Here is a 57,671-nt window from a genome sequence, read left to right as displayed (position 1 = left end):
TTTTGTTGAATAATCGCAGCAGTATGTTTAGCACGTTGCAAAGGGCTTGTGATAATTACATCCCATGATGATTGTGAGAGAAACTCTGCACATGCTTCAGCTTGCTTAATACCAAACTGATTTAAAGGAACGTCTGTGCGTCCTTGTAATTTTCCAATTGTATTCCAATCTGTTTCACCATGTCTTACAAAACAAATTTCAGTCATTATAACCAACCTTCACCTAATTATTGTATCGTGCTATGTTTATCAGTATTTGAATGTTTTAAATCAATATCATTTGCTAAATATGCATTCATTTTAAAAGTAAATAACTCTATTATCTAGAGATAAGTTTCTCATGGATAGCTATATTTTTCAAAAGGTGAAGTAAATATGAGTGAGGTATTTAAAATAAAAAGTAAGTGCACCACTTTATAAGCGGGCACTTACTTTAAAGAGGGTTTTTATAATATGTTAATCCTCTAATACTATGTCTGACTTTGCCAAGTCAATTGTCGTATGGATTAAAAGATTAATCCCTTTTTCAACTTGTTCATAAGTCACGGATTCTTTTGGAGAATGACTGATACCATCTTTGCAAGGGATGAAAATCATACTTGTAGGACAAATCGGTGCAAAATTCATGGCATCATGACCGGCACCACTATACATATAGCGGTATGCATAATTTAAATGTTGACACTTTTCTTCAGAAATTTGTGCAATCTTTTGATTGAAACTGCGAGGCGTGTCTTGTCCTAAATCCTCAATATGATAATTGCTACGGCGACGTTTAGTAATTACATCAATAGCTTGATGCATTTCTGAAACTACTTGTTCACGAATCGTTTTATCTTTTCCACGAATATCTATGAGTAACGTCACTTCACCTGGAATGGCGTTCATGGTATTGGGATAAACCTGAGCGTAGCCAACAGTAGTGACGATGCCTTTATCATGATAAGATTGCCCCAATGCTTCGATTTTCAAAATAATGTCAGCAGCTGTTGTGAGGGCATCTGTTCTCATAGGCATAGGTGTAGAACCGGAATGACTCGTTACACCTTGCACTTTTAGTTTGAAACGATGTGGTGCAGCAATATCAGTTACAATACCTATATCTTTGTGATTATTTTCAAGTATGGGTCCTTGTTCGATGTGTAATTCTAAAAACGCTTTGATTTTATTGCGTTCAAATAAAGCAGTCTTACCGTGCATATCTTGGGCGAGCGGTGCCACTATATCATAAAGTATATTGCCCTCATTATCTTTAATGAATTTCATATCTTCCTTTGTCATCTTACCAGTAAGGTATTTACTACCTAATGTTGCTTCGTTAAAACGAGTCGATTCTTCACAAGCAAAAGCAATAATAATAATAGGATGGTCTGTTTCAATATTATGAGTATTTAAATGTTCGACTACTTCTAGTGCCCCTAATACACCAAGCAAACCGTCATACTGCCCTCCATCTTTTACTGTGTCAATATGAGAACCTAAAACGATGGGTTTTAATGATGGGTATTTACCTTCTCGACGTGCAATCACATTTCCAAAGAAATCGAAATATACATCTAAACCTGCTTTTTGGCATAGCATAGAAAATTTCAATGCGGCTAAACGTTCAGGATGTGTAAAGGCAATACGGTTAATACCGCCATTGGCTTCATTACGTGCAAAGTTATTAAAGGTCTGAAAATTTTCAATTACATTTTGTAAATACATTAGGCCTCTCCTCCATTACTTTTGACAATTTGATCTAAAAATTGTACCGCTTGTTTGTAGATTGATTGGGCTGTTTCATTTACCTCTCTATCAAAATCATGGATTTCTAATGAAAGTGAAGTGAAATGACTGTGTTTAATGCATCGATGAATATGCTCACTTTCACTATATGGAACATCAGGATCTCCAGTACAATGAACAATAAATGTTGGTGGAAATGCTTTGAGCTGTTGCGGTGAAATATTGTAATCACTTTGTGTCGAAGATTGAATACCTAAGTAAGCCATCCATTGGGCTTGTCCACGAACATATAAATAAATAGGATATCTTGTTTGGATTGGTCCAGATACCAAAGGTTGCGACTGAATGAGTTGATTTAATATATCTGGTGTAATTTGTGACGACAACGCTTGATATTGTTTGTTCGGACGTAGAAATGCTGGTACGTGTATACGACAATAACCATAGAAATCAATAACACCATCCGCGTTACGATGATGTGCTGTTAACATTGCTAAAAAAGCACCAGCTGAGCGACCAAATGTGAATATGGGAAGTGTTGGATATTGTTGTTGTATTGTATCGTATTGGGTCAAAGCATCGTTAATAATTACATCGATATTGCTCTCGGGTGCTAGACGATATGATACAAGTACAAGATGATAATTTTCTGTGAGTATATCAATATACTCTTGGGGGAGATCATTGGATTGGCCAAATATGAGGCCGCCTCCATGAAAATAAAGGATGACGCCTTTAGATGATGTGCTTTTAGCCTCAATGATTGTATATGGTAATGTAAAGCCATCTATGGTTGTGCAACTTGTGGTGGGTTCAATCATTATGACAATCCTCCTATAGATACATTTTGCTAAATATAGTATCTCAAAAAAAGGAAAAGAAGTATTTGTATAAATCGAATAAAAGTATTAAGTATTATTGTGAGAAATGTGAATGATAACTCAAATGTAAACGCTTATAATTAATTGTGAAATAGAAAAGGAGTTGAATTGTATGGACATCAGATCTTCTTTTGAAGCTTTAGATAACAAACTTACATCATGTGGTGGTTTGAACGGTGGCGGTATTACGCGCTTACTTTATTCAGAAGCATGGTCAAATGCAATACATACATTAAAAAATACATTAGAAAATGAAGGATTCGAAGCACGTTTTGATAGTGTAGGTAATTTAAAAGGACGTATTGAAGGCAGTAAATACCCTGAGGAGACAATTATGTCAGGGTCACATATTGATACGGTAGTAGAAGGTGGGCATTTAGATGGTCAGTTTGGTGTGTTAGCAGCTTTGGTTGCAATGCAATCATTGAAAGCTGAGTATGGTCAACCTTTACGGTCACTGGAACTACTAGCATTGGCTGAAGAAGAGGGGAGCCGTTTTCCTTATGCGTTTTGGGGGAGTAAAAACTTCTTCAATTTAGCGAATAAAGCTGACGTATCATCTATTGCTGATGGTGAAGGTGTAAACTTTGAAGACGCAATGCATGAAGCGGGATTTAATTATCGTACAGTAGACAATGATTTTAGTTATATCAAATCATTTGTTGAAGTGCATATTGAACAAGGTAAAGTACTAGAAAGTGAACAAAAAGCAATTGGTATTGTTAATGGCATTGTAGGGCAGAAGCGCTACACAGTTAACCTTAAAGGCGAAGCTAATCACGCCGGAACAACGCCTATGGGGTTAAGGAAAGATGCGGTCGTCGCTTTTAGTAAAATAGCAAACGAATTAACTGATCAAGCCCGCGCATTTGGAGATCCACTAGTGATTACGTTTGGTCGTGTAGATCCAGTACCTAACACTGTAAACGTGGTTCCCGGGGAAGTTACATTTTCTATAGATTGTCGTCATATTAATCAAACTGAGTTGAATCAATTTGCCGAAAAAATTGATGCCTGCATCAAGCGTGTGTCAGAAGAAGAAGCGGTAGAATATGATATTGACCTGTGGATGGATGAAGCACCAACGTTAATGGATGAACAACTGGTAAGTGAAGTCAAAAAGGCTGCAGAATACGTTGTGGGACCATTAGATTGTAAAGTAATGCCATCAGGTGCAGGACATGATTCTCAAATATTTGCTAAATATATACCGACAGCAATGATATTTGTACCTTCGATTAACGGTATAAGTCATAACGTTGAAGAAGAAACTGATATAGAAGATTTGGTTAAAGGCATAGAAGTCTTAAAACAAGTATTGTATCAACTCGCTTACAAAGAATAATTTCAAGTATTAGGTTAAACGCTTTCATCAAAAGTGCTATTGAGCATATCTAATATACAAAAATAGATAAGTAAAGGAGATTTTATATTTATGGGTTACTTAAATCATAATCAAGGTTACAGAGAAGGTTTATTAGAAACACGTTCAGTGATTAAAAAAGATAACTATGCAGTCATTACACCGGATGGTTTAGTAAATAATGTTGTCCCTGGATTCGAGGACTGTGATGTGACAATTTTAGGATCACCAAGAATTGGAGCACATTTTGTAGATTATTTAGTGACATTAAAAAATCAAGGTGGCAATACACAAGGATTTGGTGGCAACGGTGTTCAAACATTTATCTATGTAGAATATGGAAATATAAATGCATATGCAGATGATAAAAAATATGAACTAAATGCAGGTGGATATTTGTATGTACCACCACATTTAGTAATGACTTTTGAAAATAGTAATCAAAACAATGATAGCCGCGTTTTCTTATATAAAAAGCGTTACCAACCTATCAAAGGGTATACGCCAGACATCGTCACAGGAAATGTAAATGATATGACTCAAGAACCGTATGAAGGTATGGCGGAAGTAAAAATTCTCGATTTATTACCTAAAGAGTTAGCATATGACATGAATATTCATATTCTTTCGTTTAAACCTGGTGCCTCACATGGCTATGTTGAAACACATGTGCAAGAGCATGGCGCATATGTATTAAGTGGCCGTGGTATGTACAACCTTGATAATGACTGGTTACCTGTAGATAAAGGAGATTATATCTTTATGGGTGCCTATGCTCCTCAAGCGACCTACGCGGTTGGTTTAGATGAACCTTTTGCATACATCTATTCAAAAGATGCCAATAGAGATATAGAAATTTAAGGAAGGTTGTTAAGTATGGACGCAGAGGGATTAGTGTACGTCGAACAAGGTAAATTACGACATTTATTTAAAGAAAAACTCATAAATGTAGGTTTGCCTGAAATACAGGCTGATAAGACAGCTGATTTACTAATATTTGCAGATGCTCGTGGCATACATTCGCATGGTTCTGTACGCATGCAGTATTACGCAGAACGTATAGTGAAAAAGGGGTATAACCTCCAACCTAAACTAAAATTCACACAACAAGGGCCTTCATCAGGGACATATTTTGGAGATAATGCGATCGGCCATTATGTTGCTTTTGAGGCGATGGAAGAAGCAATAGCATTAGCACAATCTAGTGGTATTGGTATGGTAGGCGTTCAAGAAATGGGACATAGTGGTGCGATTGGTTATTTTGTAGAACATGCTGCACAACAAGGAATGGTTGCACTAACGGTATGTCAATCAGACCCAATGGTTGTTCCTTTTGGCGGCACCGAACCATACTTTGGTACAAACCCAATTGCTTTTGCTTCACCACGAGCATCTGGAAATCCAATCCTATTTGACATGGCTACAACTGTACAAGCATGGGGAAAAATTTTAGATGCCCGTTCAAAGCAAAAAACCATTCCGGATACATGGGCTGTTGATGCACAGGGTGAACCGACGACAGACCCATTTGAAGTAGCCGCTTTATTGCCTGTAGCGGGACCTAAAGGTTATGGACTCATGATGATGGTTGATATTTTAGCTGGTAGCTTATTAGGATTACCTTTCGGCAAACATGTTACCTCAATGTATGAAGACTTAAGTCAATATCGTAGGTTAGGGCAATTTCATATCGTCATTAATCCTGCTTATTTTGGGGATGAGGCACAGTTTTTAAGACAAGTTTCTGACATGGTGGATGAGTTACATGATATCGAACCTGCGAAAGCATTCGATCAGGTCTACTATCCAGGTGAAATTCAAGAAGAAGTTAAAAAGAATTATGCTGAAAGTGGTATTCCAGTAGCGCGTAGTATCTATGACTACTTAATCTCTGACACTAGTTATTAAATACATTGGAGAAGTGAACAGGGCAATTGTATGTATAAATAATAAATGACAAATTGTTCTCAGTAGCTTCTTTTTAATGCACATATCGTTTAAATGTTTAATTTGTGAAAAAATATTTTTAATATTGGATGAAGCATAAAGCTAACAATATCGATAAAAAAGTTAATTGTTAGAGAATGATAAAACAAGGAGGTATGAAGATGCGTATATCAAAAGAGAAATTATTTGACTTAATGAAAAATAAATTAGTTAAAGCTGGGTTGAATGAAGCTGCTGCAAATGATGTTGCTGATGTACTTACTTTCGCAGATCATAGAGGTATTCATTCGCATGGTGCGGTAAGAGTAGAATATTATGCAGAACGTATTGCTAAGGGCGGTATTACTACGAATCCTAATTATCAATTTGAACGTACTGGACCTTCTACAGGCGTATTTGAAGGAGATAATGGTCCGGGACATCAAGCTGCAAAAGAAGCTATGGATAAAGCAATTGATATGGCTAAAGAGAACGGAGTGGCTGTAGTAGGTGTGAAACATATTTCTCACAGTGGTGCTTTAGGTTATTTCGTAGAGATGGCAGCACAACAAGATATGGTTGGTTTAAGTATGTGCCAATCTGATCCAATGGTAGTGCCGTTTGGTGGAACTGAGCCATACTTTGGTACAAACCCAATTGCATTTAGTGCGCCTTCAAATGATGAACGTATAATTACATTTGATATGGCTACAACTGTACAAGCTTGGGGGAAAGTACTTGATGCACGTGCAAAAAACCAATCTATTCCAGACACTTGGGCTGTTGATGCACAAGGTGAACCAACGACAAATGCTAGAGATGTACATGCGCTTGTGCCTGTAGCGGGACCTAAAGGTTATGGCCTCATGATGATGGTTGATATTTTGGCAGGAAGTCTACTAGGTGTGCCACATGGTGTCCATGTTTCATCTATGTATAAAGATTTAACGAAAGGACGAGATTTAGGACAGCTTCATATTGTCATTAATCCAGCATTCTTTACTGATTTAGAGCAATTTAAAGTTAGAATTTCAACAATGTTAGACGAACTTAAAGCACAGCCGGCTGCAGAAGGATTTGGTGAAATATTCTATCCAGGTGAACGCGGACGCTTGCGCAGTGATAAATATGACAGTGATGGTATTGAAATTGTTGATGAAATATATAACTATTTAGTGTCAGATAATGTGCACTATGATCGTTATCACGGAAAAAATCGATTTGCTGAATAATAACGGAGGAATAGTATGCTATACACAATAATTAAAGAAAATACGTATCAAGATTCGATTGTATTAATGTTGTTATCGAATAAATTATCTGCTATTGAAGGTGTGAATCAAGTATCTATTATGATGGGTACGCCTGCAAATAAGGATATCTTCAAATCTTCGGGATTAGGTACTGCAGAATTAGAAAATGCTAAACCTAATGATATTTTAATTGTCATTGATACAGATGATGAAGCGAAAATAGCTGAAGTTGACCAAGAGATAGAAGCTGAATTAAAAGGCAAAGCAGAAAGTGATAGTCAAACACACAAACAAGATGAAGCTTCGAATTGGAAACGCGCATTAGAGCTAGCAGAAAAGCCAAACCTTGCACTTATTTCTATACCAGGGCAATATGCTGCAATGGAAGCAGAAAATGCACTCAACCATAATTTGAATGTATTTATGTTTAGCGATAACGTTGCAAAAGAAGATGAAGTACGTTTAAAGGCAATGGCACATGACAAAGGGCTTTTAGTTATGGGACCAGACTGTGGAACTGGAATTATACATGGTTTGCCACTTGCATTTACTAATACTGTCAATGCAGGCGACATAGGCGTGGTAGGCGCTTCTGGAACAGGTATTCAAGAGGTAACGACAATTATTGATCGTGAAGGTAAGGGCGTGACAAATGCGATTGGAACTGGTGGTAGAGATTTGTCTACGGAAGTCGGTGCAGTAACAATGCTCGATAGTATTAAAGCACTAAATCAAGATCCTAAAGTGAAAGTGATTACTGTGATTTCTAAACCACCAGCTAAAGCAGTTGAAGCGAAAGTACTTAATTTATTGCGAAATATTGATAAACCGGTAGTAGCATTGTTCTTAGGAACTAAACCTACTTATACAGAAGCAAATATTTATCATGCTTATACGTTAGAAGAAGCAGCGCGTGTGTCAGTACAACTATCTAATGGAGATACGCCAAACTTCAAACCCAAAGTATTGGATAATATTTCAGTCAATTTAACTGCTAAACAAGATGGTATTAAAGGATATTATTCAGGTGGTACATTAGCTTCCGAAGCGGCGATGTTAGTGAAAGATACATTGGGGGATGACTCAGATAGTGAGACGCCGGAAGGGTTTTCTTATAAAGGTGGTAACCATGAAATCGTTGATTTAGGTGATGATATATATACACAAGGTAGACCACACCCAATGATTGACCCAACTAAGCGTATTGAAATGTTAGAAAAGTCTGCAGAAGATCCATCAACAGCAGTGATTATGTTAGATAATGTCATTGGCTATGGTAGTCACGATGATATGGCAAGTGAGCTTGCTCCAACTATTCAAAATATACGCGCAAAAGTGAGGGAAGATGGTCGTTCTCTCGCAATACTTGTTACAGTGGTTGGGACAGAACATGATTATCAAGACTATCATGCACAAATCAATACTTTAAAAGCAGCAGGCGCTATCGTTTGTGATACCAACGATCAGATGGTTCGTACGGCAATTAATTTAATTGGTGGTACGGTTGCACAACCAGAACGAGAAGTACAGAACTTTGATGTGGAAGCAGTAGATTTAACTGTAGATGATAAAATAATGAATTTGATAAATCATAAACCAAGTGTCATTAATATTGGATTGCAAAGTTTTACTGAAGCTATTCAATCTAATGAAGCGCAAGTGGTTCAATTTAATTGGCGTCCAATTGCTGGTGGTGATGAAAAATTAATGAAAGTACTACAATTTTTAAATAACTACGAAGGAGAGACGGTATAACATGGGTTACAAAACAATAGATGAAGCGAACCAAGCGGTTATTGACAAAATGATTGCAGCAGCGCCATTTTTAGTAGATGTGGTACCTGCAAAATCTAAAATTCCTGAACTTACAGACCATGTCTTGCTACATGCTGGACCACCAATTGAATATGAAAATATGACTGATCCGATGCAAGGTTCTTGTGTAGGTGCCATTCTTTTTGAAGGTTGGGCAAGTAATGAACAAGGTGCACGTGAATTATTAGAACATGGAAAAATTACGTTAATCCCTTGTCATCATGTGAATGCCGTGGGGCCTATGGGAGGTATAACATCTGCAAATATGCCTGTCCTCGTAGTTGAAAATAGAGAAAGTGGTAATGAAGCTTATTGCCAAATGAATGAAGGTATCGGTGCGGTGCTACGTTTCGGTGCTTATAATGAAACGGTAGTCAACCGTCTGCATTGGATGAAAGATGTATTAGGTCCAGTGTTAAGTAAAGCCTTGCACCAGATGAAAGATGGTTTGAATGTAAATGTGTTGATTGCTAAAGCGATTGCGATGGGTGACGAATTCCATCAACGTAATATAGCAGCTTCATTAGCCTTTCTTAAAGAAGTGACACCAATTATTAGTGCCTTAGAAGATGTTGAACAAGCACAGCGTACAGAGGTTATTCAATTCTTAGCTGATACAGACCAATTTTTCTTGAATATTGCTATGGCAACTGGAAAAGCAATGATGGATGCTGCGCGTCAAATCGAACATGGCACGGTAGTGACTGCTATGTGTCGTAATGGTGAAAATTTTGGCGTACGTATTGCAGGTATGGGCGATCAATGGTTTACTGCACCTGTTAATACACCACAGGGCTTATATTTCACTGGTTATTCTGCGGATGATGCTAATACGGATATTGGAGATTCTGCAATTACAGAAACAATTGGTGTAGGTGGTATGGCAATGATTGCTGCGCCTGCTGTTACGAGATTTGTTGGCACAGGTGGTTTTGATGATGCTTTAAAAATCAGTAATGAAATGACAGAGATTTGTATTGGTGAAAATCCTAACTTTGCGATTCCGACATGGAACTTTAAAGGTGCTTGTCTAGGCATAGATGCCCGTAAAGTTGTAGAAACAGGTATTACACCTGTAATTAATACAGGTATTGCGCATAAAATAGCTGGTTATGGTCAAATTGGGGCTGGCACAGTCCATCCGCCAGTGGAATGTTTTGAAAAAGCAATTACAGCTTACGCTGAGAAATTAGGTTTTGAAACGTGATTTTTCACGCTACAGCGATAGGCAAGATTGCCCAGGAAATATTGGAAAAGAGAAAATCGTTCTACGTGCATAGTATTTTTAAAAAAGGGTTTAATATTGTAAGTGAAGAACAGGAACTTATATTTGTAGGAAGTGATGAAAATGGAACTTTCCCATTTGGTATTGTCATTGATCAACAAACAAAAGCACAATTATTTCAGGTGATTTGTAAGGGTCAAACTATCAAATTAGGTCCTAATGCAATTTATATTAATGCAGCATGTCAACTTGTATGGCAAGTTGAACATTTACCACTGAATGACTGGAATAGCACTACACATAATAAGCAATTTGCATGTAACATAAAGCACTACGATTTTTCAGAGTATCATCAAACAGACTTTGATTACGAAAAAATGAAAAAGTTTATGCGCTTATTAGAGTACGGAAGTGGAGAAACAGTTGAAACCTATTATCGCTACATTATAGGTAGAGGACAAGGGCTCACGCCTTCAGGTGATGATATATTAACAGGCATGCTGTTTGTTCATTTTATTCATCCATATATAACGAATCAAAATTTAGAAATATTAGCACATATACTTGAAAAGCCACTTACTACTCTTGTCGGTGAGACTTTTTTGAAATGTGCACAAAAAGGACAATTTAGTTCGAAAATTTCAGTGTTGCAACATGATCCATCATTATATCACATGAACCAATTGTTAGAAGTTGGATCAACTTCGGGAAAGGATACATTGTATGGTATGTATGTAGCACTAACTTTAAGGAGTGAAGCGTATGGGTAAGCGAGTTGTACTTGCTTTAGGCGGGAATGCAATCTTACAACCTAAACAAGAAGCATCATACGAAAATCAATATAACAATGTATATGCTGCTACACGTAAAATGGCAGAGCTAAAAGAGAAAGGCTACAACGTTGTAGTCACACACGGTAATGGTCCACAAGTGGGCAATATTATAGCGCAAAATGAAGCAGCGAAAGAAATTGTAGAACCTTTACCTATTAACGCATGTAATGCTGAATCACAAGGTTTTATTGGATATATGATGGAAGAAGCATTAAAAAATCACTTGGAAGCTTTAAATATTGATAGCAGCGTCGTAACTTTACTTACAATGGTAGAAGTAGATAAAGATGACCCAGCATTTAAAAATCCATCAAAACCTATTGGCGTCTTCTTTAATGAGTTAGAAGCCAAACGTTTAGAGGAAACACATGATTTTGTAATGGTCGAAGATGCAGGCAGGGGATATCGTCGTGTCGTTCCTTCTCCAGAACCTTTAGTGATTCATGGCGTAGACCAAATTAAATCATTGATTAATCAAGCGATTGTGATTTCTTCTGGTGGTGGGGGTATACCAGTTTATAGAGACGAAAATGGAACAATCCATGGTGTAGAAGCTGTTATCGATAAAGATCGCTCAGGGTTAAAACTGGCACAACAAGTTGAAGCAGATACGTTTATGATGCTGACAGATGTTCCTAATGTATATGTAAATTTTGGTAAAGATAATGAACAAAAGTTAGAAACTATTTCTGTTGAGCAAGCTAAAAAATATGTTGCGGAAGGACAATTTCCAGCGGGGAGTATGTTACCTAAGATAGAAGCTGCGATTCAATTTGCTGAATTAGGTAAAGAATCTATTATCTGTTCATTAGACGATGCAATTGATGCACTCGATGGTAAAGCCGGTACACGTATTGTCTTAGAAAAAGCGACAGAAATAGTTAATTAAAGATAGTTGTTTATATACGAATCGTTCAAAGAAGATGTGTTTGATCGATTCGTTCTATTATTATAACTAAAGATGAAAAAGAAAGGTGGTATAAGATGACAGAACCCGTTCGTATACATAGAATTAAAGAAAATTGGGGCGTGGTATTAGCTATTATATTCATTGCTTCTACGTTACGTGCACCACTGACTTCAGTGGGTCCTGTAGTAGATGAGGTTAAACACGTCATGGATATTAATAATAGTGTTGCTGGTATTCTAACCACTATACCGCTAATTATTTTTGCTATTGTCTCTCCGCTTGTATCAAAGGTCACATCTCGTTTAACAATGTCTCGAACGATATTATATTCTACTGTACTGTTAATTATAGCTTTATACTTAAGAGTAGCTGGAGATTTTAACGTGTTTTTGATTGGGACAATATTACTCGGTGTTGCTATTGCCTTTGGTAATGTTGTGCTACCGAGTTATGTTAAATGGTATTTTCCAATGCAAATTGGATTAGCTACAGGTATTTATAGTGGGACAATGAATTTTACTGCTGGATTAGGAGGTGGACTAAGTTTCCCTCTTTCAGAAATGATGCCAATAGGTTTTAGACTATCTTTAGCATTTTGGATTATTCTTGCACTAATTGCCATCATACTTTGGTTACCTAAAGCGCGTAGAGGTACTGAATTGGAGAAAGCTACTGCCACTCAATATCAGGCGCAGAAACCTAAAAAGGTAAGTATTATAAAATCAAAATTAGCATGGATGGTTGCTTTGACAATGGGTTTTCAGTCCATGATATTTTATACTGTTGTGGCATGGGTGCCATCAATACTCGTTGATAGAGGGTTAGATCCATCAACTGCTGGCTATTTATTAATGTTAAATCAATTTTCCCAAGTGCCAATGACATTCACATTTCCAATTATTGCATCTAAGTTGAAAGACCAACGTATGTTAATAGTGATTATCACGATTTTATTTTTACTAGGGTTTAGTTTATTCTTTACTCAATCACTCATATTGCTTATAGTGGGTATTATTATTGCTGGATTGGCGATGGGTGCATGTTTCAGCTTATGTATGACGTTTTTTTCTATACGTGCGCGCACGAGTGAAGGTAGCATTGCATTATCTGGTTTTGGGCAATCAGTGGGCTATTTAATAGCAGCTATCGGCCCATTCTTGATTGGTTATCTACATGATGCTACGGGAAGTTGGATTTCAGGTATTATAGCTTTAATTATAATGTCTATACTATTCTTTATCTTTGGTTATCCTGCCTCGAAACAAAACGTGATTGAAGATAGTTAACTACATCTAATTTAAAAACAAAAAGCAGCCGCTGATATGAGTCAACGGCTACTTTTTTGTGTATGGATATTATTCACTTGTTTCATAATATTTGAGCAAAGTACTTACAGCTTGTTCTAAGTTAAGGTTATCTACCCCTTGATGTGCGAGATAAATTGAAAAGGTAGATAAGAAAGTTAAAATGTTTTGCTTCTCTATGGCGTAACCCATAATTCCAATTCTCCAAATTTTTCCTTGTAGTTCGCCGAAAGAACCAGCAATTTCGATACCATAATTTTTAAGTAATCCTAATCTAAAGGCATTGTCATCTACACCTTGTGGTATTTTCACGCAGATTACCATTTTCATTTCATTGGATTCATCGCCAAAAATTTCAAGACCTAATGCTTTTAAGGCTAATTTTAATCCTTCTTGATGATAGCTATGGCGATGGGCACGATTTTCAATACCTTCTGCGAGTGCTAATTTTAAACCAGTATATAAAGCATAAATAGATGTAGTGGATTCAGTGTGGTGATTTAAACGTTTAGGGCTCCAATAGTCTTGTAACTGAGTTAAATCTAAATAGTTACTTCTGATGAAATCATCTTGTTCAGTGATTTCGTTAGAGCGTATCCCGAGTTCTACACGTTTACGACGATTGATTTCTTCGCTAAATCTATCATTGAATGTAATAGGAGTGATACCGGAAGGGATAGACAGACACTTTTGAGCACCACCGATAACGGCATCTAATTCCCAATCATCAACAGGAATGACCATGCCTTGATATGTAGCTACAGCATCTACAACTGAAAAAATACCACGTGTTTTACAGGCGTGCCCAATTTGATCAATAGGCTGTAAACGACCAGTAGATGTTTCACCGTGTACAATTGCAAGCACTTTGGGATTAACACGATCTAAAGCTTCTATAATTTCATCTTGATCAAAAACTTCGCCCATTGGTTTTTTTATATTATGTACAACTCCGCCAGCGCGTGTTACAAGTTCTGTAAATAAGTAACCGAAGCGACCAATAATTGGTACGAGTACATCATCGCCTGGTTTAACGATACTTGCAATGACAGCTTCTAAACCAGCACGACTTGTGCCATCAATAGGGAACGACCATTTGTTTTGTGTCAAAAATGATTGGCGAATAAGTGCCATTGTTTGATTCATAATATCTACAAATTCATAATCAAATTGACCTAAGATAGAGTTAGACATAGCTTGAGAAACGCGGGGGTCCACGCTCACAGGGCCGGGTGTCATAATTAAGCGCTTATTAATTTTCAATGCATCCATATTTATTACCTCATTTTCTATAAATTACGTCATAATATAGTATACCTTATTACAGAAAGCGAATATTTGTTGAAATTGATGAAAATTATACATTAATTTGTGTGAATATTACAAAAATTAAAAGGGGAATGATTTTATATACTAGATGTGGCTATGAATGTACTTCTTGCAGAGCTGAATCTATAGCACTAGCAAATGCATACATTTGATCACTCCAATTACTTGGATCATTTCGGGAGTAACTTGAGAGATTGCCGTTTATAAAAAATGATTGGCGGAGTGCAGTTGTTAACTCTAATTGAACTCCAGCGCCTTTTGCATTTCTATTTGCAATATTTTGAGATGATGTTCCTTGTAAATAGCTTGGTGTTGCTGCCACATTAAAGTTTCTACGTTCTAATTGCTCTTTGATGGCTGCACGTAATGCATCATCACTGCCTCCAAGATAAACAGCGGGTTCATTACCACCTGCACCGTGTATCATCACAGAATTTGACATTTGAGCTTGCATATTTTCAATAATAGGTTCGTCGTAATGAGTTGAAGTAACATGTAATTCGGAATTATTAACTGAGCGAATACCTTCGAAACTATAGTAATTATAATTGCCATCTTCAGCAATTATCTTTGACAGCTCAGTAGTACCAGCTTCAATGCTACCACCGTGTATGGCAGCAATAATGTTCGCGCTATATGTTTCATCGGTTGAGATAATCCAGTCGGAGCCTTCTTCGGTATTTTCCATTAATTCTGACATGGAAGCATAGGTATCTGCAGCATAAACAGGTTTAAAAGAGGACATAAACAGGTAAAAGAATGAGAGTAAGAGCGTAATGATACATATATTCAATTTAGTAAAACGATGTGTGTATGCATTTTTAATTATCATATAGGACTCCTCTTAATTTTAAAAAGTAATTTATACAATTTATAATATCATATAATTTGAGTTATTATAAATTAAATATATAATAACTTTTAGTAAATTCTCGTTTTTAAAAATACTTCATAAAAAAGGATATATGTTATAAAATTAAGGAGTAATATATTTATGTGGGTGCTTATCATTGAATTTGATAAGTTGTTTGCAAAAGGTGATTGCTATATTTTAACAATAGATTATATGCTACACTACATATCTTTCCTTATAAATTAAAATAATAGAGGTGTAAAATTATGATAAATATTATATCGGCAATTGGTTCGCTTGGAACATTTATCATGGCACTATTTTACTTTGTGTCTGTAAGTATCCAATTGTACCAAATGAAGATCAGCTTTCTGCCAGCACTTAGTTTTAACCAAATATTGATTACGCGAGACCATAATCAATTACAGCTGAAAAATACAGGTATTGATAGTGAATCTGAACAAGATTATATGAAATTATATAACTTAGGTGGTGGGGCAGCTAAGAATATAAAAATTGAAATATACATTGGCTCGCAAGATGTACTACAAGAAAAATATGTAAACATTTTACCAAGTAAGGAAGGCTATTTACTTCCTATAAATAAAGATGTATTTACTGAAATAGAAAATACAATTCAAAATAATGGATATCAATCAGATTTAAACGTGAAAATCACTTATAAACATAACGTTAGTAGAAAAACACAGGAACTACATCTTAATGGGAAAATAGATAGTTTTAATACGTACGATGAAAAATCTGTCTATGAGTTACAATTTTTTGATAAAAAAGAATATGTTTAAAATGAAGTTGCCATTATAGGTAGCTTCATTTTCATTGTTAATGACTTACTTAAAAAATATTACAGTTAGTTGTTAACCTTAGGTTTTTGTATGTTTGCTTAATATCTATTAGAATGAATAATGAATTTGAATTTTGGAGTGACAATTAATGATCAAAGTTAAAGCACCAAGTCCTATATTTTTGGAAAGCAACCAATCAGAACATGCTATATTATTATTACATTCTTTCACAGGTACTGTACGTGATATGAAGCTATTGGCAACTCAATTAAACACTGCGGGATTTACGTGCTACGTGCCTTCATACAAGGGTCATGGGTTAATGCTTGAAGCGCTTATGACTTATGATACAGATCAATGGTGGCAAGACGTATTAGATGGTTATCAGTTTTTAGTGGAAAAAGGATATTCGAAAATCAGTGTCTGCGGTCTATCTTTAGGTGGATTATTATCATTGAAATTGGCAGAACACAAACCTATTGATTCAGTGGCAATCATGTCTACACCATATAGAAAAGACGATGCTGGGCTTGCCGATAGATTAAAATATTATGGGCAGCGTATGGGGGATTTAATTGGATTAGAGCAACAGGAAATAATTAATCAACTAAACCAAATTGAAGATTATACGCCTGAATTAAATAAGTTCCAGTTAATGGTAGAAGATGTTATGTCAAAGGTTAATCAAATTAGTGCACCTATTACGATAAAGTACGGTGAACAAGATGATGCGTCATATGAAACAAGTGCACAATACATATATGAACATATTTCACATGAGCAAAAAGAGATACAAGGATACAAGTTATGCAAACATTTAATGACATATGGTGAAGGTCATATTGAAGTTGAACAAGATATCATCGCCTTTTTTGAAGATTATGAATAATATTTAACATAAGGTTTTTGCAGGTTGAACTGTAAAGCTGTGACAACGTTTCAAGATGTTGTCACAGCTTTTTTAATAGTTAAGATCTCCAAAAGGTAGTACAGTTTATCTTGTCTTCAATATTGTACTGAATCATGTCTTTAAGAAGATTGAAGTCGATTTCTTGTGTCCACTTTATACGAAATAAATTATTGGTTTGTGCATAACCTGCAACATTAATACGCTCATTAAATGCATTCATACATTTAGTTTCAGGAGCAATTGAAAAATGTTGCTTGGATTTACTGAATGCGATGATGAAAGTGCCGTGGTGTGTAAACATGGGTTGATTCCATTTAATAGTTGTTTCTAGTTCAGGAAATGTTTCGGCAACCCATTTGAAGACGGCGGTCATAATTTCTTTATGTTTATCATTCTCAAAAGATTGTAAAAAGTCGTTTAATTGGCTCATTTATCATTTCTCCTACAATAAAATTTTGAAATCGCAATGTGCTTGGGTCAGGTTTGATACATAATAATACTTCAATATTAAATGATATTGATTATGTTCATCATAGCAAATTTATATAATAGAAAGCATGTTAATAGGTATTTAATTAATAATATTAATATTATAGAAAGTAGACGAAAAAAGTCCAACAAAGCATTTGAACTTCGTTGGACTTTTTTTATTTATGATGTAGCTTTATTACGATTTTTAATAGAAAAATCTAGGATTAAACCAAGTAGTAGTAATACAATGAATGGCAGAAGCCAAGCAAGTTGTATATTAGCTAATGGTAAAGCTTGGTACAGATGTATTAAAACTGTAAATAAGTTGAAATCATTAAATATCTGTAATATTGAAATTATTAAAGTTACTATCGTTGGTATGATAAATGCGAATTTCATTTCAAAGGGAATAAAGATACTAATCAACGAAATAATGACCAAAACGATAGAAGTTGGATAAATAAATGTTAATAACGGTTCGGCGATTTGTAATATTAGGTCTAGGCCTAATATTGAAACTAAGAAGCCTAACAAAGAAAAGATAAGTACGAACATCTTATAAGATATTTTCGGTAATTTTTTCATTGCAAAAGCCGCACACGCATTTACAAGACCTACACAAGTTGTTAAGCACGCAAGTATAACAATTACGCCAAATATTAAGTTGCCAACTGGTCCAAATACGCGTAAGGCATTATAAGTCAAAATACCTGTGCCATCTTGTAGCCCAGCATGACTTGTTGTCGCACCAACATAGGCTAAAGCAAAATAAATGATAAGTAATAAGATGGCGGAAATAAATCCAGACTTGATGACATTTTTCACAAGTGTCTTATGATCATTTACGCCACTGAGCTTAAACATTTGTACTATTACTACTGAGAATGCTAAAGCAGCGACTAAATCCATTGTAAAATAGCCTTGTAATATACCAGAGACAATAGGTGTCTTGGCGTATTCTCCATTGGCATGGCCGATAGATCCATCAGGATTAATAATTACAAGAATACATAAAATGGCTATGATAATAATTAAAATCGGTGTTAAATATTTTCCTAAATTATCTATAATACGGCTCGGATATAAAGCGATAAAATAAACAATAATGAAAAAGATAACAGAGAAAATAAGTAATGTTAAATGATTGTGTACTGGTAAAATATGATTTGTCCCGATTTCGTAAGCAACATTAGCAGCTCGAGGGATACCATATAATGCACCGATAGATAAATATATACAAATAGCGAATATTGTTCCAAAAATAGGATGAACTTTGTTCCCAATACTTTCGACGCCGCCGTTCATATAGGCTACGACAACGACTGTTATATATGGCAATAAGATGCCAGTTATAGCGAATCCAGTCATAGAAATCCACATATTTTCTTGAGCTGTATAACCTAACATTGGTGGGAATATTAAGTTACCTGCTCCAAAGAAAAATGAAAAGAGCATGAGACCAGATATTAATACGAGTCTATTCATTTCATATACCTCAATTTCAAGGAGATTTACTTGCACAAAACACAAGCAACTTTAACATAGAATGCAACCTAATTCAATAAAATTTCTGACAATTTATAATATTGGAAGTATTGTGTTTTGTGAATTGACACAGAATATACAATTTAACTTACAGTACCTATTTTTTGAAAAAATTTATTGCTGTAGCACATATCTTGAAATTACTATTGAGTGCAAGTGCGAAAAATGGTATAGTATATGCTATCTCACACAAACGCTTTAACGCAATAAAGTTTTGCAAAATATAAAGGATGTAACGTTATGAATAAACAATCGCAATGGAAGTCGTCGACCGGCTTTATTTTAGCAAGTGCAGGCTCTGCAATAGGACTAGGCGCTATGTGGAAATTTCCATATATGGCAGGCATATATGGTGGTGGCGCATTTTTATTAATGTTTTTAGTATTTACGATATTTGTTGGTTTACCTTTACTTATGATGGAATTTACTGTAGGTAAAATGGGGAAGACTTATACAACAAAAATATATGAAAAATTAACACAGAAAAAATGGCTCAACATAATTGGTTGGAACGGTAATTTAGCAGTATTTGTACTATTTGGTTTTTACAGTGTTATTGGTGGATGGATTATCATATATATATTTAATGTAGCATTACAAATGATAACGTTTAGTGATGATAAATTAGGAAACATACAATTCGAAGCAATTATTGGCAATCCGTTTTTAACAATCGTAGGGCAAGGTATTTTTATATTATTAACGATGATTATTGTGATGATGGGTGTGGAAAAAGGATTAGAAAAAGCATCTAAATTTATGATGCCATTGCTATTCATCTTTTTAATTGTCATAGTTATTAAATCACTCACACTTGATGGTTCTATGGAGGGACTAAAATATATATTACAACCTCGTTTAGAAGATATTTCCATGCAAGGTATACTATTTGCATTAGGACAATCTTTCTTCACCTTATCATTAGGTACTACGGGTATGATTACTTATGCCAGTTATGCCTCTAAGGAAATGACAATTAAGACATCAGCCATTTCTATAGTAGCTATGAATATATTAGTTTCTATTTTAGCTGGTTTAGCGATATTTCCAGCAATCGCTGCTTTTGGCTATAAACCGACAGAAGGTCCAGGATTGTTATTTAAAGTATTGCCTAAAGTATTTGATCAAATGGCGTTCGGTTCAGGTTTTTATTTAATCTTTTTAATATTATTCTTGTTTGCAGCACTGACATCTTCAATTTCACTATTAGAGTTAAATGTGTCGAACTTCACTAAGAATGATAATGCTAAACGAAAACCTGTTGCATTTTGTGCTAGTGTTCTAGTATTTATGATTAGTATACCAGCGACATTATCATTCAGTAGTTTGAGTGGTATACACTTTGGAGCTGGTACAATTTTTGATAATATGGACTTTTTAGTTTCAAATATATTAATGCCTTTGGGTGCTTTAGGTACAACGCTAGTAGTCGGGCAGTTATTGAATAAAAAAGATTTGAAAGCGCATTTTGGTAAAGATAAATTTAAGTTATTTATGCCATGGTATTATTTAATTAAGTTTGTTTTGCCAATAGTTATAGTGCTGATCTTCGTCGTTCAGTTCATATAATAGTTAATAGCAAAAAATCTCGTGCATTTTGTACGAGATTTTTTTATTATTGCGTATAATTATATTATTTATGAATGTTGACGCGTACATTTGTATTTAGTACAATGCAATTAAATTATTTATTAAAAAAGTCAATTGATAAATGCTGATTTCAGATTTATTCATAGTGATTTTTTAATAGATAAAAATTTTCGCTGTTTATGTAAGCGTTTTCTTATGGAGGTGGGAAATTTTATGAAAGCTATTATTGGAAAGTTTTTTGAATTATTACCACGCTTTATTGTGAATTTATTTATCTAATATATGGTGGTATGTATTTGTGTTTGAAATATTATAAACTAAGAGGTGTTTGAAATGAATCATAGACAGAATAAGTATAGTATTCGTAAAATGAGTTTTGGCGCTTCTTCAATTTTAATAGGCGCATTGTTATTTTTAGATATAGGAATGGCACAAGCCGCTGAAGGAACGAATACACAGGGAATGAATAAACAACATCAATTAATTGGGAATCAGTTGGGGAATGATGAACAAAAAATTGAAGTGAATAATATTCAAACTACACCAGTTAATAATGATAAAGCACAAACCAATAATGAGCGTACTACTCAAGTTGAGAATGATGGACAAAACAATTCACCGGAAACAAGCTTGCATAAAGCGTGGGGAACTATGGCATCTGATTCACAAAAAGTGGATGATACTATAGACTCAGCATATAACGAACAAGATAAAAACAAAGAAACAGCAACGAAAGAAGAGATAGACCCAGCATATAACGAACAAGATAAAAACAAAGAAACAGCAACGAAAGAAGAGATAGATCCAGCATATAACGAGCAAGATAAAAACAAAGAAACAGCAACGAAAGAAGAGATAGATCCAGCATATAATGAACAAGATAAAAACAAAGAAACAGCAACGAAAGAAGAGATAGACCCAGCATATAATGAACAAGATAAAAACAAAGAAACAGCAACGAAAGAAGAGATAGACCCAGCATATAACGAACAAGATAAAAACAAAGAAACAGCAACGAAAGAAGAGATAGACTCAGCATATAACGAGCAAGATAAAAACAAAGAAACAGCAACGAAAGAAGAGATAGACCCAGCATATAACGAACAAGATAAAAACAAAGAAACAGCAACGAAAGAAGAGATAGACCCAGCATATAACGAACAAGATAAAAACAAAGAAACAGCAACGAAAGAAGAGATAGATCTAGCATATAATGAACAAGATAAAAACAAAATGACAGAACGTAATGACTTCACAGCAGTACAAAGTAATCATTCTAATATACTTACTACAAATCGAGAGAATGACGCTATAGCTCTTGAAAAATTAAATGGAGCAAAGATAAACTTTGATAACCAAAAGAACGAACCTGATAAAGACGATAATGTAACTGTGTTGAAAGAAGGGGCATTAGCTACCACAAATAATCAAACGCAGCAAAGTAGCATGCCAATGACTGAACAACCAAGTAAAATAGCGAAGCAAGGAGAATATAAAAATCAAGATCCTATTATATTAGTACATGGATTTAATGGTTTCACAGATGATATTAATCCATCTATTCTCTCGCATTACTGGGGTGGAGATAAATTAAATATTCGTCAAGATTTAGAAAATAATGGATATGAAGCATATGAAGCAAGTATAGGTGCATTGAGCAGTAACTATGATCGAGCAGTTGAATTATATTATTATATTAAAGGTGGAACAGTAGATTATGGTGCAGCGCATGCTGAGAAATATGGGCATGAGCGTTACGGAAAGACATATGAAGGCGTCTATAAAAATTGGCAACCAGGGCAAAAAATACATTTAGTAGGTCACAGTATGGGTGGTCAAACGATAAGACAAATGGAAGAATTGTTGCGAAATGGCAACCAAGAAGAAATTGAGTATCAAAAAGCGAATGGCGGCGAAATATCTCCATTATTTAAAGGTGGCAATGACAACATGATTGCTTCCATGACAACATTAGGTACACCACATAACGGCACACATGCTGCAGATCAACTTGGTAATGAGGCTTTCATAAGGCAATTAGCATTTGATTATGCCAAATTTAAAGGGAATAAAAATTCTAGAGTTGATTTTGGACTAGGACAATGGGGTCTTAAACAACGAGAGAATGAATCCTATATCAATTATGTTAATAGAGTTCAAAATAGTAATTTATGGAAAACGCAAGATAATGGTTTTTATGATTTAACACGCGAAGGTGCAACAAAATTAAATCAAACTACATCATTGAATCCTAATATTGTTTATAAAACGTATACAGGAGAATCAACGAGACCTGCTTTATTAGGAAGACAAAAATCTGATATTAATATGTTCTTGCCATTTACGGTAACCGGTAACGTCATCGGTAAAGTAGCAGAAAAAGAATGGAGAGAAAATGATGGGCTTGTTTCTGTTGTGTCAGCACAACACCCGTCTAATCAAGCCTTTGTAGAAGCTACAGATGAAATCGAAAAAGGAGTATGGCAAGTTACACCTGTCAGACATAATTGGGATCACGTTGACTTTGTGGGACAAGACTCAACCGATTCTAATCATACACAAGCAGAGCTACAACAATTTTGGCATGGTATTGCTGAAGATTTAGTGAAAGTAGAAGCAACCGAAGCATAATCATGCTTCAGTTAGAATTATATATAGGAAATGAGGGTTTAATATGACTGGTGATTTCTTTGATTTGATGGGTTCGTTTTTCAACGTACTTAAAACATTATTTTCATAATTAGTAAATAAGCTTGGACAGCTTTTACGTTCTTGTCCAAGCTTATTTATATGTATGATATGTTAATTGAATTAGACGATAGGATTCAAACAAGCCCTCAATATTATAATATTGAGGGCTTGTATAAGCGTTAAGAATTATTTACCTGTGAATAAACCGATGATTTTTTTGATGATGTCGATGATAAATGACATGATTTTTCACCTCGCTTTGTTTTGTTAACTATATAATAATATAATTGCGCGTCATTTTGTTTTGTAATTCCTAAATAGTAATAAAATATGCTTATATGAATTTAAATAAATTTTAAAAACAATTGCGCATCCCTAAGTGTCTTTAAATACATAAATAAAGCACAATCATAAGCTCTATACTAAGCGTCTTTATGATTGTGCTTTTAAATTATTTAATTATTATAATAGATTGATTTAATCAGTGATAGCACCTTTAGAAGCTGATGAAACAAGTTTTGCATATTTCGCAAGGGTTCCTTTAGTAGCTTTTAAAGGAGGGGATTGCCATTGTGCACGACGACGTTCTAACTCTTTATCAGAAACATCGAAGCTAATTTCTAGATTGTCGGCATCGATAGTGATTTTATCATCTTCTTCCAACAAAGCCATAGGACCACCAACTTGTGACTCAGGTGCTGCATGACCAATTACGAGACCATGAGAACCACCTGAAAAACGGCCATCGGTAAGTAAGGCCACAGATTCCCCAAGTCCTTTACCAACTAAAATTGAAGAGGCTGAAAGCATCTCTGGCATTCCAGGTGCCCCTTTAGGACCGGCATATCGTATGACTACAACATCACCAGGTTTGATTTGATTATTAAGAATCGCTTTTGTTGCTGCAGATTCAGAGTCAAAGACACGTGCCGGCCCATTGATATAAGTCACACTAAGCCCAGAAATTTTAGCGACTGCACCCTCGGGAGCAAGGTTTCCTTTTAAAATTACGAGTGGTCCTGTTTCATGTTTGGGTTGATCAAAATTAATTATTTCTTTATTATCTGTAAGGTCTGCTTGATGTTCTAGATTCTCAGCAACAGTTTTACCTGTCACAGTAAGACAGTCACCATGAAGTAAACCTTTGTCGTGTAAAAGTTTCATTACAGCTGGTATGCCACCTACTTCATCAAGGTGTGCCATCACGTATTTACCGCTTGGTCGTAAATCTGCGATATGTGGGACACGCTTACGAATTTTTTCGAAGTCATCTAATGTAAGGTCAACTTCTATAGTGTGTGCAATGGCAAGTAAATGTAAAATCGCATTTGTAGAACCACCTAAAGCCATAACTACTGTAATTGCATTTTCAAAAGCATTTTTCGTCATAATATCTTTTGGATAAATACCTTGTTCTAATAATTTGTATACTGCTTTACCTGCAGCACGACTATCTTTAGCTTTATTAGCTGATACAGCAGGATGAGAAGCACTGCCAGGTAGACTCATACCCATTGCTTCAATTGCCGAAGACATCGTATTGGCAGTGAACATGCCTCCACATGCACCAGCACCTGGGCAAGCAGCACATTCTACTTTGTGCAATGCTTCATCGTCAATTTCTCCATTATTATACTGTCCGACCCCTTCAAACGCGGATACGGCATCGAGATCTTTGCCATCTAAATTACCGGGTAATATCGTGCCTCCATAAACAAATACAGCAGGTAAATTTAGACGCGCGATACCAATCATACAACCAGGCATATTTTTATCACAACCTCCGATAGCTACGATTGCATCAAGGTTTTCTGCGCTGACAACAGTTTCTATAGAGTCGGCAATAATTTCACGACTAGGTAAGGAAAAGCGCATCCCATCAGTTCCCATTGAAATACCATCTGAAACAGTTATTGTATTAAAAATCAATGGTGAGGCGCCTGCTTCACTCACACCTTGCTTAGAAGCACGTGCCAAACCATCGATATGCATATTACATGGTGTAACTTCGCTCCAGGTACTAGCGATTCCAATCATTGGTTTCTTGAAATCTTCATCTTCAAAACCAAGTGCACGTAAATAAGCGCGATTTGGTGTACGGCTCACACCTTCGCTAATAACTTTACTTCGGATACGCAAGTCTTGATGATCTTCGTTATTTTCTATTTCTTTAGTCAAATGATTACCTCCAGTAATGCGAATTAATTATTGTTAGAATAATCTGATAATTTAAAAACTACAAATATTATGGAAATGTGTAAAAATGATGTGCGATATTAGTCGTCTGTGTTGGAGTACGTTTCTATAGCTATTGCTATTCATTAAAAATTCAATTTCAGACGTAAAATATCAAAATAATTTCAATACCATATCGGTACCCACAGTATAGACATATCGGTCACATGTCAATGCTAAATATTGATTGTTCTATGCTACACCTAACGATAATTAAAATGAAAAGTGGAATATGATGCTATATAGTGTGCATTATAGCGCATGGGTTAAAGGGAATTGAACTGGAAATCATATCTAATATAGAGTATATAAGGAGAAAGAGAAACATATTATCTGACGTGTTATGGAATTGCTTACCATTGTAATAATAATGTCATATAAATAATATACTAAATTGAGGCTTTAAGATGTATAATGGGGTGGTGATCATATGTACATAGCGTACAATACAATTTTGGGAGGTTTACATAATTGCGTAAAAAAATAATTGCAACTGTAATAGGGACGAGTGCGTTGGCAGCTGCTACTTCAACGAATGCAGAAGCTGCTTCAACATACAAAGTTAAAAGTGGCGATTCACTTTGGTCAATAGCGAATAAATTTAATATTTCAGTAGCTAAATTAAAATCATTAAATCATTTGACATCTAATGTGATTTTTCCAAATCAGTCATTGAAGGTATCTGGGACAGCGAGTTCTAATACAACTTCTACTACGTCATCAACTTCTACATATACAGTACAATCAGGTGATACTTTATCTGGTATTGCCGCTAAATATGGAACAAGTTATGAAAAGATTATGAGTTTAAATCATTTAACAAGCTTTAATATATATCCTGGACAAAAGTTAAAAGTGTCAGGTACAACTTCGACAAGTAGTTCAAGCAACACAAGTAGTGGTAGTACAACGACTTATACAGTACAATCAGGCGATTCTTTATCAGCGATTGCAGCTAAATATGGAACGACATATCAAAAAATCATGAGCTTAAATCATTTAACAAGCTTCAATATATATCCTGGACAAAAGTTAAAAGTATCGGGTTCGACTTCAACGAGTGGTTCAGGTACTTCAAGTTCATCAGGATATTATACGCCGAAATTTAATCATTCTAATTTGTATGATTGGGGACAATGTACGTGGCATGTATTTAACAAACGTGCACAAATTGGTAAAGGGATTAGCACATATTGGTGGAATGCTAATAACTGGGATACTGCATCAGCAGCAGACGGTTATACTGTAGACCATAGAGCGACGGTTGGATCTATATTGCAATCAGACGCAGGATATTATGGCCATGTAGCTTTCGTAGAATCTGTTAACTCAAATGGTAGTATTACAGTTTCTGAGATGAACTATAGCGCTTCTCCAGGTATTGCTACAACGAGAACAATACCAGCATCACAAGTAAGTTCATATAAATATATTCATTAATTCATTTTATAGATAAAAAAACGTATAGGATACATTGAAGAATCGATGTACCCTATACGTTTTTTATTATATATCAGAAGGTTTGACAGTGCTTACTAAATCATTTGAACGTCTATTTAGATTGGCTGCGCAAAGATTTCACTCGTTTAGCCGTTGTATATAACGTACTTGCTAATGTAAATGTTGAGAAAATTTTAGCGAATTTACGCGGTGATTTCAATGTAGTATAAAAATCAAGTATAGCGCCCACACTTGATATAGTCATGCTTGCATACATTAATTTCTTATTTTTAGATTGATAAGCATACCAATTAAATCCTTCTACTGCTATACCTACAAAGTTAATAGTGTTAGAAACACGATTGAGTTTCGATTTTTTAGCCATTACTTTAGATCCTCCATATTAAGTGTATTGTACAATATTATAGCATTTATTTAGGGAGATGTAGTTAAATCTATGTTTGTATTGCACGCAAAGATGAGATTGAATAATAAAATATGATACCATAAAGTTATGAATGTAAAAAATAGTATGCTCAATTCGTGAGCTGAAATTATTGATACGTGTGAGGTGAATCAAGCATGATTAAATGTGTTTGTTTAGTAGTGAAAGAAAAAGAGCAAATATTGCTTGTACAAGCGAGACATCGGCAAAAGTATTACTTTCCGGGTGGCAAAATAGACGAGGGTGAAACACATAAACAAGCTTTACATAGAGAGTTAAAAGAAGAACTGCAAATTAATATACCAGAAACAAGCTTACATTATATTACAACTGTGGTTGGCGATGCCTATCCTCAAAAAAATACAAAGACTGAACTTAACTGTTTTTATACAACAGAAAAAATAGATTGGTCCAACGTAGAACCTGCCCAAGAGATTACAGATTTAAAATGGATTCATAAAACAGATCGTGAAATAATAGCACCAGCCGTTCTAACGTGGTTAGATAACGATTTTAACTGTAAATTAGAAGATAGCCTTGAATTTGAACCCTATGATGAATCGCTTTTTGATGATGTTCTAGGGATTAATATTGCAGAGTTAGACCTTCAATTCACTAAAACGCCTCAAGAAAATATCGAACTTGCAAAAGCGGATTTAGATAGACATCCGATTTTAATATATAACCAGCAACGACAATGTATTGGATTCTTTACTTTGCACGAAGGGCAAGGTATAGAGCCTTACACTGCTAATCCAAATGCGATATTTTTCAGGTCATTTAGTATAAGTGTTGATTTTCGAGGTCAAGGATATGGAAAGCAAGTTATTCAACAATTACCACAATATGTAAAGCAATATTTTCCAAACATAAATGAGATCTATCTCACAGTAAATAATGATAATGAAAAGGCACAACGGTTGTATAAACATTGTCAGTATGAGTGTGTAGGAGAAGGTTTATTAGCAGATCGACCAGTGTATATTATGCGTTATAGAATATAAAACAATCGAACAACACGTCATGAAAGTTAACACATAGTGTTATTTTACATGACGTGTTTTTGCTATTTTAATTGAGGCATCGTATGATTTTTTCAAAGGGGTGAGAGAATTGAATATGAATGATACGCTATTTCTATTTTTATGTACACTACTCGTTTGGTTGATGACGCCTGGATTAAGTTTATTCTATGGTGGACTCGTACAATCGAAAAATGTTTTAAATACGGTTATGCAGAGTATGTCTGCAATCGTAGTGGTGACATTTGCTTGGGCAATTTTGGGGTTTAGTCTTAGCTTTGGGTCTGGAAATACATTTTTAGGTGATTTTACATATTTAGGCCTGCAACATGTTGGCTTCGGTACTCAAGCAGATATTTCTCCAAATATACCTTTAGCTTTATTTATGTTATTTCAATTAATGTTTTGTACAATTGCAGTTTCTATATTGTCGGGTTCGATTGCTGAAAAAATGAAATTCATACCATATTTGGTATTTGTATTTTTTTGGGTGATTCTTGTATATAGTCCAGTAGCTCATTGGGTTTGGGGCGGTGGTTGGATTGATCAGTTAGGCGCAATTGATTACGCTGGAGGTACAGTCGTACATATTACTTCAGGTGTGTCTGGCTTAGTGCTAGCAATTATGATTGGAGCTGGAAAGAATTTTGATAAACGTCCACCGCATAATCTGATCATTACGCTTATTGGCGCTATACTCGTCTGGGTAGGTTGGTATGGTTTTAATGTTGGTAGTGCGTTGACATTTGATGGTATTGCAATGACGTCATTTGTAAATACAGTCTTAGCAGCAAGTGCGGGTGCATTAGGTTGGTCAGTGATGGAGCATTTAATGAAAAAGACGACGAGTTTGATTGGGATGTTATCAGGCGTGTTGGCTGGATTAGTTGCAATTACGCCAGCAGCTGGTTTCGTTGGCTATATGAGTGCGATAATTATTGCACTTATAGGTGGTGTTTGCTGTTATTTTGCAATCAATTATATCAAAGTAAAGTTGAAATATAATGATGCGTTAGATGCGTTTGGTATACATGGCATTGGAGGCGTTGTAGGTGCAATTTTAACAGGCGTTTTCCAATCACATAAAGTGAATGAAGGAGTTACAAATGGTTTGATCTTTGGAGGCGGCATACAAACAATCACAGTACAAATCATTGCTGTGGTCGTCACAATCATTTTTAGCGGTGTGTTGACTTACATTATTGCGAGAGTCATTGGATTATTTAGTGCACTAGGCACAAATAAAAAAGAAGAAGAACATGGTTTGGATTATGTGGTACATGGTGAACGTGCATATTTTAGTGGAGAATTAAATAAATTTAATAGACGTCCGTGATAATAGTTATCTAAATAATAGTATTTAATAATCAAAAGTTAGTATTTATAGGGACAATACCTTTGTTTAAAGTTTGCTATTAAACATTAATAATAATGAAGTGAACTACTTTTAAATTAAAAGCACCACCAACGCTATTGTGAAATGATAGTGTTGGTGGTCATTTATTAATCTATTGTATGCTCTGATTTTTTATCTATGGGCTTTTCATTTTTAATTAAAACTGAAGATAACCAAGCTGTTATTGGGATACTGATGGCAACAGCGATACCACCTAATAAGATAGAAATGAACTCTTGCACAAAAATCTTAGAATTAATGATGTGACCAAATGAATAATTTAACTTAAAGAACCAGAAAAACAAAGTTAATTGACCTCCGAAATATGCAAGGTAAATCGTATTTGCTGATGTCGCTAAAATTTCTCTGCCTACGCTCATACCTGAATGAAATAAATCTTTTTGGCTTAAATTTGGATTGGCTTCACTTAATTCATACATTGGAGAACTGATTGTGATTGCTAAATCAATAACCACTGCTATTACTGCCAAAACTACAGTGAAGATCATAAATTTCACCATATCTATACCAATGTTCATGGAAAAGATATAGGTCTCGTCTTGTTGCTCGGTAGTGAAACCTTGTAAATGCCCGATTGCAACAGAAAGATAGATGGCAGCAATCAGAATTATCGTAGTTAATATAGTAGCGTAAAACGCTGCTTTAGTCTTAGTATTATAACTATTTAATACAAATAGGTTACACGACGCAATGACGATACAAAAAATGATTGTCACAATGTAAATAGGAGCGCCGAATATAATGACAACAATGGCGATGAGTAAGATGACGAAATTTAAGAATAGCGTCAAATAAGAAATCAATCCTTTTTTACCACCAAAAACAATCATTAAAATGAAGAGTAGGATAGCTAAAATTGTTATTGCACTCATTGTCTGACACCTCTCAATTTAAACCATAATTGCATTAATAAAATTGTGATAGGAATGGTTAAGACGATACCTATACCACCGGTGATTGCCCGGGAAATTTCTAATGACCAATTCATGGAAATGGTGTACGTAATGGTATTTTCATTTTTTAAATATAGGAGTATCATTGGTAAACTTCCTGATAGATATGAGAAGAGTAAAATATTGGTCATTGTCCCCATAATATCTTGACCAATATTACGCCCAGCTAATGCCCATATGGCCATGCTGATGTTAGGTGTACGCCGTAATATTTCATTCATACCACTTGCAATCGTAATAGCAACATCCATAACAGCACCAAGTGAACCAATCATCACAGAAGCAAGGAACACTTCTTTAGGTGGTAATGTTAAGAAAGTCATTGTTTCAAATTTTAAGCCTTGGCCGCCTGTCAGTTGAATAACTAGTTGCGTAAGTCCAATACAAAGAAAAGTTCCGAGTAAGGTACTGATAATCGTGATGAGTGTTCGCCATTGCCAACCGGTGACTAATAATAGCGTTAATGTCGTAGAAATAACAATACCTACACTCATTAAAGCAAACAAACTAACTGTAGGGGATTGGTTGTGAATATAGATTGCTAATACAACAACGATAGTATTAATAATTAAAGATAAAATAGATTGTAAACCGATTTTTCTACCAACGAGCAATACAGTTAATAAAAATAAGCCGGTCACAGCGACCACAAGACTGTCACGTTTTTTCTCTGTAAGGTACGCATCATCTGGATGTTTATCAATATGTAAGAGCACTTTGTTATTTTTTGAAAATGCTTCGCTATCGGCTTGGGATTCTACATAATCATGTTGAATCGTTGCCGTTTTTCCCTCGAATTTACCGTTTAAAATTTTGATTTTTAAAGTTTCCTTATGCTTAATATCTTTATTATGATGTTCATCTGTAATTTGGGAAGTTGATTTATTTTCAATATGTGTAATTTGGCCGATTGGTGTTTGATAAAATTTTTCATTCACAAATGTGAAAATAAATAAACCTACAAAGATAATACAAAATAATAAGATGACCCAATTAAATGGGCGGTTGAATGTTGGTTTCACTGCCATTGTCTTATTTCAATCCTCTCTCTTTATAGACAATGTGATTATACGCCCCTAATATAGTGAATTCAAAGATTTATATGTTCACTGCGTTTAATAATAAGTTAATGATATGTTGCACTTCGACTAAGTAATTGATCAATGGTTGCATTCATAAGTTGTATATCATGTTTTTTATTATCGATACGCGTAACACTACAAATTGTACGTTTGAGTTCTGTATGTTCTAGTGAAATATCTACCCATTTTCCGGGATTTTTATCTAATAAATGATAAGAAGCGGTGATAATATAGGCGCGTTGATGATTTAATAAATATTGAGCTAATTGAGGATGCGTGACTGTACGGATTGGTGATTCAATTACTTTACCTAATATCTGTTTCATACTTTGAGGTAAAGTATAAAGTTCATAAATCAATGTATTTGAAAATTGAGCTAATGGCGGATTGGTAGCCATTGTGATAGGGTCATCTTTTGGTGCATAAATATGATAATTTTCTTCAAATAATGGATTTACTTTTAATGTGTGATTTTGTTTAATTTCATGTGATAATTCTGTAAAGGCGATATCGATTTGATCAGTTAGTAATGCGTTTAAAATTTCGCTTTCTTCCATTAGAATAGGTTCAACTATAGAATTACTTTCGTTTTCGAATGATTGAATGAGTAAGGTGAGAACTTGAGAGATATAACTTTCAACATAACCAATATGAATTACAAAGTGATTCGACTCTGACTGGTTGTGGAATAAACGAATTGTTTCATCTAGTTGTTCGATGATTTTAGTAGCTTCTGAAAATAATTGCTTTCCTTCCTCGGTAAGATAAATATTTCTCCCTTCGCGTTTGAATAAAGTAACTTGTAACTCTTTTTCCAATTGTGTAATTTGGCGACTGATTGCAGATTGTGCAATATCCAATTCAAGTGCTGCTTCAGATAAATGTTCTCTTTTGGCAACTTCTATAAAATACTTTAATTGTTTAATTTCCAATGATTCACCCTCCTAATATTACAATCGTTCTAATAATTAGAATGATATCATCTATTTTATATATTGAACAGATTAATTAACTGCTATATAGTTTACTTACTTATTTAATATTCAGAATTTTCTTAAAAGAGGTGAACATCATGCTCGAATATAATAAAAAATTGGGCTTATATGATAGTCGTGAAGAACATGATGCATGTGGTATTGGATTTTATGCCAATATGGATAATCAAAGAAATCATGATATAGTTGAAAAATCATTAGAAATGTTACGTAGATTAGATCACCGTGGTGGTATTGGTGCAGACGGTATTACCGGTGATGGTGCAGGTATTATGACAGAAGTACCTTATGCATATTTTGCTGAACAAACTGATTGGGATTTACCAGAAGAAGGTCAATATGCAGTTGGAATGTTTTTTACAAATGAGAAAATTGCGGGTTCTCAACATGAAGCCCAATTTAATGCGCATTTTGAAGTTGAAGGATTAACTGTTATTGGTTATAGAGATGTACCCGTAGATGTCAATGCAATTGCTGCGCATGTTGCTGAAACAATGCCTCATATTCAACAAGTATTCGTTGCATTAAACGATGTTTCACATATAGAGCGCAAGTTATTTTTAGCGCGTAAACAAATAGAAAACTATGCAAATCAACAACATTTAGATTTATATTTTACAAGTTTATCTAATAGAACGATTGTTTATAAAGGGTGGTTACGTTCTGATCAAATCAAAGCACTATATAAAGATTTGAATCATGAAACGTATGTATCTAAATTAGGACTTGTACATTCTCGTTTTAGTACAAATACATTCCCGAGTTGGAAACGTGCGCATCCCAATAGACTGTTAATGCACAATGGTGAAATCAATACAATTAAAGGTAATGTGAATTGGATGAGAGCACGCCAAGCAGAACTTATTGAAACTATTTTTGGTGATGATAAAGATAAAGTGAAAGAGGTTGTCGATGAAGACGGAAGTGATTCCGCAATTGTTGATAATGCTTTGGAATTTTTATCTTTAGCGATGGAACCAGAAAGAGCAGCTATGTTAATGATTCCTGAACCATGGTTATACAACAAAGCGAATGATGCGAACGTCCGTGCTTTTTACGAATTCTATAGTTATCTTATGGAACCTTGGGATGGGCCAACAATGATTTCGTTCTGTAATGGAGACAAAATCGGTGCGTTAACTGACAGAAACGGTTTAAGACCGGGACGTTATACGATAACTAATGATAATTATATTGTTTTTTCATCAGAGGTAGGCGTCATTGATGTACCAGAGGAAAATGTGGCCTATAAAGGACAATTGAATCCTGGTAAATTATTATTGGTTGATTTTAAAGCGAATAAAGTCATTGAAAATAATGAATTGAAAGCACGTATTGCAGATGAACTTCCATATGAAAGTTGGTTAAAACAATTTACAGTCGATTTAGACTTAGATCATGTTACTTATCAACCATCGAAATGGGATGAATCTACACTTGAACGTCTACAAAAACAATTTGTCTATACTAGAGAAGAAATGGACAAATATATGACAGAGTTGGTAGAGAGTAAGAAAGATCCAATAGGTGCCATGGGTTATGATGTGCCTGTAGCAGTTTTGAATGAAAAAGATGAAACACTATTCAATTACTTTAAGCAATTATTTGCGCAAGTAACTAATCCGCCTATCGATGCGTATCGTGAGAAGATTGTTACGAGTGAATTGACTTATCTTGGTAGCGAAGGTAATTTATTAAATCCAAACGAAGATGTGTTGAATAGAATTCAACTAAAACGCCCTGTCATCACTGAAGGACAACTAGATGCTATTGAAAATAGTAGGTTTAGTGTGAAGCATCTTTCAACTTTATATAAAGATGATTTAGAAGTTGCATTAGAAGCATTGGGTGATCAAGCGATTCGTGCTGTAAAAGAAGGTAATGAAATATTGGTGCTAAATGATCGTATGCTAGCTACTGAAGATGGCTATGCAATGCCGATTTTGCTTGCAGTGAGTCATATCCATCAGTTGTTAATTAGAGAAGATTTACGTATGCGTACGAGTATTGTCGCTTTATCAGGTGAAACGAGAGAAGTGCATCATGTGGCATGTTTACTAGGATATGGCGCGAACGCTGTAGTACCTTATTTAGCACAACGTACGATTGAACAATTAGTGTTAGATGGGCGTATAGATGGGGATGTTTATGAAAATGTTCAAACCTATACAGATACATTGTCAGAAGGTGTCATTAAAGTCATGGCTAAAATGGGTATCTCTACTGTGCAAAGTTATCAAGGAGCACAAATATTTGAAGCAATTGGTCTTTCAGATGAAGTTGTTGAAAAATATTTCACAGGTACACAGTCAAAATTGTCAGGTATATCTATAGATATGATTGATAAAGAGAATAAAGGAAGACAAACGCCTAAAAGTGAATATTTAGAGTCAGGTAGTACATTCCAATGGCGTCAACAAGGTCAACATCATGCCTTTAATCCGACATCGATTCATTTGTTACAGCATGCTTGTCGTGCGAATGACTATGCAAAATTCAAGCAATTTTCAACAGAAGTAAATCATAAACGTACGGATCACATTCGACACCTCATGGAGTTTAAGAAACGTGAAGCGATTGATATCAGTGAAGTTGAACCAGCGAGTGCAATTGTTCAACGATTTAATACAGGTGCAATGAGTTATGGTTCTATTTCTGAAGAAGCACATCAGACACTTGCAGAAGCTATGAATAGAATGGGTGGTAAGAGTAATAGTGGTGAAGGTGGTGAAAACCCTGAACGTTTTACTATCGACGAAGAAGGGCGGAATCATTCAAGTGCGATTAAACAGGTGGCATCAGGTCGTTTTGGTGTAACAAGTGATTACTTGCAACATGCAAAAGAAATTCAAATTAAAGTTGCACAAGGTGCTAAACCGGGTGAAGGGGGACAACTACCAGGTACGAAAGTGTATCCATGGATTGCAGAAGTGAGGGGCTCCACACCAGGTATTGGATTGATTTCGCCACCGCCACATCATGATATTTATTCTATTGAAGATTTAGCTCAATTAATTCATGATTTAAAAAATGCTAATAAAGATGCAAATATTACGGTGAAGCTTGTTTCTAAAACAGGTGTCGGTACGATTGCAGCTGGAGTTGCTAAAGCATATGCAGATAAGATTGTTATCAGTGGTTATGATGGCGGAACAGGTGCTTCACCGAAAACAAGTATTCAACATGCAGGCGTACCTTGGGAAATTGGTTTAGCTGAAACGCATCAAACATTAATGTTAAATGATTTGAGATCAAGAGTTAAAGTTGAAACTGATGGTAAATTACTTACAGGTAAAGATGTTGCCTATGCTTGTGCTTTAGGGGCTGAAGAATTTGGTTTTGCGACTGCCCCATTAGTGGTTTTAGGTTGTATCATGATGCGTGTTTGTCATAAAGATACTTGCCCAGTAGGTATTGCGACACAAAACCAAGACCTACGTGCATTATATAGAGGTAGAGCGGATCATGTCGTTAACTTTATGCACTTTGTTGCTGAAGAACTTAGAGAAATATTAGCTGAATTAGGATTGAAATCTGTTGATGAATTAATAGGTAGGACAGACTTATTGCAACGTACGACAAACTTGGCTTCGCGTCGTCCGAAAGCCGCTTCAATGGATGTCGAAGCATTATTATATCAACATGAAGGTGACCGCTTCAAAAAAATTGAGCAAAATCATCATTTAGATATTGGTTTTGACCTTACAGCATTTTATCCTGAAGCGCAATCTGCTATTGAACAAGGTAAGTCATTTACAGGTGAATACCGTTTAAATAATGAACAACGAGATGTAGGCGTAATTACAGGTAGTGCCATTACGCGTGTGCACGGTCGAGAAGGCTTACCTGAAGATACAATTTATGCTAAAACGATGGGCCATGCTGGACAAAGTTTGGCAGCATATACGCCAAGTGGATTAACGATTCATCATACAGGCGATGCAAATGACTACGTTGGTAAAGGCTTATCTGGCGGTAAAGTTATTGTAAATGCGCCAAATAAACAACGTGAGCGTGAAATTATTGCTGGTAACGTTTGTTTCTATGGAGCTTCACATGGTAAAGCGTTTATTAATGGTAAAGCAGGAGAACGTTTCTGTATTCGTAATAGTGGTGTCCACGCAGTAGTTGAAGGCATTGGAGATCATGGGCTTGAATATATGACTGGAGGACGTATCGTTGTACTAGGCGATGTAGGTAAGAACTTTGGCCAAGGCATGAGTGGTGGCGTAAGTTATATCTTCCCTTCAGACATTGCACAATTTAAAGTAGATAATAGCCTTGATACATTGGATTTTGAGGCGATTACAGTTGATGAAGAACGTGCTGTACTCAAAGAAATGTTAGAAGAGCATGTGAAATATACAGATAGCACAAAAGCTAAAGCGATATTAGCAGATTTTGAACATGTGGCTAATAAAGTCGTAAAAGTTATACCAAAAGATTACAAACTTATGATGCAAAAAATAGATTTACAAAAACGTGAGTCAAGCGAATTAGATGAAGCATTATTAAATGCATTTAATGATAAGCGTACGCATATAGAACCAGAACAACAACTGACTGCTGTATATTAAACATAGAGGGGGGATTTGTCATGGGTGAATTCAAAGGATTTATGAATTATGACAAACAACAACTACATGAATTATCATTAGTTGAACGCTTAAATAACCATGAGGCGTTCCAACAAAGATTTACTAATGACGAAGCAGCGCAACAAGGTGCGCGTTGTATGGATTGTGGCACACCGTTTTGCCAAACAGGTGAACCATTTGGTAGAGAAACCATAGGTTGTCCTATAGGGAATTATATTCCAGAATGGAACGAGCTCGTATATAGACAAGATTTTAAAACGGCATATGAACGTTTAAGTGAAACAAACAACTTCCCAGAATTTACGGGGCGCGTTTGTCCAGCACCCTGTGAACAATCATGTGTAATGAAAATCAATCGGGAATCTGTTGCTATCAAAGGTATTGAAAGAACAATTATAGATGAAGCTTATGAAAATGGTTGGGTTCAACCCACAATTCCTAGTGAACGTAAAGCTGAATCAGTAGCCATCGTAGGAAGCGGTCCAGCTGGTTTAACTGCCGCAGAGGAATTGAATAAATTGGGGTATAATGTGACAGTATATGAACGGGCGCATGAACCAGGTGGATTATTAATGTATGGTATTCCTAATATGAAACTAGATAATGATGTCGTACGTCGTCGAATCAGTATAATGGAACAATCTGGTATAGCATTTGTAACAGATACAGAAATTGGTGTTGATATAAGTCATGAAGAACTAGATGAAAAACATGATGCAATCATCTTATGTACAGGTTCACAAAATGCCAGAGATCTACCATTAGAAGGACGTATGGGATTTGGTATTCATTTTGCGATGGATTACCTAACGGAACAAGGACAACTTTTAAATGGTGAAATTAGTGAGCCAACAATTTCAGCAGAAGGTAAAAATGTTATTGTTATTGGTGCTGGTGATACAGGTGCTGACTGTGTGGCGACGGCACTTCGAGAAAATTGTAAGTCCATCGTTCAATTTAATAAATATACAAAACAACCTGAAGAAATTGAATTTGATGAGAATACGTATTGGCCGCTTGCTATGCCAGTATTCAAAATGGATTATGCACATAAAGAATATAAATCACGTTTTGGTTTTGAGCCACGTGCTTATGGTGTACAAACGATGCGTTACGACGTAGATCATATCGGTAACGTTAAGGGTGTTTATACTCAAATTCTTGAAGAGACAGATGAAGGTATGGTTGTGGTTGATGGTACTGAACGTCATTGGCCAGCAGATTTAGTGTTATTATCTATCGGTTTTATTGGTACTGAAACGACAGTTCCGCATGCTTTTAATATTCAAACTGAACGTAATAAAATTGTAGCGGACAATAAAGATTTCAGAACGAACCAGCCACACATTTTTGCGGCGGGTGATGCTAGAAGAGGGCAAAGCCTTGTTGTATGGGCAATTCAAGAAGGTAGAGCAGTCGCAGATTCTGTTGATCAATACTTGAAAGAAAAAACACTTGTTTAACATAGTAAAAATTATTGACTTTTATAGCGAGCTATAATATTATAAATATTGTGTTCGTTTGGAGGAATACCCAAGTCCGGCTGAAGGGATCGGTCTTGAAAACCGACAGGGGCTTAACGGCCCGCGGGGGTTCGAATCCCTCTTCCTCCGCCATTATTTTTAAATACCAAGACTAATATAAATAGAGTAGGCAAGTATTCAATCGTGTATTGATTACTTGCCTTTTTTATTGTCTTTTTTATAGTTCGCGCTCTTTAAAAAAGACCAAAACATCGAAGTTCTCGAAAAATTGTATTACCAAAGCTTGGGCAGATCATATTAATATCCTCACTCTTTAATATAAGCCTTTACAAAACTTGTATAGACAAGTTATAATTTCAATAACATTAAAAGAAAAAAGGGAGTGGGTCGTCATGGCTGTAAAAAAGAAAGATGTACAAGATATCGTCGAAGCTATTGGGGGCAAGGATAACTTAGAAACTGCAACGCACTGTGTGACGAGGTTGAGGTTGGTTTTAAAAGAGGATGATAAGGTAGATAAAGAAAGGTTGGCTGACAACGATTTAGTGAAAGGTCAATTCAAAGCAGATAACCAGTATCAAATTGTGATTGGTCCTGGAACGGTAGATGAAGTCTATAAACAGTTTATAGATGAGACGGGAATGAGTGAAGCGTCTAAAGAGGATGCGAAAGCTGTAGCTGCTAAAAAGGGAAACCCTATTCAGAGACTCATTAAATTATTGGGAGATATCTTCATACCTATATTACCCGCAATCGTTACAGCAGGTTTACTAATGGGTATCAATAATTTACTAACTATGGAAGGTCTTTTTGGTCCGAAACCATTAGTAGAACAATTTCCACAGTTGGGTGATATTTCTAATATCATCAATGTAATTGCGAGTACTGCCTTTATATTCCTGCCAGCATTAATCGGTTGGAGTAGTATGCGAGTATTTGATGGGAGTCAAATATTGGGGTTAGTACTTGGTTTGATTCTGATGAACCCTCAATTAGTATCGCAATATGACATAGCAAAAGGGCATATTCCGACATGGAATATTTTAGGTTTGGAAATTAAACAGCTCAACTATCAAGGGCAAGTATTACCTATATTATTAGCTTCATATGTACTAGCTCAAATTGAAAAAGGTTTAAACAAATTTGTACATGATTCAATTAAGATGTTGGTCGTAGGACCGGTAGCATTACTTATTACAGGATTTTTAGCCTTTATTATTATAGGGCCAATAGCCTTAGGGCTCGGTACAGGTATTACGAATGGAGTAACGTTTATATTTGAACATGCTGGATGGTTAGGCGGCGCGATTTATGGTTTACTCTATGCACCGCTCGTCATAACAGGGTTACACCACATGTTCTTAGCGGTAGATTTTCAACTCATGGGTAGTCAATTAGATGGAACTTATTTATGGCCAATACTTGCGATTTCTAACATTTGTCAAGGGTCTGCAGCTTTTGGTGCATGGTTTGTTTATAAAAAACGTAAAATGAGAAAAGCGCAAGGTTTAGCGATGACTTCAGGTATTTCAGGGTTTTTAGGGGTCACAGAACCAGCGATGTTTGGTGTTAATTTACCATTGAAATACCCATTTATAGCTGCTATCTCGACATCATGTATCTTAGGTGCGATTATTGGTGCGAGTCGTGTACTTGGTAATGTCGGTGTTGGTGGTGTGCCAGCAATTATTTCGATTCAAAAAGAATATTGGGTAGTGTATAGCATTTGTATTTTAATTGGTATCATTGTGCCATTCCTTCTTACAATATTCTTATCACGATTTAGTAAAGAAGAAACAGAAACGCTTGTGAAAGAATAAATAATATAGATAACTACAATTAAACTCGCTAAAATTAATTAGTGAGTTTCTTTATAGAAAAAATAGTGAATTAAAGGTGGTAATTGTATGGGTCAGAATGATTGGAGAAAATCAGTTGTTTATCAAATTTATCCTAAGTCTTTTAATGATACGACGGGGAATGGTGAAGGCGACTTACAAGGTATTATAGAAAAAATGGATTACTTACAATATTTAGGCGTGGATTACATTTGGCTAACGCCTGTATATGAGTCTCCAATGAATGACAACGGCTATGACATTAGTAATTATTATAAGATAAATGAAGCATTTGGAACAATTGAGGATTTAGAAACATTAGTTGTTGAAGCACATAAGCGTGATTTAAAAGTGATGTTAGATATTGTTATTAATCACACTTCTACAGAACACGAATGGTTTAAAGCGGCTTATAAAAGTAAGAATAGCCCATATAGAGATTATTATTTTTTCAGAAGGTCAGCAAATGAATGCCCACCGACCAATTGGGAATCGAAATTTGGTGGGAACGCATGGAAATATGATGCGTCGACTGATGAATATTATTTACATTTATTTGATGTTACACAAGCAGATTTGAATTGGGATAATCCCGAAGTACGTCATGCTTTATATGACGTTATCAATTATTGGATTGATTTTGGTGTAGATGGATTCCGTTTCGATGTTATTAATTTAATTTCTAAGGGTGAATTTAAAGATTCGGAAAAGATAGGTAAAGAATTTTATACCGATGGTCCTCATGTTCATGAATATTTGCATGAGATGAATCGTCATACATTTGGAGATAAAGATATGATGACGGTAGGTGAAATGTCTTCGACTACAATAGAAGATTGTATTAAATATTCTAACGAACACCGTCAAGAGTTAAGTAGCGTATTCAATTTCCATCACTTAAAAGTAGATTATATTGATGGAGAAAAATGGACGAATGCCAAACTTGATTTTCATAAATTGAAGCAGATACTGATGGAGTGGCAACTTGGTATATACAATGGCAAAGGGTGGAATGCAATATTTTGGTGTAATCATGATCAACCACGTGTTGTTTCAAGGTTTGGTGATGATTCTACAGAAGAATCAAGACAACAAAGTGCTAAAATGTTAGCTACAGTGTTGCATATGTTGCAGGGTACACCTTATATATATCAAGGTGAAGAAATTGGCATGACAGATCCTCATTTCACAGATATCAACCAATACAGAGATATCGAATCATTAAATGCCTACCATAACATGAAAAATGCGGGATATGATGAACAAGAGATACTTGAAATATTAAGTCAAAAATCTAGAGATAATGCTAGAACGCCTGTGCAATGGACTGATGGAGCGCAAGCTGGATTTACCTCTGGTGAATCATGGATTGATATACCAAAGAATTTTGATAAAATCAATGTTGAAGCAGCTATGCAGGATGAGCAATCTATATTGCAAACTTACAGACGACTCATACAGTTACGTCACGAGTATGACATTATCACATATGGAAGTGTCGAACCGTTATATATGAACCATGAAACGTTATTTGTATATAAGCGTCATCTTAATGATGAAACGTGGTTAATTATTGCAAATTTCTCAAACGAACCTATAGACCTTCCAGCAGATATAAATATAACTGGAGAAGTCATGATACAAAATGGTCATATTGAAAACGGTACGATTGGAGCATATAGTGCAATTGTAGTTGCCCAATAATTAAAAGGTAGAGAGTGAGTGCGCATGGTACAGAAAAAATTTATTACGATATATGAAACAATACGTAAAGACATCCTAGAAACACGATTATCGTATGGTACTCAATTGCCATCAGAGCATGAATTAGTAGAAACGTATGAAGCTTCCCGAGAAACTGTACGTAAAGCGCTGAATTTATTGGTTAGGGATGGTATGATACAAAAAATTCGTGGTAAAGGCTCTGTTGTGATTTATCAAGGATTGACTGAGTTTCCTTTTGCAGATTTAAAGAGTTTTAGAGAAGTGCAGCATGGCTTAGGGCTTCGATATGAAACAGAAGTTAAAGTATTAGAACATATCTTTGCGGGTGATGTACCTCTAGTAAAAGACATATTAAACGTTCGTCAAAATACGAAGTTGTGGCATATTATCCGTACGAGAGTAATTAATAATAAAGTGAAAATTATAGATGAAGATTATTTTGTCGCTGATATTATTCCGAATGTGACAGTTGATATCGCAAAACAATCATTATATCAATATATTGAACAAGAATTACGGTTAGAAATTAGTTATTCTAATAAGTCTATTACATTTGAACCTTTTGGATATTTGGAATACGAAGCATTTGGCGAGGTTACGCCACCTTATACTGCAACAGTTCGTGGTATTGTACACTTAAAAGATACTACGAAATTTCAATATAATATCTCTAAGCACCTGGCTACAGAATTTAAGTTTAATGATTTTTCAAGGCGGCATAAGGTATGAAATATGATGGGCGGTAAGTGTATTTTGAATGACTTATATAGATAAATTATAAAATCAACAATATGTAACACTTGCATTCGGGTCTGATATTATAGTATGATATATTTTGCCGTGCTAGGTGGGGAGGTAGCGGTTCCCTGTATTCGAAATCCGCTTTATGCGAGACTGAATTCCTTTGCTAAGGGTGCGTTTTTGTGAAGTCTGCCCAAAGCACGTAGTGTTTGAAGATTTCGGTCCTATGCAATATGAACCCACGAACCATGTCAGGTCCTGACGGAAGCAGCATTAAGTGGATCATCGTATGTGCCGTAGGGTTGCTGAGGTTTAGCTGTCGACTTTGGTTACGTTTATGATACGCATTCGAAGCGAAGGTGCACGGCTTTAATTTTTAAATAATGTAATAAAGATATATAAATGTGGAGTGACGCATCTTTTGATAGCAGTCACTCTTTTTTTATATTAAAATATAAGCAATACTTTGGTGGAACAAAGATATCGTTTGGTAAAACTGTTGTAAAAACGAAGTAGTTAAATCAAAGTTTAAAATGAAATGCTATAGGAGGCGCCAATGCAAATTTATTTAAGTTCTTTAACTGAAAATGATTATGACACGAGCCTACAAGCAATTAAAGCAGCGTTTGAAAACGTAATAGAATCAAACCATGATGAACAAGATTTGGTAGTGAGATTGAGAGAAGCTCCGGAATACAATTATGAATTAGAAGTTGTCGCAAAAAATGGCGAGGGTGAAGTTGTCGGACATATAATGTTGTCTGAAATAGAGATAGTTAATGATGAGCGAAGTTATATTGCTTTAGCACTAGCACCGCTATCGGTTACGCCAGAATACAGAAACATGGGTCTCGGTAAAGCGTTGATCCAAGCAGCAGAAGAACGTGTGAAAGCACAAGACTATACAACAATTATTGTGTTAGGAGATCCAGAATATTACGGCAAGTTTGATTATAAAGAAGCGGCGCAATTTGGTATATACAGTCCTTTTGACGTGCCTTCGGAAAATTTCATGGTTAAATTCCTATGGGAGCAACTAGCAGACCAACCTAATGGTAAAGTGGTTTATCCAGAAGCTTTTAATTAATATTCAAGTATCAACTACAATGCTATAATAGTTGGTGAATGCTATTGGAGGTGCGAAAGTGAATTATCAAGCTTTATATAGAATGTTCCGACCGCAAAGTTTTGAAGACGTTGTAGGACAAGAACATGTAACTAAAACCTTACGTAATGCAATTTCAAAAAGTAAACAATCACATGCGTATATATTTAGTGGTCCAAGAGGGACAGGAAAGACGAGTATTGCAAAAGTTTTTGCGAAAGCCTTAAATTGCTTAGAGCGTACAGATGGTGAGCCTTGTAATGAATGTGATATTTGTAAAGGAATTACACGAGGTACAAATTCTGATGTCATTGAAATTGATGCTGCAAGTAATAATGGTGTAGACGAGATTCGTAACATTAGAGACAAAGTTAAATATGCACCGAGTGAATCGAAATATAAAGTTTATATTATTGATGAGGTACACATGTTAACGACAGGAGCCTTTAATGCTTTACTGAAAACATTAGAAGAACCTCCAGCACACGCTATATTCATATTGGCAACTACAGAACCTCATAAAATACCTCCAACGATTATATCGAGAGCGCAACGATTCGATTTTAAAGCAATCAGTCAAGATGAAATTGTCGAGCGTTTAAAATTTGTAGCTGATACACAAGAAATTAAATACGATGACGCAGCGTTAGAATTCATAGCGAAAGCTTCAGAAGGTGGTATGCGTGATGCACTTAGCATTATGGATCAAGCCATCGCCTTTGGTGATGACCATCTTACGATACAGGATGCTTTGAATGTAACTGGTAGCGTAGACGAACGTGCACTTAATGAGTTGTTCAAAGAGGTGGTTTCAGGAGATGTGAAATCTGCTTTCTCTACATACCACCAATTTATTTCAGAAGGCAAAGAAGTGAATCGACTAATCAATGATATGATTTACTTTGTCAGAGATACTATTATGAATAAAACCTCTGATACAGAAGCTGAATTTGATGCCTTGCTACACTTTGATTTAGATACCTTATATAAAATGATAGATGTTATTAACGATACACTTGTATCTATTAGATTTAGTGTGAATCAAGGTGTGCATTTTGAAGTATTATTAGTGAAAATTGCGGAGATGATTAAAGGGCAACCACAAAATGTACAAACTGTAGCCACTACAAGTATTGCGGCAGAGCCTAATAATGATGTATTACTACAAAGGATGGAACAATTAGAAAGTGAATTAAAAACACTGAAGACGCAAGGTGTCACAACTACCAATGCATCTCAACAAACCAAACGTGCTTCAGCAAGTAGAGGTGGACAATCTAAGAATGCATTCTCTATGCAACAAATTGCTAAAGTACTAGATAAAGCTAATAAAGATGATATAAAGTTATTGAAAGATCATTGGCAAGACGTTGTTGGTCATGCTAAAGATAATGATATGAAGCCTTTAGTAAGTCTTTTACAAAATTCTGAACCTGTTGCAGCGAGCGAAACACATGTGCTTATCAAATTTGATGAAGAAATACATTGTGAAATCGTTAATAAAGATGATGAAAAACGGGGAAATATCGAAAATGTGGTTTGTAAAATTATTGATAAAACAGTTAAAGTAGTGGGTGTCCCTGATGATCAATGGATGCGAGTTAGAACTGAATATCTACAAACTAGAAGTAATACTGAAAAAACAGAAGGTGGAAGTGAGAATCAAGTTGCTGCTAATTCCACTGAAGAAGTTGATGTTGTACAAAAAGCTAAAGATCTTTTCGGAGAGAGTACAGTGAATGTACTTGATGAAGAATGATACATGACAATGAATAAAAAGGCATGTATAATGAAACGAAAGATTCATTATATTCAATGATTCATTATATTCAATGATATAGAAGATTTAAGGAGGATTTATTATGCGCGGTGGCGGAAATATGCAACAAATGATGAAACAAATGCAAAAAATGCAAAAGAAAATGGGCGAAGAACAAGAAAAGTTAAAAGAAGAGAAGGTTCAAGGTACTGCTGGTGGCGGTATGGTGACTGTAACAGTATCTGGTCATAAAGAAGTGCTTGATGTAGAAATCAAAGAAGAAGCTGTAGATCCAGATGATATCGAAATGTTACAAGATTTAGTAATAGCTGCAACTAATGAAGCGATGAACAAAGCGGATGAACTTTCACAAGAACGCTTAGGTAAACATACTCAAGGCTTAAACATCCCTGGAATGTGATCGTATGCATTATCCAGAACCAATTTCTAAACTTATTGACAGTTTCATGAAACTGCCAGGCATTGGGCCGAAAACGGCACAACGTCTGGCGTTTCATGTATTAGATATGAAAGAAGACGATGTTGTTCAATTTGCTAAATCATTAGTGGATGTCAAAAGAGAACTTACCTATTGTAGTGAGTGTGGACATATAACGGAACAAGACCCATGTTACATTTGTCAGGATAAGCAAAGAGATCGATCTGTTATTTGCGTAGTGGAAGATGACAAAGATGTTATCGCTATGGAAAAAATGCGCGAATATAAAGGGTTGTATCATGTGTTGCATGGCTCTATATCACCTATGGATGGTATTGGTCCAGAAGATATTAATATACCGAGTTTGATAAATCGTTTAAAAAATGAGGAAGTCAAAGAGCTCATCTTGGCTATGAATCCGAATTTAGAAGGTGAATCAACAGCTATGTATATCTCTAGGCTAGTGAAACCGATTGGGATTACTGTAACTAGATTGGCACAAGGACTCTCTGTTGGTGGAGATTTAGAATACGCTGACGAAGTGACTTTATCAAAAGCGATTATGGGAAGAACCGAGATGTAGCAAGGTGTTAATCGAATATTTGAAGTAGGAACAGAGCTATCTATATAGGTAGCTCTGTTTTTTTGTAAATAATATTAAAAAATGTAAAAAACATTAAAGTATGTATATATAGTTAAAAATCAAAGGGATAATAGTATTTTTCACCTTAAAACGCCATAAAAACGAACCATATATACCATATAACAATGAAAGTTTGCGAAATGACTGCGACTCATATTGGACAGTGTGAAAAAGTGTAATTTTTAGCGTTGTTAAAAGCTTTTAATGCGTGTATAGTATTTACTTGTCGGACGAAACAAAACGACAAACGCAAACAAACTTTACAAATGATTCACTAAAAATTAATTTAAAAAAGTTATTGACTTTCTAAGTCAAAACCTGTAAAATTAATTCTTGTGTTGAAGAACATTAAATTGTTGGTTCAAACGTGTTAGAGAGATCACTCTACTTAGTATTTTATGAGCTAATCAAACATCATAATACTTTATGGAGAGTTTGATCCTGGCTCAGGATGAACGCTGGCGGCGTGCCTAATACATGCAAGTCGAGCGAACGGATAAGGAGCTTGCTCCTTTGAAGTTAGCGGCGGACGGGTGAGTAACACGTGGGTAACCTACCTATAAGACTGGAATAACTTCGGGAAACCGGAGCTAATGCCGGATAACATATAGAACCGCATGGTTCTATAGTGAAAGATGGTTTTGCTATCACTTATAGATGGACCCGCGCTGTATTAGCTAGTTGGTAAGGTAATGGCTTACCAAGGCGACGATACATAGCCGACCTGAGAGGGTGATCGGCCACACTGGAACTGAGACACGGTCCAGACTCCTACGGGAGGCAGCAGTAGAGAATCTTCCGCAATGGGCGAAAGCCTGACGGAGCAACGCCGCGTGAGTGATGAAGGTTTTCGGATCGTAAAACTCTGTTATTAGGGAAGAACAAATGCGTAAGTAACTGTGCGCATCTTGACGGTACCTAATCAGAAAGCCACGGCTAACTACGTGCCAGCAGCCGCGGTAATACGTAGGTGGCAAGCGTTATCCGGAATTATTGGGCGTAAAGCGCGCGTAGGCGGTTTCTTAAGTCTGATGTGAAAGCCCACGGCTCAACCGTGGAGGGTCATTGGAAACTGGGAAACTTGAGTGCAGAAGAGGAAAGTGGAATTCCATGTGTAGCGGTGAAATGCGCAGAGATATGGAGGAACACCAGTGGCGAAGGCGACTTTCTGGTCTGTAACTGACGCTGATGTGCGAAAGCGTGGGGATCAAACAGGATTAGATACCCTGGTAGTCCACGCCGTAAACGATGAGTGCTAAGTGTTAGGGGGTTTCCGCCCCTTAGTGCTGCAGCTAACGCATTAAGCACTCCGCCTGGGGAGTACGACCGCAAGGTTGAAACTCAAAGGAATTGACGGGGACCCGCACAAGCGGTGGAGCATGTGGTTTAATTCGAAGCAACGCGAAGAACCTTACCAAATCTTGACATCCTTTGAAAACTCTAGAGATAGAGCCTTCCCCTTCGGGGGACAAAGTGACAGGTGGTGCATGGTTGTCGTCAGCTCGTGTCGTGAGATGTTGGGTTAAGTCCCGCAACGAGCGCAACCCTTAAGCTTAGTTGCCATCATTAAGTTGGGCACTCTAGGTTGACTGCCGGTGACAAACCGGAGGAAGGTGGGGATGACGTCAAATCATCATGCCCCTTATGATTTGGGCTACACACGTGCTACAATGGACAATACAAAGGGCAGCTAAACCGCGAGGTCATGCAAATCCCATAAAGTTGTTCTCAGTTCGGATTGTAGTCTGCAACTCGACTACATGAAGCTGGAATCGCTAGTAATCGTAGATCAGCATGCTACGGTGAATACGTTCCCGGGTCTTGTACACACCGCCCGTCACACCACGAGAGTTTGTAACACCCGAAGCCGGTGGAGTAACCATTTATGGAGCTAGCCGTCGAAGGTGGGACAAATGATTGGGGTGAAGTCGTAACAAGGTAGCCGTATCGGAAGGTGCGGCTGGATCACCTCCTTTCTAAGGATATATTCGGAACATCTTCTTTAGAAGATGATAGAGGGATAACATTGACATATTGTATTCAGTTTTGAATGCTCATTGGAGTATTCAGTGCATAATTTGTACATTGAAAACTAGATAAGTAAGTAAAATATATAGATTTTACCAAGAAAAACCGAGTGAATTAGAGTTTTAAATAAGCTTGAATTCAAAAAAGAAATAATCGCTAGTGTTCGAAAGAACACTCACAGATTAATAACATTTTGGGTTTTTAACCGACTTTGTCGTGTTAAAAGTCAAAAAAGATTAAGTTATTAAGGGCGCACGGTGGATACCTTGGCACTAGAAGCCTATGAAGGACGTTACTAACGACGATATGCTTTGGGGAGCTGTAAGTAAGCTTTGATCCAGAGATTTCCGAATGGGGAAACCCAGCACGAGTTATGTCGTGTTATCGATATGTGAATACATAGCATATTCGAAGGCAGACGCGGAGAACTGAAACATCTTAGTACCCGCAGGAAGAGAAAGAAAAATCGATTCCCTGAGTAGCGGCGAGCGAAACGGGAAGAGCCCAAACCAACGAGCTTGCTTGTTGGGGTTGTAGGACACTCTATACGGAGTTACAAAAGAACAAATTAGACGAATCATCTGGAAAGATGAATCAAAGAAGGTAATAATCCTGTAGTCGAAAGTTTGTTCACTCTTGAGTGGATCCTGAGTACGACGGAACACGAGAAATTCCGTCGGAATCCGGGAGGACCATCTCCCAAGGCTAAATACTCTCTAGTGACCGATAGTGAACCAGTACCGTGAGGGAAAGGTGAAAAGTACCCCGGAAGGGGAGTGAAATAGAACTTGAAACCGTGTGCTTACAAGTAGTCAGAGCCCGTTAATGGGTGATGGCGTGCCTTTTGTAGAATGAACCGGCGAGTTACGATTTGATGCAAGGTTAAGCAGTAAATGTGGAGCCGTAGCGAAAGCGAGTCTGAATAGGGCGTTGAGTATTTGGTCGTAGACCCGAAACCAGGTGATCTACCCATGACCAGGCTGAAGTTCAGGTAACACTGAATGGAGGGCCGAACCGACTTACGTTGAAAAGTGAGCGGATGAGTTGTGGGTAGCGGAGAAATTCCAATCGAACCTGGAGATAGCTGGTTCTCTCCGAAATAGCTTTAGGGCTAGCCTCAAGTGATGATTATTGGAGGTAGAGCACTGTTTGGACGAGGGGCCCTTATCGGGTTACCGAATTCAGACAAACTCCGAATGCCAATCAATTTAACTTGGGAGTCAGAACGCGGGTGATAAGGTCCGTGTTCGAGAGGGAAACAGCCCAGACCACCAGCTAAGGTCCCAAAATATATGTTAAGTGGAAAAGGATGTGGCGTTGCCCAGACAACTAGGATGTTGGCTTAGAAGCAGCCATCATTTAAAGAGTGCGTAATAGCTCACTAGTCGAGTGACACTGCGCCGAAAATGTACCGGGGCTAAACATATTACCGAAGCTGTGGATTGTCCGTAGGACAATGGTAGGAGAGCGTTCTAAGGGCGTTGAAGCATGATCGCAAGGACATGTGGAGCGCTTAGAAGTGAGAATGCCGGTGTGAGTAGCGAAAGACGGGTGAGAATCCCGTCCACCGATTGACTAAGGTTTCCAGAGGAAGGCTCGTCCGCTCTGGGTTAGTCGGGTCCTAAGCTGAGGCCGATAGGCGTAGGCGATGGATAACAGGTTGATATTCCTGTACCACCAAAATTCGTTTTGAGCGATGGGGGGACGCAGTAGGATAGGCGAAGCGTGCTGTTGGAGTGCACGTCCAAGCAACAAGACTGAGTATTAGGCAAATCCGGTACTCTTAAGGTCAAGTTGTGATGGGGAGAGGAAATTTTTTCCTCGAGTCGTTGATTTCACACTGCCAAGAAAAGCCTCTAGCTAGAATTTTGGTGCCCGTACCGCAAACCGACACAGGTAGTCAAGATGAGAATTCTAAGGTGAGCGAGCGAACTCTCGTTAAGGAACTCGGCAAAATGACCCCGTAACTTCGGGAGAAGGGGTGCTCTTTAGGGTTAACGCCCAGGAGAGCCGCAGTGAATAGGCCCAAGCGACTGTTTATCAAAAACACAGGTCTCTGCTAAACCGTAAGGTGATGTATAGGGGCTGACGCCTGCCCGGTGCTGGAAGGTTAAGAGGAGTGGTTAGCTTCGGCGAAGCTACGAATCGAAGCCCCAGTAAACGGCGGCCGTAACTATAACGGTCCTAAGGTAGCGAAATTCCTTGTCGGGTAAGTTCCGACCCGCACGAAAGGCGTAACGATTTGGGCACTGTCTCAACGAGAGACTCGGTGAAATCATAGTACCTGTGAAGATGCAGGTTACCCGCGACAGGACGGAAAGACCCCGTGGAGCTTTACTGTAGTCTGATATTGAAATTCGTCACAGCTTGTACAGGATAGGTAGGAGCCTTTGATACGTGAGCGCTAGCTTACGTGGAGGCGTTGTTGGGATACTACCCTCGCTGTGTTGGATTTCTAACCCGCACCATTTATCATGGTGGGAGACAGTGTCAGATGGGCAGTTTGACTGGGGCGGTCGCCTCCTAAAGAGTAACGGAGGCGCTCAAAGGTTTCCTCAGAATGGTTGGAAATCATTCATAGAGTGTAAAGGCATAAGGAAGCTTGACTGCGAGACTTACAAGTCGAGCAGGGTCGAAAGACGGACTTAGTGATCCGGTGGTTCCGCATGGAAGGGCCATCGCTCAACGGATAAAAGCTACCCCGGGGATAACAGGCTTATCTCCCCCAAGAGTTCACATCGACGGGGAGGTTTGGCACCTCGATGTCGGCTCATCGCATCCTGGGGCTGTAGTCGGTCCCAAGGGTTGGGCTGTTCGCCCATTAAAGCGGTACGCGAGCTGGGTTCAGAACGTCGTGAGACAGTTCGGTCCCTATCCGTCGTGGGCGTAGGAAATTTGAGAGGAGCTGTCCTTAGTACGAGAGGACCGGGATGGACATACCTCTGGTGTACCAGTTGTCGTGCCAACGGCATCGCTGGGTAGCTATGTATGGACGGGATAAGTGCTGAAAGCATCTAAGCATGAAGCCCCCTCAAGATGAGATTTCCCAACTTCGGTTATAAGATCCCTCAAAGATGATGAGGTTAATAGGTTCGAGGTGGAAGCATAGCGATATGTGGAGCTGACGAATACTAATCGATCGAAGACTTAATCAAATATTAAACCAGTTTTGATTGGTAACTTTTAAATTTTACTTACTATCTAGTTTTGAATGTATAATTTCATACATTTCATTGTCTGGTGACAATGGCAAAGAGGTCACACCTGTTCCCATGCCGAACACAGAAGTTAAGCTCTTTAGCGCCGATGGTAGTCGGACTTACGTTCCGCGAGAGTAGGACGTTGCCAGGCAGTCCATTTTGACCTTCGGGTCGTTTTTTTATGGAAGTTTTACCCTTTTACAATTTAATTTAAAAAAGTTATTGACTTTCTAAGTCAAAACCTGTAAAATTAATTCTTGTGTTGAAGAAATGAACATTGAAAACTGAATCGCAATATGTCAACGTTAATTCCGAACACAACATTAAATTGTTGGTTCAAACGTGTTAGAGATAACACACAAATTAGTATTTTATGAGCTAATCAAACATCATAATCATTTATGGAGAGTTTGATCCTGGCTCAGGATGAACGCTGGCGGCGTGCCTAATACATGCAAGTCGAGCGAACGGATAAGGAGCTTGCTCCTTTGAAGTTAGCGGCGGACGGGTGAGTAACACGTGGGTAACCTACCTATAAGACTGGAATAACTTCGGGAAACCGGAGCTAATGCCGGATAACATATAGAACCGCATGGTTCTATAGTGAAAGATGGTTTTGCTATCACTTATAGATGGACCCGCGCTGTATTAGCTAGTTGGTAAGGTAATGGCTTACCAAGGCGACGATACATAGCCGACCTGAGAGGGTGATCGGCCACACTGGAACTGAGACACGGTCCAGACTCCTACGGGAGGCAGCAGTAGGGAATCTTCCGCAATGGGCGAAAGCCTGACGGAGCAACGCCGCGTGAGTGATGAAGGTTTTCGGATCGTAAAACTCTGTTATTAGGGAAGAACAAATGCGTAAGTAACTGTGCGCATCTTGACGGTACCTAATCAGAAAGCCACGGCTAACTACGTGCCAGCAGCCGCGGTAATACGTAGGTGGCAAGCGTTATCCGGAATTATTGGGCGTAAAGCGCGCGTAGGCGGTTTCTTAAGTCTGATGTGAAAGCCCACGGCTCAACCGTGGAGGGTCATTGGAAACTGGGAAACTTGAGTGCAGAAGAGGAAAGTGGAATTCCATGTGTAGCGGTGAAATGCGCAGAGATATGGAGGAACACCAGTGGCGAAGGCGACTTTCTGGTCTGTAACTGACGCTGATGTGCGAAAGCGTGGGGATCAAACAGGATTAGATACCCTGGTAGTCCACGCCGTAAACGATGAGTGCTAAGTGTTAGGGGGTTTCCGCCCCTTAGTGCTGCAGCTAACGCATTAAGCACTCCGCCTGGGGAGTACGACCGCAAGGTTGAAACTCAAAGGAATTGACGGGGACCCGCACAAGCGGTGGAGCATGTGGTTTAATTCGAAGCAACGCGAAGAACCTTACCAAATCTTGACATCCTTTGAAAACTTTAGAGATAGAGCCTTCCCCTTCGGGGGACAAAGTGACAGGTGGTGCATGGTTGTCGTCAGCTCGTGTCGTGAGATGTTGGGTTAAGTCCCGCAACGAGCGCAACCCTTAAGCTTAGTTGCCATCATTAAGTTGGGCACTCTAGGTTGACTGCCGGTGACAAACCGGAGGAAGGTGGGGATGACGTCAAATCATCATGCCCCTTATGATTTGGGCTACACACGTGCTACAATGGACAATACAAAGGGCAGCTAAACCGCGAGGTCATGCAAATCCCATAAAGTTGTTCTCAGTTCGGATTGTAGTCTGCAACTCGACTACATGAAGCTGGAATCGCTAGTAATCGTAGATCAGCATGCTACGGTGAATACGTTCCCGGGTCTTGTACACACCGCCCGTCACACCACGAGAGTTTGTAACACCCGAAGCCGGTGGAGTAACCATTTATGGAGCTAGCCGTCGAAGGTGGGACAAATGATTGGGGTGAAGTCGTAACAAGGTAGCCGTATCGGAAGGTGCGGCTGGATCACCTCCTTTCTAAGGATATATTCGGAACATCTTCTTTAGAAGATGACAGAGGGATAACATTGACATATTGTATTCAGTTTTGAATGCTCATTGGAGTATTCAGTGCATAATTTGTACATTGAAAACTAGATAAGTAAGTAAAATATATAGATTTTACCAAGAAAAACCGAGTGAATTAGAGTTTTAAATAAGCTTGAATTCAAAAAAGAAATAATCGCTAGTGTTCGAAAGAACACTCACAGATTAATAACATTTTGGGTTTTTAACCGACTTTGTCGTGTTAAAAGTCAAAAAAGATTAAGTTATTAAGGGCGCACGGTGGATACCTTGGCACTAGAAGCCTATGAAGGACGTTACTAACGACGATATGCTTTGGGGAGCTGTAAGTAAGCTTTGATCCAGAGATTTCCGAATGGGGAAACCCAGCACGAGTTATGTCGTGTTATCGATATGTGAATACATAGCATATTCGAAGGCAGACGCGGAGAACTGAAACATCTTAGTACCCGCAGGAAGAGAAAGAAAAATCGATTCCCTGAGTAGCGGCGAGCGAAACGGGAAGAGCCCAAACCAACGAGCTTGCTTGTTGGGGTTGTAGGACACTCTATACGGAGTTACAAAAGAACAAATTAGACGAATCATCTGGAAAGATGAATCAAAGAAGGTAATAATCCTGTAGTCGAAAGTTTGTTCACTCTTGAGTGGATCCTGAGTACGACGGAACACGAGAAATTCCGTCGGAATCCGGGAGGACCATCTCCCAAGGCTAAATACTCTCTAGTGACCGATAGTGAACCAGTACCGTGAGGGAAAGGTGAAAAGTACCCCGGAAGGGGAGTGAAATAGAACTTGAAACCGTGTGCTTACAAGTAGTCAGAGCCCGTTAATGGGTGATGGCGTGCCTTTTGTAGAATGAACCGGCGAGTTACGATTTGATGCAAGGTTAAGCAGTAAATGTGGAGCCGTAGCGAAAGCGAGTCTGAATAGGGCGTTGAGTATTTGGTCGTAGACCCGAAACCAGGTGATCTACCCATGACCAGGCTGAAGTTCAGGTAACACTGAATGGAGGGCCGAACCGACTTACGTTGAAAAGTGAGCGGATGAGTTGTGGGTAGCGGAGAAATTCCAATCGAACCTGGAGATAGCTGGTTCTCTCCGAAATAGCTTTAGGGCTAGCCTCAAGTGATGATTATTGGAGGTAGAGCACTGTTTGGACGAGGGGCCCTTATCGGGTTACCGAATTCAGACAAACTCCGAATGCCAATCAATTTAACTTGGGAGTCAGAACGCGGGTGATAAGGTCCGTGTTCGAGAGGGAAACAGCCCAGACCACCAGCTAAGGTCCCAAAATATATGTTAAGTGGAAAAGGATGTGGCGTTGCCCAGACAACTAGGATGTTGGCTTAGAAGCAGCCATCATTTAAAGAGTGCGTAATAGCTCACTAGTCGAGTGACACTGCGCCGAAAATGTACCGGGGCTAAACATATTACCGAAGCTGTGGATTGTCCGTAGGACAATGGTAGGAGAGCGTTCTAAGGGCGTTGAAGCATGATCGCAAGGACATGTGGAGCGCTTAGAAGTGAGAATGCCGGTGTGAGTAGCGAAAGACGGGTGAGAATCCCGTCCACCGATTGACTAAGGTTTCCAGAGGAAGGCTCGTCCGCTCTGGGTTAGTCGGGTCCTAAGCTGAGGCCGATAGGCGTAGGCGATGGATAACAGGTTGATATTCCTGTACCACCAAAATTCGTTTTGAGCGATGGGGGGACGCAGTAGGATAGGCGAAGCGTGCTGTTGGAGTGCACGTCCAAGCAACAAGACTGAGTATTAGGCAAATCCGGTACTCTTAAGGTCAAGTTGTGATGGGGAGAGGAAATTTTTTCCTCGAGTCGTTGATTTCACACTGCCAAGAAAAGCCTCTAGCTAGAATTTTGGTGCCCGTACCGCAAACCGACACAGGTAGTCAAGATGAGAATTCTAAGGTGAGCGAGCGAACTCTCGTTAAGGAACTCGGCAAAATGACCCCGTAACTTCGGGAGAAGGGGTGCTCTTTAGGGTTAACGCCTAGGAGAGCCGCAGTGAATAGGCCCAAGCGACTGTTTATCAAAAACACAGGTCTCTGCTAAACCGTAAGGTGATGTATAGGGGCTGACGCCTGCCCGGTGCTGGAAGGTTAAGAGGAGTGGTTAGCTTCGGCGAAGCTACGAATCGAAGCCCCAGTAAACGGCGGCCGTAACTATAACGGTCCTAAGGTAGCGAAATTCCTTGTCGGGTAAGTTCCGACCCGCACGAAAGGCGTAACGATTTGGGCACTGTCTCAACGAGAGACTCGGTGAAATCATAGTACCTGTGAAGATGCAGGTTACCCGCGACAGGACGGAAAGACCCCGTGGAGCTTTACTGTAGTCTGATATTGAAATTCGTCACAGCTTGTACAGGATAGGTAGGAGCCTTTGATACGTGAGCGCTAGCTTACGTGGAGGCGTTGTTGGGATACTACCCTCGCTGTGTTGGATTTCTAACCCGCACCATTTATCATGGTGGGAGACAGTGTCAGATGGGCAGTTTGACTGGGGCGGTCGCCTCCTAAAGAGTAACGGAGGCGCTCAAAGGTTTCCTCAGAATGGTTGGAAATCATTCATAGAGTGTAAAGGCATAAGGAAGCTTGACTGCGAGACTTACAAGTCGAGCAGGGTCGAAAGACGGACTTAGTGATCCGGTGGTTCCGCATGGAAGGGCCATCGCTCAACGGATAAAAGCTACCCCGGGGATAACAGGCTTATCTCCCCCAAGAGTTCACATCGACGGGGAGGTTTGGCACCTCGATGTCGGCTCATCGCATCCTGGGGCTGTAGTCGGTCCCAAGGGTTGGGCTGTTCGCCCATTAAAGCGGTACGCGAGCTGGGTTCAGAACGTCGTGAGACAGTTCGGTCCCTATCCGTCGTGGGCGTAGGAAATTTGAGAGGAGCTGTCCTTAGTACGAGAGGACCGGGATGGACATACCTCTGGTGTACCAGTTGTCGTGCCAACGGCATCGCTGGGTAGCTATGTATGGACGGGATAAGTGCTGAAAGCATCTAAGCATGAAGCCCCCCTCAAGATGAGATTTCCCAACTTCGGTTATAAGATCCCTCAAAGATGATGAGGTTA

General features: G+C 37.5%; 37 protein-coding genes, 1 tRNA gene, 5 rRNA genes and 1 other RNA gene (2 of these 44 only partly in view). 32 read left to right on the top strand and 12 right to left on the bottom strand.

What is annotated here, in order from left to right:
- From QMO72_RS12340 to QMO72_RS12330, 3 genes are all read right to left on the bottom strand, one after another.
- Positions 1-206, bottom strand: the start of a protein-coding gene (locus QMO72_RS12340; RefSeq protein WP_103266423.1) for a histidine phosphatase family protein. 385 nt of this gene lie to the left of the window's left edge; only the first 206 of its 591 coding nucleotides appear in the window; the start codon lies at positions 204-206; its stop codon lies beyond the left edge, outside the window.
- A 249-nt stretch (positions 207-455) separates the two neighbouring features.
- Complete coding sequence (locus tag QMO72_RS12335) at positions 456-1,706, bottom strand: Zn-dependent hydrolase (RefSeq protein WP_103266422.1); 1,251 nt, start codon at positions 1,704-1,706, stop codon at positions 456-458.
- Entirely contained in the window at positions 1,706-2,548 is an 843-nt protein-coding gene (locus QMO72_RS12330; RefSeq protein ID WP_103266421.1) for an alpha/beta hydrolase, read from the bottom strand. Before QMO72_RS12330 ends, QMO72_RS12335 begins: the two co-directional genes overlap by 1 nt.
- Before the next feature lie 172 nt (positions 2,549-2,720).
- Between QMO72_RS12330 and allC the strand changes: the two genes are divergently transcribed.
- From allC to QMO72_RS12285, 9 genes are all read left to right on the top strand, one after another.
- Positions 2,721-3,953 (top strand): allantoate deiminase, encoded by a 1,233-nt coding sequence (gene allC, locus QMO72_RS12325; protein ID WP_103266420.1) that lies wholly within the window; start codon positions 2,721-2,723, stop codon positions 3,951-3,953.
- 90 nt (positions 3,954-4,043) lie between these two features.
- Positions 4,044-4,832, top strand: a complete 789-nt coding sequence (gene allE / locus QMO72_RS12320; protein WP_103266419.1) for a (S)-ureidoglycine aminohydrolase — start codon at positions 4,044-4,046, stop codon at positions 4,830-4,832.
- Between the two features lie 15 nt (positions 4,833-4,847).
- The gene (gene allD / locus QMO72_RS12315) at positions 4,848-5,879 is read left to right on the top strand and encodes an ureidoglycolate dehydrogenase (protein WP_103266418.1); all 1,032 of its coding nucleotides are present in this window, start codon (positions 4,848-4,850) and stop codon (positions 5,877-5,879) included.
- Positions 5,880-6,079: 200 nt separating this feature from the next.
- Positions 6,080-7,129, top strand: a complete 1,050-nt coding sequence (gene allD, locus QMO72_RS12310; protein WP_103266417.1) for an ureidoglycolate dehydrogenase — start codon at positions 6,080-6,082, stop codon at positions 7,127-7,129.
- 15 nt (positions 7,130-7,144) lie between these two features.
- Entirely contained in the window at positions 7,145-8,905 is a 1,761-nt protein-coding gene (locus tag QMO72_RS12305) for an acyl-CoA synthetase FdrA (protein WP_103266416.1), read from the top strand.
- Between the two features lies 1 nt (position 8,906).
- Positions 8,907-10,172 carry a YlbE family protein gene (locus QMO72_RS12300; RefSeq protein ID WP_103266415.1) on the top strand — a complete coding sequence of 422 codons (1,266 nt, stop codon included), beginning with the start codon at positions 8,907-8,909 and terminating at the stop codon, positions 10,170-10,172.
- Positions 10,169-10,960 carry an oxamate carbamoyltransferase subunit AllH family protein gene (locus QMO72_RS12295; RefSeq protein WP_103266414.1) on the top strand — a complete coding sequence of 264 codons (792 nt, stop codon included), beginning with the start codon at positions 10,169-10,171 and terminating at the stop codon, positions 10,958-10,960. The genes QMO72_RS12300 and QMO72_RS12295 overlap by 4 nt, the downstream gene beginning before the upstream one ends.
- Positions 10,953-11,912: a carbamate kinase gene (gene arcC, locus QMO72_RS12290; RefSeq protein ID WP_103266413.1), complete on the top strand. Its 960-nt coding sequence runs from the start codon at positions 10,953-10,955 to the stop codon at positions 11,910-11,912. The genes QMO72_RS12295 and arcC overlap by 8 nt, the downstream gene beginning before the upstream one ends.
- A gap of 95 nt (positions 11,913-12,007) precedes the next feature.
- The gene (locus tag QMO72_RS12285; RefSeq protein ID WP_103266412.1) at positions 12,008-13,219 is read left to right on the top strand and encodes a CynX/NimT family MFS transporter; all 1,212 of its coding nucleotides are present in this window, start codon (positions 12,008-12,010) and stop codon (positions 13,217-13,219) included.
- A 69-nt stretch (positions 13,220-13,288) separates the two neighbouring features.
- On the opposite strand, the gene QMO72_RS12280 is transcribed toward QMO72_RS12285, so the two are convergent.
- Together QMO72_RS12280 and QMO72_RS12275 are read right to left on the bottom strand one after the other, a co-directional pair.
- Positions 13,289-14,509 (bottom strand): pyridoxal-phosphate-dependent aminotransferase family protein, encoded by a 1,221-nt coding sequence (locus tag QMO72_RS12280; protein WP_103266411.1) that lies wholly within the window; start codon positions 14,507-14,509, stop codon positions 13,289-13,291.
- Between the two features lie 151 nt (positions 14,510-14,660).
- Positions 14,661-15,398, bottom strand: coding sequence for a poly-gamma-glutamate hydrolase family protein (locus QMO72_RS12275; RefSeq protein ID WP_103266410.1), 738 nt, complete (start codon positions 15,396-15,398; stop codon positions 14,661-14,663).
- 287 nt (positions 15,399-15,685) lie between these two features.
- On the opposite strand from QMO72_RS12275, the gene QMO72_RS12270 reads away from it, so the two are divergent.
- Together QMO72_RS12270 and QMO72_RS12265 are read left to right on the top strand one after the other, a co-directional pair.
- Positions 15,686-16,225: a hypothetical protein gene (locus QMO72_RS12270; RefSeq protein WP_103266409.1), complete on the top strand. Its 540-nt coding sequence runs from the start codon at positions 15,686-15,688 to the stop codon at positions 16,223-16,225.
- 148 nt (positions 16,226-16,373) lie between these two features.
- A complete protein-coding gene (locus QMO72_RS12265) occupies positions 16,374-17,114 on the top strand; it encodes an alpha/beta hydrolase (RefSeq protein WP_103266408.1) in 741 nt (246 codons plus the stop codon).
- 79 nt (positions 17,115-17,193) lie between these two features.
- On the opposite strand, the gene QMO72_RS12260 is transcribed toward QMO72_RS12265, so the two are convergent.
- Positions 17,194-17,565: an iron chaperone gene (locus tag QMO72_RS12260; RefSeq protein ID WP_103266407.1), complete on the bottom strand. Its 372-nt coding sequence runs from the start codon at positions 17,563-17,565 to the stop codon at positions 17,194-17,196.
- A gap of 221 nt (positions 17,566-17,786) precedes the next feature.
- The gene (brnQ, locus tag QMO72_RS12255; RefSeq protein ID WP_103266406.1) at positions 17,787-19,091 is read right to left on the bottom strand and encodes a branched-chain amino acid transport system II carrier protein; all 1,305 of its coding nucleotides are present in this window, start codon (positions 19,089-19,091) and stop codon (positions 17,787-17,789) included.
- A 300-nt stretch (positions 19,092-19,391) separates the two neighbouring features.
- On the opposite strand from brnQ, the gene QMO72_RS12250 reads away from it, so the two are divergent.
- Positions 19,392-20,720, top strand: coding sequence for a sodium-dependent transporter (locus QMO72_RS12250; protein WP_103266405.1), 1,329 nt, complete (start codon positions 19,392-19,394; stop codon positions 20,718-20,720).
- A 354-nt stretch (positions 20,721-21,074) separates the two neighbouring features.
- Positions 21,075-23,372, top strand: a complete 2,298-nt coding sequence (gene lip / locus QMO72_RS12245; RefSeq protein WP_286093192.1) for a YSIRK-targeted triacylglycerol lipase — start codon at positions 21,075-21,077, stop codon at positions 23,370-23,372.
- 537 nt (positions 23,373-23,909) lie between these two features.
- Here lip and ilvD read toward each other — a convergent pair.
- Entirely contained in the window at positions 23,910-25,610 is a 1,701-nt protein-coding gene (gene ilvD, locus QMO72_RS12240; RefSeq protein ID WP_103266404.1) for a dihydroxy-acid dehydratase, read from the bottom strand.
- 528 nt (positions 25,611-26,138) lie between these two features.
- Between ilvD and QMO72_RS12235 the strand changes: the two genes are divergently transcribed.
- Positions 26,139-27,107 (top strand): LysM peptidoglycan-binding domain-containing protein, encoded by a 969-nt coding sequence (locus QMO72_RS12235; protein ID WP_103266403.1) that lies wholly within the window; start codon positions 26,139-26,141, stop codon positions 27,105-27,107.
- 112 nt (positions 27,108-27,219) lie between these two features.
- On the opposite strand, the gene QMO72_RS12230 is transcribed toward QMO72_RS12235, so the two are convergent.
- Positions 27,220-27,492 (bottom strand): hypothetical protein, encoded by a 273-nt coding sequence (locus tag QMO72_RS12230; protein WP_103266402.1) that lies wholly within the window; start codon positions 27,490-27,492, stop codon positions 27,220-27,222.
- A gap of 197 nt (positions 27,493-27,689) precedes the next feature.
- On the opposite strand from QMO72_RS12230, the gene QMO72_RS12225 reads away from it, so the two are divergent.
- Together QMO72_RS12225 and QMO72_RS12220 are read left to right on the top strand one after the other, a co-directional pair.
- Positions 27,690-28,556 carry a GNAT family N-acetyltransferase gene (locus QMO72_RS12225; RefSeq protein WP_103266401.1) on the top strand — a complete coding sequence of 289 codons (867 nt, stop codon included), beginning with the start codon at positions 27,690-27,692 and terminating at the stop codon, positions 28,554-28,556.
- Between the two features lie 109 nt (positions 28,557-28,665).
- The gene (locus QMO72_RS12220; protein ID WP_103266400.1) at positions 28,666-29,910 is read left to right on the top strand and encodes an ammonium transporter; all 1,245 of its coding nucleotides are present in this window, start codon (positions 28,666-28,668) and stop codon (positions 29,908-29,910) included.
- 167 nt (positions 29,911-30,077) lie between these two features.
- Here the strand turns inward: QMO72_RS12220 and QMO72_RS12215 are convergent, their stop codons facing one another.
- From QMO72_RS12215 to gltC, 3 genes are all read right to left on the bottom strand, one after another.
- Positions 30,078-30,863, bottom strand: coding sequence for a YibE/F family protein (locus tag QMO72_RS12215; protein ID WP_103266399.1), 786 nt, complete (start codon positions 30,861-30,863; stop codon positions 30,078-30,080).
- Entirely contained in the window at positions 30,860-31,972 is a 1,113-nt protein-coding gene (locus tag QMO72_RS12210; RefSeq protein ID WP_103266398.1) for a YibE/F family protein, read from the bottom strand. The genes QMO72_RS12215 and QMO72_RS12210 overlap by 4 nt, the downstream gene beginning before the upstream one ends.
- Before the next feature lie 98 nt (positions 31,973-32,070).
- Positions 32,071-32,958, bottom strand: coding sequence for a glutamate biosynthesis transcriptional regulator GltC (gene gltC, locus QMO72_RS12205; RefSeq protein WP_103266397.1), 888 nt, complete (start codon positions 32,956-32,958; stop codon positions 32,071-32,073).
- 140 nt (positions 32,959-33,098) lie between these two features.
- On the opposite strand from gltC, the gene gltB reads away from it, so the two are divergent.
- From gltB to QMO72_RS12125, 16 genes are all read left to right on the top strand, one after another.
- Positions 33,099-37,598: a glutamate synthase large subunit gene (gene gltB / locus QMO72_RS12200; protein ID WP_103266396.1), complete on the top strand. Its 4,500-nt coding sequence runs from the start codon at positions 33,099-33,101 to the stop codon at positions 37,596-37,598.
- A 20-nt stretch (positions 37,599-37,618) separates the two neighbouring features.
- The gene (locus QMO72_RS12195; RefSeq protein WP_103266395.1) at positions 37,619-39,082 is read left to right on the top strand and encodes a glutamate synthase subunit beta; all 1,464 of its coding nucleotides are present in this window, start codon (positions 37,619-37,621) and stop codon (positions 39,080-39,082) included.
- A 60-nt stretch (positions 39,083-39,142) separates the two neighbouring features.
- Positions 39,143-39,235, top strand: a tRNA-Ser gene (locus tag QMO72_RS12190).
- A gap of 260 nt (positions 39,236-39,495) precedes the next feature.
- On the top strand, positions 39,496-40,923 hold the full coding sequence (gene treP, locus QMO72_RS12185) for a PTS system trehalose-specific EIIBC component (RefSeq protein ID WP_103266394.1): 1,428 nt from the start codon (positions 39,496-39,498) through the stop codon (positions 40,921-40,923).
- Positions 40,924-41,010: 87 nt separating this feature from the next.
- Complete coding sequence (gene treC / locus QMO72_RS12180) at positions 41,011-42,645, top strand: alpha,alpha-phosphotrehalase (protein WP_103266393.1); 1,635 nt, start codon at positions 41,011-41,013, stop codon at positions 42,643-42,645.
- A gap of 24 nt (positions 42,646-42,669) precedes the next feature.
- Complete coding sequence (treR, locus tag QMO72_RS12175) at positions 42,670-43,395, top strand: trehalose operon repressor (protein ID WP_103266392.1); 726 nt, start codon at positions 42,670-42,672, stop codon at positions 43,393-43,395.
- Positions 43,396-43,504: 109 nt separating this feature from the next.
- An RNA gene (gene ffs, locus QMO72_RS12170) (signal recognition particle sRNA large type) lies at positions 43,505-43,774 on the top strand.
- Positions 43,775-43,963: 189 nt separating this feature from the next.
- Complete coding sequence (locus tag QMO72_RS12165; protein WP_103266391.1) at positions 43,964-44,494, top strand: GNAT family N-acetyltransferase; 531 nt, start codon at positions 43,964-43,966, stop codon at positions 44,492-44,494.
- A gap of 58 nt (positions 44,495-44,552) precedes the next feature.
- A complete protein-coding gene (gene dnaX / locus QMO72_RS12160; protein ID WP_103266390.1) occupies positions 44,553-46,271 on the top strand; it encodes a DNA polymerase III subunit gamma/tau in 1,719 nt (572 codons plus the stop codon).
- A 103-nt stretch (positions 46,272-46,374) separates the two neighbouring features.
- Complete coding sequence (locus tag QMO72_RS12155; RefSeq protein ID WP_046836848.1) at positions 46,375-46,692, top strand: YbaB/EbfC family nucleoid-associated protein; 318 nt, start codon at positions 46,375-46,377, stop codon at positions 46,690-46,692.
- A 4-nt stretch (positions 46,693-46,696) separates the two neighbouring features.
- Positions 46,697-47,293 (top strand): recombination mediator RecR, encoded by a 597-nt coding sequence (gene recR / locus QMO72_RS12150; protein WP_046836847.1) that lies wholly within the window; start codon positions 46,697-46,699, stop codon positions 47,291-47,293.
- Positions 47,294-47,776: 483 nt separating this feature from the next.
- A 16S ribosomal RNA gene (locus QMO72_RS12145) occupies positions 47,777-49,329 on the top strand.
- A 286-nt stretch (positions 49,330-49,615) separates the two neighbouring features.
- A 23S ribosomal RNA gene (locus tag QMO72_RS12140) occupies positions 49,616-52,536 on the top strand.
- Between the two features lie 81 nt (positions 52,537-52,617).
- Positions 52,618-52,732, top strand: a 5S ribosomal RNA gene (gene rrf, locus QMO72_RS12135).
- Between the two features lie 247 nt (positions 52,733-52,979).
- Positions 52,980-54,532, top strand: a 16S ribosomal RNA gene (locus QMO72_RS12130).
- 286 nt (positions 54,533-54,818) lie between these two features.
- A 23S ribosomal RNA gene (locus QMO72_RS12125) occupies positions 54,819-57,671 on the top strand; it runs 69 nt beyond the window's last position.
- Together the 16S, 23S and 5S rRNA genes form the textbook arrangement of a ribosomal RNA operon.

It is taken from the genome of Staphylococcus casei (genome assembly GCF_030294405.1).
Taxonomy (GTDB): Bacteria; Bacillota; Bacilli; order Staphylococcales; family Staphylococcaceae; genus Staphylococcus; species Staphylococcus succinus.
Note: the sequence above shows the minus strand (reverse complement) of the source record. Positions and strands in the feature narration are given on the sequence as shown.

Excerpts from the sequence above, each read along its gene's own strand:
- QMO72_RS12335 (WP_103266422.1), bottom strand. The coding sequence starts at position 1,706 with ATGTATTTACAAAATGTAATTGAAAATTTTCAGACCTTTAATAACTTT.
- QMO72_RS12330 (WP_103266421.1), bottom strand. The coding sequence starts at position 2,548 with ATGATTGAACCCACCACAAGTTGCACAACCATAGATGGCTTTACATTA.
- allC (WP_103266420.1), top strand. The coding sequence starts at position 2,721 with ATGGACATCAGATCTTCTTTTGAAGCTTTAGATAACAAACTTACATCA.
- allE (WP_103266419.1), top strand. The coding sequence starts at position 4,044 with ATGGGTTACTTAAATCATAATCAAGGTTACAGAGAAGGTTTATTAGAA.
- allD (WP_103266418.1), top strand. The coding sequence starts at position 4,848 with ATGGACGCAGAGGGATTAGTGTACGTCGAACAAGGTAAATTACGACAT.
- allD (WP_103266417.1), top strand. The coding sequence starts at position 6,080 with ATGCGTATATCAAAAGAGAAATTATTTGACTTAATGAAAAATAAATTA.
- QMO72_RS12305 (WP_103266416.1), top strand. The coding sequence starts at position 7,145 with ATGCTATACACAATAATTAAAGAAAATACGTATCAAGATTCGATTGTA.
- QMO72_RS12300 (WP_103266415.1), top strand. The coding sequence starts at position 8,907 with ATGGGTTACAAAACAATAGATGAAGCGAACCAAGCGGTTATTGACAAA.
- arcC (WP_103266413.1), top strand. The coding sequence starts at position 10,953 with ATGGGTAAGCGAGTTGTACTTGCTTTAGGCGGGAATGCAATCTTACAA.
- QMO72_RS12285 (WP_103266412.1), top strand. The coding sequence starts at position 12,008 with ATGACAGAACCCGTTCGTATACATAGAATTAAAGAAAATTGGGGCGTG.
- QMO72_RS12280 (WP_103266411.1), bottom strand. The coding sequence starts at position 14,509 with ATGGATGCATTGAAAATTAATAAGCGCTTAATTATGACACCCGGCCCT.
- QMO72_RS12275 (WP_103266410.1), bottom strand. The coding sequence starts at position 15,398 with ATGATAATTAAAAATGCATACACACATCGTTTTACTAAATTGAATATA.
- QMO72_RS12270 (WP_103266409.1), top strand. The coding sequence starts at position 15,686 with ATGATAAATATTATATCGGCAATTGGTTCGCTTGGAACATTTATCATG.
- QMO72_RS12265 (WP_103266408.1), top strand. The coding sequence starts at position 16,374 with ATGATCAAAGTTAAAGCACCAAGTCCTATATTTTTGGAAAGCAACCAA.
- QMO72_RS12260 (WP_103266407.1), bottom strand. The coding sequence starts at position 17,565 with ATGAGCCAATTAAACGACTTTTTACAATCTTTTGAGAATGATAAACAT.
- brnQ (WP_103266406.1), bottom strand. The coding sequence starts at position 19,091 with ATGAATAGACTCGTATTAATATCTGGTCTCATGCTCTTTTCATTTTTC.
- QMO72_RS12250 (WP_103266405.1), top strand. The coding sequence starts at position 19,392 with ATGAATAAACAATCGCAATGGAAGTCGTCGACCGGCTTTATTTTAGCA.
- lip (WP_286093192.1), top strand. The coding sequence starts at position 21,075 with ATGAATCATAGACAGAATAAGTATAGTATTCGTAAAATGAGTTTTGGC.
- QMO72_RS12230 (WP_103266402.1), bottom strand. The coding sequence starts at position 27,492 with ATGGCTAAAAAATCGAAACTCAATCGTGTTTCTAACACTATTAACTTT.
- QMO72_RS12225 (WP_103266401.1), top strand. The coding sequence starts at position 27,690 with ATGATTAAATGTGTTTGTTTAGTAGTGAAAGAAAAAGAGCAAATATTG.
- QMO72_RS12215 (WP_103266399.1), bottom strand. The coding sequence starts at position 30,863 with ATGAGTGCAATAACAATTTTAGCTATCCTACTCTTCATTTTAATGATT.
- QMO72_RS12210 (WP_103266398.1), bottom strand. The coding sequence starts at position 31,972 with ATGGCAGTGAAACCAACATTCAACCGCCCATTTAATTGGGTCATCTTA.
- gltB (WP_103266396.1), top strand. The coding sequence starts at position 33,099 with ATGCTCGAATATAATAAAAAATTGGGCTTATATGATAGTCGTGAAGAA.
- QMO72_RS12195 (WP_103266395.1), top strand. The coding sequence starts at position 37,619 with ATGGGTGAATTCAAAGGATTTATGAATTATGACAAACAACAACTACAT.
- treP (WP_103266394.1), top strand. The coding sequence starts at position 39,496 with ATGGCTGTAAAAAAGAAAGATGTACAAGATATCGTCGAAGCTATTGGG.
- treC (WP_103266393.1), top strand. The coding sequence starts at position 41,011 with ATGGGTCAGAATGATTGGAGAAAATCAGTTGTTTATCAAATTTATCCT.
- treR (WP_103266392.1), top strand. The coding sequence starts at position 42,670 with ATGGTACAGAAAAAATTTATTACGATATATGAAACAATACGTAAAGAC.
- QMO72_RS12165 (WP_103266391.1), top strand. The coding sequence starts at position 43,964 with ATGCAAATTTATTTAAGTTCTTTAACTGAAAATGATTATGACACGAGC.
- QMO72_RS12155 (WP_046836848.1), top strand. The coding sequence starts at position 46,375 with ATGCGCGGTGGCGGAAATATGCAACAAATGATGAAACAAATGCAAAAA.
- recR (WP_046836847.1), top strand. The coding sequence starts at position 46,697 with ATGCATTATCCAGAACCAATTTCTAAACTTATTGACAGTTTCATGAAA.